66 protein-coding genes and 4 tRNA genes (1 of these 70 cut by a window edge) are annotated in these 56,379 nt (G+C 43.7%); 55 read left to right on the top strand and 15 right to left on the bottom strand.

Features of this window, described 5'->3' with window-relative positions:
- The 9 genes from lpdA to H0W44_00900 all read right to left on the bottom strand — a co-directional run.
- Window positions 1-291, bottom strand: partial view of a dihydrolipoyl dehydrogenase gene (gene lpdA, locus H0W44_00940; protein MBA3580995.1) — the beginning only. It extends 1,113 nt beyond the left edge of the window; 291 of the gene's 1,404 nt are visible here — the first part of the coding sequence; its start codon is at window positions 289-291; its stop codon lies beyond the left edge, outside the window.
- A 113-nt stretch (window positions 292-404) separates the two neighbouring features.
- The gene (locus H0W44_00935; protein ID MBA3580994.1) at window positions 405-1,532 is read right to left on the bottom strand and encodes a thiamine pyrophosphate-dependent dehydrogenase E1 component subunit alpha; all 1,128 of its coding nucleotides are present in this window, start codon (window positions 1,530-1,532) and stop codon (window positions 405-407) included.
- Window positions 1,529-2,791, bottom strand: a complete 1,263-nt coding sequence (locus H0W44_00930) for a 2-oxo acid dehydrogenase subunit E2 (GenBank protein ID MBA3580993.1) — start codon at window positions 2,789-2,791, stop codon at window positions 1,529-1,531. The genes H0W44_00935 and H0W44_00930 overlap by 4 nt, the downstream gene beginning before the upstream one ends.
- Before the next feature lie 27 nt (window positions 2,792-2,818).
- Window positions 2,819-3,793: an alpha-ketoacid dehydrogenase subunit beta gene (locus tag H0W44_00925; GenBank protein ID MBA3580992.1), complete on the bottom strand. Its 975-nt coding sequence runs from the start codon at window positions 3,791-3,793 to the stop codon at window positions 2,819-2,821.
- 270 nt (window positions 3,794-4,063) lie between these two features.
- A complete protein-coding gene (locus tag H0W44_00920) occupies window positions 4,064-6,400 on the bottom strand; it encodes a TonB-dependent receptor (GenBank protein ID MBA3580991.1) in 2,337 nt (778 codons plus the stop codon).
- A 309-nt stretch (window positions 6,401-6,709) separates the two neighbouring features.
- Window positions 6,710-7,735, bottom strand: a complete 1,026-nt coding sequence (locus tag H0W44_00915) for an NADP-dependent oxidoreductase (protein MBA3580990.1) — start codon at window positions 7,733-7,735, stop codon at window positions 6,710-6,712.
- Window positions 7,736-7,819: 84 nt separating this feature from the next.
- Window positions 7,820-9,919 (bottom strand): carboxy terminal-processing peptidase, encoded by a 2,100-nt coding sequence (locus H0W44_00910; protein MBA3580989.1) that lies wholly within the window; start codon window positions 9,917-9,919, stop codon window positions 7,820-7,822.
- Window positions 9,920-10,040: 121 nt separating this feature from the next.
- The gene (locus H0W44_00905) at window positions 10,041-10,688 is read right to left on the bottom strand and encodes a lytic transglycosylase domain-containing protein (GenBank protein ID MBA3580988.1); all 648 of its coding nucleotides are present in this window, start codon (window positions 10,686-10,688) and stop codon (window positions 10,041-10,043) included.
- Window positions 10,689-10,697: 9 nt separating this feature from the next.
- Window positions 10,698-11,276: a nitroreductase gene (locus tag H0W44_00900; GenBank protein ID MBA3580987.1), complete on the bottom strand. Its 579-nt coding sequence runs from the start codon at window positions 11,274-11,276 to the stop codon at window positions 10,698-10,700.
- 111 nt (window positions 11,277-11,387) lie between these two features.
- On the opposite strand from H0W44_00900, the gene H0W44_00895 reads away from it, so the two are divergent.
- The 12 genes from H0W44_00895 (at window position 11,388) to H0W44_00840 (ending at window position 22,505) form a co-directional block, all read left to right on the top strand.
- Window positions 11,388-12,554: a sensor domain-containing diguanylate cyclase gene (locus H0W44_00895; GenBank protein MBA3580986.1), complete on the top strand. Its 1,167-nt coding sequence runs from the start codon at window positions 11,388-11,390 to the stop codon at window positions 12,552-12,554.
- Window positions 12,555-12,601: 47 nt separating this feature from the next.
- Complete coding sequence (locus tag H0W44_00890; GenBank protein ID MBA3580985.1) at window positions 12,602-14,419, top strand: M61 family metallopeptidase; 1,818 nt, start codon at window positions 12,602-12,604, stop codon at window positions 14,417-14,419.
- A 3-nt stretch (window positions 14,420-14,422) separates the two neighbouring features.
- Entirely contained in the window at window positions 14,423-15,412 is a 990-nt protein-coding gene (gene birA / locus H0W44_00885; protein MBA3580984.1) for a bifunctional biotin--[acetyl-CoA-carboxylase] ligase/biotin operon repressor BirA, read from the top strand.
- Entirely contained in the window at window positions 15,409-16,185 is a 777-nt protein-coding gene (locus H0W44_00880; protein ID MBA3580983.1) for a type III pantothenate kinase, read from the top strand. The genes birA and H0W44_00880 overlap by 4 nt, the downstream gene beginning before the upstream one ends.
- Complete coding sequence (locus H0W44_00875) at window positions 16,167-17,042, top strand: SPOR domain-containing protein (GenBank protein ID MBA3580982.1); 876 nt, start codon at window positions 16,167-16,169, stop codon at window positions 17,040-17,042. Before H0W44_00880 ends, H0W44_00875 begins: the two co-directional genes overlap by 19 nt.
- A gap of 436 nt (window positions 17,043-17,478) precedes the next feature.
- A tRNA-Thr gene (locus H0W44_00870) sits at window positions 17,479-17,554 on the top strand.
- A 72-nt stretch (window positions 17,555-17,626) separates the two neighbouring features.
- A complete protein-coding gene (locus tag H0W44_00865; GenBank protein MBA3580981.1) occupies window positions 17,627-18,259 on the top strand; it encodes a DUF4136 domain-containing protein in 633 nt (210 codons plus the stop codon).
- A 67-nt stretch (window positions 18,260-18,326) separates the two neighbouring features.
- Entirely contained in the window at window positions 18,327-18,719 is a 393-nt protein-coding gene (locus H0W44_00860) for a hypothetical protein (GenBank protein ID MBA3580980.1), read from the top strand.
- Between the two features lie 61 nt (window positions 18,720-18,780).
- Complete coding sequence (locus H0W44_00855) at window positions 18,781-19,272, top strand: hypothetical protein (protein MBA3580979.1); 492 nt, start codon at window positions 18,781-18,783, stop codon at window positions 19,270-19,272.
- Between the two features lie 114 nt (window positions 19,273-19,386).
- Entirely contained in the window at window positions 19,387-19,854 is a 468-nt protein-coding gene (locus H0W44_00850) for a DUF1456 family protein (protein ID MBA3580978.1), read from the top strand.
- 424 nt (window positions 19,855-20,278) lie between these two features.
- Entirely contained in the window at window positions 20,279-21,613 is a 1,335-nt protein-coding gene (locus tag H0W44_00845) for a diguanylate cyclase (protein MBA3580977.1), read from the top strand.
- Window positions 21,614-22,082: 469 nt separating this feature from the next.
- Entirely contained in the window at window positions 22,083-22,505 is a 423-nt protein-coding gene (locus H0W44_00840; protein ID MBA3580976.1) for a BLUF domain-containing protein, read from the top strand.
- 17 nt (window positions 22,506-22,522) lie between these two features.
- On the opposite strand, the gene H0W44_00835 is transcribed toward H0W44_00840, so the two are convergent.
- Window positions 22,523-22,759: a hypothetical protein gene (locus H0W44_00835; GenBank protein MBA3580975.1), complete on the bottom strand. Its 237-nt coding sequence runs from the start codon at window positions 22,757-22,759 to the stop codon at window positions 22,523-22,525.
- 281 nt (window positions 22,760-23,040) lie between these two features.
- On the opposite strand from H0W44_00835, the gene H0W44_00830 reads away from it, so the two are divergent.
- The 32 genes from H0W44_00830 to rplQ all read left to right on the top strand — a co-directional run bounded on the left by H0W44_00830 (window position 23,041) and on the right by rplQ (window position 38,818).
- Window positions 23,041-23,126, top strand: a tRNA-Tyr gene (locus tag H0W44_00830).
- A 149-nt stretch (window positions 23,127-23,275) separates the two neighbouring features.
- Window positions 23,276-23,349: transfer RNA gene (locus H0W44_00825), tRNA-Gly, on the top strand.
- Window positions 23,350-23,520: 171 nt separating this feature from the next.
- Window positions 23,521-23,596: transfer RNA gene (locus H0W44_00820), tRNA-Thr, on the top strand.
- A 154-nt stretch (window positions 23,597-23,750) separates the two neighbouring features.
- Window positions 23,751-24,941 (top strand): elongation factor Tu, encoded by a 1,191-nt coding sequence (tuf, locus tag H0W44_00815; protein ID MBA3580974.1) that lies wholly within the window; start codon window positions 23,751-23,753, stop codon window positions 24,939-24,941.
- A gap of 20 nt (window positions 24,942-24,961) precedes the next feature.
- Window positions 24,962-25,279: a 30S ribosomal protein S10 gene (rpsJ, locus tag H0W44_00810; GenBank protein ID MBA3580973.1), complete on the top strand. Its 318-nt coding sequence runs from the start codon at window positions 24,962-24,964 to the stop codon at window positions 25,277-25,279.
- A gap of 321 nt (window positions 25,280-25,600) precedes the next feature.
- On the top strand, window positions 25,601-26,248 hold the full coding sequence (gene rplC / locus H0W44_00805) for a 50S ribosomal protein L3 (protein ID MBA3580972.1): 648 nt from the start codon (window positions 25,601-25,603) through the stop codon (window positions 26,246-26,248).
- A gap of 14 nt (window positions 26,249-26,262) precedes the next feature.
- Window positions 26,263-26,868 carry a 50S ribosomal protein L4 gene (gene rplD, locus H0W44_00800; protein MBA3580971.1) on the top strand — a complete coding sequence of 202 codons (606 nt, stop codon included), beginning with the start codon at window positions 26,263-26,265 and terminating at the stop codon, window positions 26,866-26,868.
- Window positions 26,865-27,161, top strand: coding sequence for a 50S ribosomal protein L23 (gene rplW, locus H0W44_00795; GenBank protein MBA3580970.1), 297 nt, complete (start codon window positions 26,865-26,867; stop codon window positions 27,159-27,161). Before rplD ends, rplW begins: the two co-directional genes overlap by 4 nt.
- Before the next feature lie 18 nt (window positions 27,162-27,179).
- Window positions 27,180-28,007, top strand: a complete 828-nt coding sequence (gene rplB / locus H0W44_00790) for a 50S ribosomal protein L2 (GenBank protein ID MBA3580969.1) — start codon at window positions 27,180-27,182, stop codon at window positions 28,005-28,007.
- Window positions 28,008-28,028: 21 nt separating this feature from the next.
- On the top strand, window positions 28,029-28,301 hold the full coding sequence (rpsS, locus tag H0W44_00785) for a 30S ribosomal protein S19 (protein ID MBA3580968.1): 273 nt from the start codon (window positions 28,029-28,031) through the stop codon (window positions 28,299-28,301).
- Between the two features lie 18 nt (window positions 28,302-28,319).
- Complete coding sequence (gene rplV, locus H0W44_00780) at window positions 28,320-28,649, top strand: 50S ribosomal protein L22 (protein ID MBA3580967.1); 330 nt, start codon at window positions 28,320-28,322, stop codon at window positions 28,647-28,649.
- A 23-nt stretch (window positions 28,650-28,672) separates the two neighbouring features.
- On the top strand, window positions 28,673-29,350 hold the full coding sequence (rpsC, locus tag H0W44_00775) for a 30S ribosomal protein S3 (protein MBA3580966.1): 678 nt from the start codon (window positions 28,673-28,675) through the stop codon (window positions 29,348-29,350).
- A gap of 24 nt (window positions 29,351-29,374) precedes the next feature.
- Window positions 29,375-29,788 carry a 50S ribosomal protein L16 gene (gene rplP, locus H0W44_00770; protein ID MBA3580965.1) on the top strand — a complete coding sequence of 138 codons (414 nt, stop codon included), beginning with the start codon at window positions 29,375-29,377 and terminating at the stop codon, window positions 29,786-29,788.
- A complete protein-coding gene (gene rpmC / locus H0W44_00765) occupies window positions 29,788-29,985 on the top strand; it encodes a 50S ribosomal protein L29 (protein MBA3580964.1) in 198 nt (65 codons plus the stop codon). The genes rplP and rpmC overlap by 1 nt, the downstream gene beginning before the upstream one ends.
- A 17-nt stretch (window positions 29,986-30,002) precedes the next feature.
- Window positions 30,003-30,284 (top strand): 30S ribosomal protein S17, encoded by a 282-nt coding sequence (gene rpsQ, locus H0W44_00760; protein ID MBA3580963.1) that lies wholly within the window; start codon window positions 30,003-30,005, stop codon window positions 30,282-30,284.
- Between the two features lie 2 nt (window positions 30,285-30,286).
- On the top strand, window positions 30,287-30,655 hold the full coding sequence (gene rplN, locus H0W44_00755; GenBank protein MBA3580962.1) for a 50S ribosomal protein L14: 369 nt from the start codon (window positions 30,287-30,289) through the stop codon (window positions 30,653-30,655).
- A gap of 44 nt (window positions 30,656-30,699) precedes the next feature.
- A complete protein-coding gene (gene rplX / locus H0W44_00750; protein MBA3580961.1) occupies window positions 30,700-31,020 on the top strand; it encodes a 50S ribosomal protein L24 in 321 nt (106 codons plus the stop codon).
- Between the two features lie 14 nt (window positions 31,021-31,034).
- Entirely contained in the window at window positions 31,035-31,574 is a 540-nt protein-coding gene (rplE, locus tag H0W44_00745; GenBank protein MBA3580960.1) for a 50S ribosomal protein L5, read from the top strand.
- Window positions 31,575-31,591: 17 nt separating this feature from the next.
- Window positions 31,592-31,897 carry a 30S ribosomal protein S14 gene (gene rpsN / locus H0W44_00740; GenBank protein MBA3580959.1) on the top strand — a complete coding sequence of 102 codons (306 nt, stop codon included), beginning with the start codon at window positions 31,592-31,594 and terminating at the stop codon, window positions 31,895-31,897.
- Between the two features lie 25 nt (window positions 31,898-31,922).
- Window positions 31,923-32,318, top strand: coding sequence for a 30S ribosomal protein S8 (gene rpsH, locus H0W44_00735; GenBank protein MBA3580958.1), 396 nt, complete (start codon window positions 31,923-31,925; stop codon window positions 32,316-32,318).
- Window positions 32,319-32,345: 27 nt separating this feature from the next.
- Window positions 32,346-32,873 carry a 50S ribosomal protein L6 gene (gene rplF / locus H0W44_00730; protein ID MBA3580957.1) on the top strand — a complete coding sequence of 176 codons (528 nt, stop codon included), beginning with the start codon at window positions 32,346-32,348 and terminating at the stop codon, window positions 32,871-32,873.
- A gap of 22 nt (window positions 32,874-32,895) precedes the next feature.
- On the top strand, window positions 32,896-33,246 hold the full coding sequence (gene rplR / locus H0W44_00725; protein MBA3580956.1) for a 50S ribosomal protein L18: 351 nt from the start codon (window positions 32,896-32,898) through the stop codon (window positions 33,244-33,246).
- 11 nt (window positions 33,247-33,257) lie between these two features.
- Complete coding sequence (rpsE, locus tag H0W44_00720) at window positions 33,258-33,767, top strand: 30S ribosomal protein S5 (protein MBA3580955.1); 510 nt, start codon at window positions 33,258-33,260, stop codon at window positions 33,765-33,767.
- A 28-nt stretch (window positions 33,768-33,795) separates the two neighbouring features.
- Complete coding sequence (rpmD, locus tag H0W44_00715; GenBank protein MBA3580954.1) at window positions 33,796-33,981, top strand: 50S ribosomal protein L30; 186 nt, start codon at window positions 33,796-33,798, stop codon at window positions 33,979-33,981.
- Window positions 33,982-33,985: 4 nt separating this feature from the next.
- Window positions 33,986-34,423, top strand: coding sequence for a 50S ribosomal protein L15 (gene rplO, locus H0W44_00710; GenBank protein ID MBA3580953.1), 438 nt, complete (start codon window positions 33,986-33,988; stop codon window positions 34,421-34,423).
- A gap of 6 nt (window positions 34,424-34,429) precedes the next feature.
- A complete protein-coding gene (gene secY / locus H0W44_00705; GenBank protein ID MBA3580952.1) occupies window positions 34,430-35,770 on the top strand; it encodes a preprotein translocase subunit SecY in 1,341 nt (446 codons plus the stop codon).
- Between the two features lie 19 nt (window positions 35,771-35,789).
- On the top strand, window positions 35,790-35,903 hold the full coding sequence (rpmJ, locus tag H0W44_00700; GenBank protein ID MBA3580951.1) for a 50S ribosomal protein L36: 114 nt from the start codon (window positions 35,790-35,792) through the stop codon (window positions 35,901-35,903).
- 22 nt (window positions 35,904-35,925) lie between these two features.
- Window positions 35,926-36,282, top strand: a complete 357-nt coding sequence (rpsM, locus tag H0W44_00695) for a 30S ribosomal protein S13 (GenBank protein ID MBA3580950.1) — start codon at window positions 35,926-35,928, stop codon at window positions 36,280-36,282.
- Between the two features lie 30 nt (window positions 36,283-36,312).
- Window positions 36,313-36,702 (top strand): 30S ribosomal protein S11, encoded by a 390-nt coding sequence (gene rpsK / locus H0W44_00690; protein MBA3580949.1) that lies wholly within the window; start codon window positions 36,313-36,315, stop codon window positions 36,700-36,702.
- A 19-nt stretch (window positions 36,703-36,721) separates the two neighbouring features.
- Entirely contained in the window at window positions 36,722-37,342 is a 621-nt protein-coding gene (gene rpsD, locus H0W44_00685; protein MBA3580948.1) for a 30S ribosomal protein S4, read from the top strand.
- Window positions 37,343-37,398: 56 nt separating this feature from the next.
- Window positions 37,399-38,400 carry a DNA-directed RNA polymerase subunit alpha gene (gene rpoA / locus H0W44_00680; GenBank protein MBA3580947.1) on the top strand — a complete coding sequence of 334 codons (1,002 nt, stop codon included), beginning with the start codon at window positions 37,399-37,401 and terminating at the stop codon, window positions 38,398-38,400.
- A 40-nt stretch (window positions 38,401-38,440) separates the two neighbouring features.
- Window positions 38,441-38,818, top strand: a complete 378-nt coding sequence (gene rplQ / locus H0W44_00675; GenBank protein MBA3580946.1) for a 50S ribosomal protein L17 — start codon at window positions 38,441-38,443, stop codon at window positions 38,816-38,818.
- A gap of 79 nt (window positions 38,819-38,897) precedes the next feature.
- Here the strand turns inward: rplQ and H0W44_00670 are convergent, their stop codons facing one another.
- The 5 genes from H0W44_00670 to uvrA are packed head-to-tail and all read right to left on the bottom strand — an operon-like array spanning window position 38,898 to window position 45,539.
- The gene (locus H0W44_00670) at window positions 38,898-40,058 is read right to left on the bottom strand and encodes a 2-oxo acid dehydrogenase subunit E2 (GenBank protein ID MBA3580945.1); all 1,161 of its coding nucleotides are present in this window, start codon (window positions 40,056-40,058) and stop codon (window positions 38,898-38,900) included.
- On the bottom strand, window positions 40,055-41,035 hold the full coding sequence (locus tag H0W44_00665; protein ID MBA3580944.1) for an alpha-ketoacid dehydrogenase subunit beta: 981 nt from the start codon (window positions 41,033-41,035) through the stop codon (window positions 40,055-40,057). Before H0W44_00665 ends, H0W44_00670 begins: the two co-directional genes overlap by 4 nt.
- A 3-nt stretch (window positions 41,036-41,038) precedes the next feature.
- On the bottom strand, window positions 41,039-42,151 hold the full coding sequence (locus tag H0W44_00660) for a thiamine pyrophosphate-dependent dehydrogenase E1 component subunit alpha (GenBank protein ID MBA3580943.1): 1,113 nt from the start codon (window positions 42,149-42,151) through the stop codon (window positions 41,039-41,041).
- A 47-nt stretch (window positions 42,152-42,198) separates the two neighbouring features.
- On the bottom strand, window positions 42,199-42,675 hold the full coding sequence (locus H0W44_00655; GenBank protein ID MBA3580942.1) for a flavin reductase family protein: 477 nt from the start codon (window positions 42,673-42,675) through the stop codon (window positions 42,199-42,201).
- A gap of 38 nt (window positions 42,676-42,713) precedes the next feature.
- Window positions 42,714-45,539, bottom strand: a complete 2,826-nt coding sequence (uvrA, locus tag H0W44_00650; protein ID MBA3580941.1) for an excinuclease ABC subunit UvrA — start codon at window positions 45,537-45,539, stop codon at window positions 42,714-42,716.
- A gap of 247 nt (window positions 45,540-45,786) precedes the next feature.
- On the opposite strand from uvrA, the gene H0W44_00645 reads away from it, so the two are divergent.
- From H0W44_00645 to H0W44_00595, 11 genes are all read left to right on the top strand, one after another.
- Entirely contained in the window at window positions 45,787-47,004 is a 1,218-nt protein-coding gene (locus H0W44_00645) for an MFS transporter (protein ID MBA3580940.1), read from the top strand.
- 8 nt (window positions 47,005-47,012) lie between these two features.
- The gene (locus H0W44_00640; protein ID MBA3580939.1) at window positions 47,013-47,792 is read left to right on the top strand and encodes an ABC transporter permease; all 780 of its coding nucleotides are present in this window, start codon (window positions 47,013-47,015) and stop codon (window positions 47,790-47,792) included.
- A complete protein-coding gene (locus H0W44_00635; GenBank protein ID MBA3580938.1) occupies window positions 47,789-48,499 on the top strand; it encodes an ABC transporter ATP-binding protein in 711 nt (236 codons plus the stop codon). Before H0W44_00640 ends, H0W44_00635 begins: the two co-directional genes overlap by 4 nt.
- A 29-nt stretch (window positions 48,500-48,528) precedes the next feature.
- Window positions 48,529-48,981 (top strand): single-stranded DNA-binding protein, encoded by a 453-nt coding sequence (gene ssb, locus H0W44_00630; GenBank protein ID MBA3580937.1) that lies wholly within the window; start codon window positions 48,529-48,531, stop codon window positions 48,979-48,981.
- An 82-nt stretch (window positions 48,982-49,063) separates the two neighbouring features.
- Window positions 49,064-50,512, top strand: coding sequence for an MBOAT family protein (locus H0W44_00625; protein ID MBA3580936.1), 1,449 nt, complete (start codon window positions 49,064-49,066; stop codon window positions 50,510-50,512).
- Window position 50,513: 1 nt separating this feature from the next.
- Window positions 50,514-51,620: a hypothetical protein gene (locus tag H0W44_00620; protein ID MBA3580935.1), complete on the top strand. Its 1,107-nt coding sequence runs from the start codon at window positions 50,514-50,516 to the stop codon at window positions 51,618-51,620.
- A gap of 118 nt (window positions 51,621-51,738) precedes the next feature.
- The gene (gene rfbB / locus H0W44_00615) at window positions 51,739-52,809 is read left to right on the top strand and encodes a dTDP-glucose 4,6-dehydratase (protein ID MBA3580934.1); all 1,071 of its coding nucleotides are present in this window, start codon (window positions 51,739-51,741) and stop codon (window positions 52,807-52,809) included.
- Window positions 52,806-53,705, top strand: a complete 900-nt coding sequence (rfbD, locus tag H0W44_00610) for a dTDP-4-dehydrorhamnose reductase (protein MBA3580933.1) — start codon at window positions 52,806-52,808, stop codon at window positions 53,703-53,705. The genes rfbB and rfbD overlap by 4 nt, the downstream gene beginning before the upstream one ends.
- Complete coding sequence (gene rfbA, locus H0W44_00605; protein ID MBA3580932.1) at window positions 53,705-54,589, top strand: glucose-1-phosphate thymidylyltransferase RfbA; 885 nt, start codon at window positions 53,705-53,707, stop codon at window positions 54,587-54,589. Before rfbD ends, rfbA begins: the two co-directional genes overlap by 1 nt.
- Window positions 54,589-55,137, top strand: a complete 549-nt coding sequence (gene rfbC / locus H0W44_00600) for a dTDP-4-dehydrorhamnose 3,5-epimerase (protein ID MBA3580931.1) — start codon at window positions 54,589-54,591, stop codon at window positions 55,135-55,137. The genes rfbA and rfbC overlap by 1 nt, the downstream gene beginning before the upstream one ends.
- A 61-nt stretch (window positions 55,138-55,198) precedes the next feature.
- Complete coding sequence (locus H0W44_00595) at window positions 55,199-56,230, top strand: hypothetical protein (protein MBA3580930.1); 1,032 nt, start codon at window positions 55,199-55,201, stop codon at window positions 56,228-56,230.
- Window positions 56,231-56,379 lie beyond the last annotated feature (149 nt).

Below are 56,379 nucleotides of genomic sequence, written 5' to 3'. Positions count from 1 at the left end.
GCCACTGGTTAATTTTTTAACAATACTGCTTTTCCAGTTCACCAGTGTATTGATGTCTAAGCTTACATCTTTGACTTGAATGCCCATGGCGCTGGCCTTGTGCATTTTTTCTAATAAATTACCGGCAGCAATTAATGCTTTGGAAGGAATACAACCGACGTTTAAACAAGTACCACCCACTTCTTCTTTTTCAATGACGGTAACTTGTTGACCGAGTTGCGCTAAACGAATCGCGCAAACATAACCAGCAGGGCCGGCGCCAATAACCACAGTGTGTGAAGGCTTGCTCATAACGGTTCCTTATTTTATTCAGTCTTAATAAATAACAGAGTCAAACAGATAAAATAATGTTTGCTGTGCTGAATGGTTAATTCAACACAGCACTTATTTTATAATGGAATTTTTTATAAAGGGAAGGCGCCATCGCCTTGTTCTGCTTCGCCATAACGTTCGACGATGCGGATGAAGTCATTATATTGCTTCATTAAATGACGTGGCATTTCAGCGTAAATATCTTCTACCAATGATTTTAATGGCATCGCAGGCGCTGCTTCTTGCACATGAATTTCATCATCAATTTCCTGATAAATCTGCGCTTCAATAGCGGCGAGTTCATCCGTTTTGATAATGCCTTGTTTCACTAGATATAAATTAAACCGATCAATTGGATCGCGCTTCTGCCACATTTCAACTTCTTTAGCATCACGGTATTTACTTGGATCATCAGAGCTTGAATGACCCATCATGCGATAAGTGTTCACCACTAACAAAGAAGGGCCGCCACCTTTGCGGGCTTGTTCAACCAGCACTTTCATTGCAAGGTAACAAGCTAAGACGTCATTACCATCAACATCATAACCCGCCATGCCATAACCAATGGCTTTGTCAGCATAAGACGCGGCAGCCGTTTGATTGCAAGAAGGTACTGAAATTGCCCAACCATTATTAACACAAACAAAAATCGCCGGTGCTTTCCATACAGCTGCCATATTCATGCCGCTGTGAAAGCCGTTCGAACTGGTTGCGCCATCACCAAAATAAATACCATGTACTTCATCTTTCTTCGCGCGTTTCGCCGCGAATGCTGCGCCTACGCCGTGCGGAATTTGTGTGCCAATTACAGAGGACCAACTAGGATAATGACTGCCTTTGTGTTGGAAGTGATTATTCATTTGGCGACCTTTCGCCGAATCATTGGAGTTGCAGTACATTTGCGCAATGTATTCAGATAAAGGTAAGCCGCGCATTAATGCTGCGCCGCCTTCACGTAAGCCTGACCACATCCAATCTTGTTGGCGCAATCCAGCAGCAGTACCAATCATGGCTGCTTCCATGCCGAGCATGGAACCAACAAAACCAATACGACCGGCGCGTTGCAATTTCAACATGCGTTGATCAATACAACGTACACGCACCATGTGCACTAACAAATCGCGCAACGCAGATTTGGTGAGTTCTTTAGGCAGTGCGACTTTAGCGCCGCCTTTGCCGTCAAATACTTCTTTGGCAATGTCTAAAGTTTTGATACTCATAATGCTAACAACCCCGGATCTTCAAGTAATTGCTTGATGTGTACTAATAAACGAACGGCAGAAACACCATCCGCTAAGCGATGATCAACGCTGATGGAAAAATTCATGTATTGACGAACTTCGATTTTATCGCCTTCCGGTGTTTCTACTACACCTGGTTTTTTCATTAAGCGATGTACACCTAAGATAGCCACTTGTGGGAAGTTGATAATAGGCGTGGCGTGAATGCTACCGATTTGACCGGCATTTGAAATCGTAAAGGTGCCGCCTTGAAAATCTTCTGCTTTGAGTTGACCATTACGCGCTTTGTCGGCCATCGCATCCAATTCTTTGCTAAGCGTTAATACACTTTTAGCTTGTGCATCACGAATCACTGGCACGACTAAGCCGTTGGGCGTATCCGTTGCAATGCCGAGATTGCTGTAATGATAAGTAACGATTTCGTTATTTTTTTCATCCAGCATGCTGTTGAGTTCGGGATATTTTATTAAAGCGCTGGCGCATGCTTTCATAATAAAAGCGGTGAAGGTTAATTTAGTGCCTTCTTTTTCGCCGATCGCTTTAGCGCGTTGACGTAAACGCACTAATTCAGTGACATCAATTTCTTCTACAACCGTAAAGTGAGTGGCCGTAAATTTTGAACGTGTCATTTGTTCGGCAATTTTACGACGCAAACCTACAAATGGCGTGCGCGTTTCGCGAGTGCCGGCAGGAATGCTGATTTGACTAGCGTTATTATTGCTGCTGACATTGCGTCCCGATTTTGCAACGGCTTCTACATCACTGCGACGAATTACGCCGTTGCGGCCGGAGCCTTCAACATCAGCGAGTGTTACATTTAAATCGCGTGCACTACGACGTGCACTCGGAACCGCACGCACTTTATCGTCGTGTGCGCTCACAGCGGTTGCTGTTTTAGTTTCTGTTTTAGTTTCTGTTTTAGTTTCTGTTTTAGTTTCTGTTTTAGCAGCAGGTTTCGCGTGACCGTGGCCGCTGTGTCCTGCGCTAGTAACGGCGGTTTGACCATCGTCTAAAATAAAAATCACAGTGCCGACTGGCACAACATCGCCTTCTTTGGCGAGAATTTCTTTAATGATGCCGGCTTTAGGTGAAGGCAATTCTACCGCTGCTTTGTCGGTCATGACTTCTAATACAGTTTGATGCTCAGCGACTTTGTCGCCAATCTTCACGCACCATTTAATGATTTCACCTTCGGTGAGACCTTCGCCAATATCCGGTAATCTAAATTCTAATGCCATAGGTTTTGCTCCTGATCGCGAAGGAGATCAATAGTGGTAAACGTATTCGATGGCATCTAACACGCGATGCTCATTCGGAATGTAATGGTGTTCTAAGGTATTTGGAAACGGTGTATCAAAACCTGTTACGCGTTTGACCGGCGCTTCCATATATTCAATTGCATGCTCAGCAATTAAGGCGCTGATTTCGCCGCCATAACCACAAAAACGTGGCGCTTCATGTAAGACCACCACACGGCCGGTTTTACGCGCCGCTTCTAATACACCTTCTTCATCTAATGGTAACAAGGTGCGTAAATCAATTATTTCTACATCAATACCTTGCGCAGCGGCGAGTTCAGCGGCTTTGCTCGCAATGGGCACCATCGCACCATAACAAAAAACAGTGACGTCTTTGCCATCACGCACAGTCCGTAAAGTGGATAAATCTACCGTGTAATAACCTTCAGGTACTTCGCCTTTAACGGCGCGATATAACGCTTTTGGTTCGAGGAAAATAACGGGATCTGGATCCGCGATGGCGGCGAGTAATAAACCTTTCGCGTCATACGGAGTGGAAGGGATCACTACTTTTAAACCGGGTGTATGACAGAAATAAGCTTCTGCTGATTGGCTGTGATACAAGCCACCGCGAATACCGCCACCGTAAGGCGTGCGAATGACTAAAGGCGCGGAATATTGATTGCCGGAACGATAACGTAACTTCGCAGCTTCACTGACTATCTGATCGAAAGCGGGATAAATAAAATCTTGAAATTGAATTTCAACAATCGGCTTTAAACCATTCGTGGCCATGCCAATGGCGCTGCCGACTAAACCGTCTTCGGTTAATGGTGTGTCAATAACTCGATCTTCACCAAACTCTTCTTGTAAACCTTGGGTCGCGAGAAATACGCCGCCTTTGCGACCTACGTCTTCACCCATAATCAGCACTGATTCATCATGCAACAGCGCCGTGCGCATGCCATCAGTGAGTGCTTGAATTAAAGTCATTGTTGCCATAATGCAATGTCCGAAGCTGTTTTATCGAATCTATAAAAGTGTTTAAAAACACCTTAATAAACGTCTAAAAGCGCGCGCTAGCGCCATTTTCTATTTTCTGAAAGCGGGCGAGTCTAGCATAATTTTTCTGTATGGGTGCAGGCCGAAGCCATAGACCACAATGCTAACGTTAGGCGCGAATTCAAGGAAAATCATAGCGTAATCAGTATAAAAAAACCGCCGGGTTAAGCGTAACCCCGGCGGTTTAGCGTCGATAGAATGACTCAGTGCTTAGAAGTTATAGCGAACACCTGTACCGAAGGTGCGTGGTGCACCAGGTGAACCTAATGCAATACCAATATCGCCACTAAATTGCAGTGCGTCATAGTATTTTTCATCAGCGACGTTATTGACGTAGACCCACAATTGCCAAGCTTCTAAATCTACGGTTCCACGTAAATTCCAAACGCCATAACCATCACTTTTACCCGCTTCGGAGTTTTGGATGTCATTGTATTGTTCGCCGTGATAAAGGTAATCGGCGCGCACACTGGTTGGATTACTCGCTACATTGAACTCGTAACTTCCACCTAAGCTGCTAGTAAGTTCAGGAACATAAGGCAGTTCGCCGCCTACTTTTGCATTGGTGGAGCTATCAGCTTCTTCTATTTCAGTGGTGATATAACCGAGCGACCATTGTAAAGCCCAGCCACTAGCAATATCCCACCAGAGTTCAGATTCTACGCCTTGAATGCTTGATTTACCGACGTTATCAAGAACGGGCGGAGAAGCGGGTACTGGAAAAGCGAAGAGCTGCTGATTCTCGTAAGAGTAATCAAATAAAGCCCAATTCCAGCGAATAACATCGCTAAATTGGAATTTACCACCAAACTCAATGGCGTTAACCTCTTCTGGTTCTACTGTGGGTGAGTTACCGATAGCGGCACTAGCTGCAACGGCTACCCCAGTATTGGCGTTAAATGTGCCGCTCTTGAAACCTTCTGAATAAGATATGTAAAGTAATTTGTCTTCTGTCATTTGCCAGTCAACGCTCACTTTAGGTGTGGTAGATGACCAATCACCGCTAAAGTTTTGTGATGGTGCATAAGCGGCTTTAACAAAATCTGGAGCTGCTGGGCTTGTATATATAAAGTGAGGTGTAGTTCCATCTAGATTACCAATGGTTTTTTTCATCTCTTTTTCTTCCTGACTGCTACGAAAACCCAAAGTAGCTGTCCAGTCACCTAAATGCACGGAGCCTTGCGCAAAGATAGCGGTGCTAGCAATGTCGATATCGTAATAGTCTCTGTGATTACCGACAACACCAGGTAATGGTGGTGGAAGATCCATGCCGAATGATGAGATCGCAATATTATCAGTGGCATTTTCTTTATACCAGTATGCACCAGTTAACCAATCAAATATGCCGTCAAAAGCATTACCTAAAAACTGTACTTCTTGACTGGTTTGATCTTGTTCAACTTTTTGTTCGAAAATAGTGTTGAAGGTAATGGGTAATCCATCGTTGTCACCGGAGTAACTTTGTTCCAGTGTACGATAACCCGTAATAGATTTAACGGTGAAAGCATCTAGATCCCACGTTGCGGTGATGTTAAGGCCCGCAATATCTTGATCATCATGACCTACATAAGAAGATGAATTTTTTTGATAATCATCGTTTAGATAATCATCATAGTTATAGCCCAGCGCAGCATATTGGCCTTTTACAAGCTGACCTGTCATCGCGTCAGTAGGGGTACCTGTCCACGCGAGTTTTTGACCATGCGGTGCTTGACGTTGTTTGGTGAAATCAATAGCCGTATCTAAGGCAAAGTTATCACTGGCTTCCCAACGTAATGCGACTCGGCCGATGGTGACACCTTCGTCGTATTGTTCAGTTTCAGAACCTGCCACGTAATCTGTGCCAGCAGCAAGACTTGCGCCGGGTACCACAGCGTCTGATTCAATATAACCATCATGTTGGCGATGAGTTAACGATACTGAACTGAAGACTGTGTCTGAGAAAGGAATATTGACGCCAGCAGATAGGTTCATAGTGTTGTAATTACCCACTTCAGCAGAAGCAAAACCTGTGAATTCATTATTAGGTTTTTTGGTAATTAAGCTGACTGCGCCAGCGACTGTATTGCGACCGAATAAAGTACCTTGTGGACCGCGTAGTACTTCTACACGTTCTAATGACAAAGTGTTGAATACAGCACCTACCGAGCGGCCAATGTAAACACCATCGACATAAATTGCGACAGCAGGATCATTATAGATAAAGGGTTCAGCTTGACCTACGCCACGAATAAAGATGTTGGCGCGACTATCACCTGTGTTGCCGTTGCTGGTTTGAAAATTCACGTTGGGTAATGCGTCGCCCAAGCTGCTGATATCCGTTATAGAGCGGGCTTCTAATTGTGATGCCGTTAAAGCAGATATTGCGATAGGTGTTGCTTGTAAATTGGTTTCTTTTTTAGTGGCAGTAACAATAACTTCTTCTAGCAATTTATTGGATTGTTCTTGTGCTGCGACTTGTGCAAACGGCGTTGCGACCAGCATGGTCGCTATAGCCGCTGCTACGCCAGAGCTGCGCAGAGCTGTTAAGTTTGGTAAATGTTTCATTAGGTAGAGCCCCCGTCTTAGTTTGTAACTTGTGTTTGATGATCTGCCGTTGTCGCCGATTATCGCGCACGTCCCATAAAGCTACTTAGAGCCACGCTCATTTAACAAGCGTTCAGGGAGGGTACTCTATAAGTGGTTACAAATTCAACACCAGTAAACGCTATAAATAAAGGCAAAATCTTACGGGGAATTATGAGACGTAAAAATAGACGAGTAATAGGCTGTGCGAATGTTCAGTTTCGTTTTTTGGTTGAGACATGAGGTATAAAAACGCGACTTACCGTCGCGTTTTCAGGATGAGCGGATGGTCTATTTATTTAGCGTGGGATCATTTGCAAGTTGCACGAGTTTTTTGCCTGGTTTGAAGCCGCTGAATAAACTCGCAAAAGCATCAGGTACTTTGTCGATTCCTACAACAATGTCTTCAACATAACTAATTTGTCCATTTTTTACCCATTGCGCCAAGGCTTGCATCGCTTCAACGCCGCGATCTAAATAGTCAGTGGCGAGAAAACCTTGCATGCGTGCGCGTTTATGAATGACGGGTAAAATTTTGCCGTAGTTAACCGGTTCGCCGCCTTCTGGATTGTAGGCGGAGATGTAACCGACTAACGCGATACGTGCGTGTACATTTAAATGCGCCATCGCTAAGTCATGAGTTTTGCCGCCGACGCTGTCGAAAAATACGTCGACGCCGCTGTTGAGGGCTTGCGCTAAATCTTCAGCAAAATTGGCTTGTTGCCAATCCACTGCGGCATCTATTTTTAACTCATCTCGTAAATAAGCCGTTTCAATGGCGCCGCCCGCGATACCAACTACGCGACAGCCTTTAAGTTTGGCAATTTGACAAGCCACCGATCCCACTGAACCTGCGGCCGCGGCGATTAAAACGGTTTCGCCTGCTTTGGGTTGACCTAAGTCTAATAAGGCGAAATACGCAGCGATGCCAGAAGGACCTAAGACACCCAAACACGTTGAAATAGGTGCTAGCGTAGGATCAACTTTGCGCATGCTGGTGCCAGCGACGGTGGCGTATTGTTGCCAACCCACTTCGCCTGCGACGTAATCACCGATTTGGAAATTAACATCGCGGCTAGCGGTTACGCGCGCTACGCCACGAGAAATCATTAAGCTATTTAATGGCAAGGGTGGCATTGCACCCTTCGGATTAAGGCGCAGCCTGGGAAATGGATCCATTGATAAATAAATGACTTCGACGCTAATTTCACCTTCTTTAGGTTCGCTTAACGGCGTTTCCACAAAAGCGAAATGTTCTTTAGCCGGCAAACCGTCAGGATAACGATGAACTAGAATTTGCTGATTAAGTTTATTCACAATAAACCTCGATATATTTCAAAATAGAAAAGAGATTTCGCACAGTGGTGGATTTTCCATCACCGTGCGAATCAAAAAAGTTTACTAACGTTTGGATTTTTTAGGCGCAGGCGTTTGAATCATGTCGACAACAATATGCGCACTTTCGGTGATTAAGCTATTACTAACGTCATCGGCGCGTGTATCGGTTTTTTTATTTTCAGTTTGATCAGTTTCGTATTCTGCAAATGTTTTAAACGGCTTTAAATTTTTCGCGATGCGCCGATTGTTTTCCATATCTAACTGACGCTGTTCTAATTTTTGCTGTTCTTTACGGCGAGTGGTTTCGCTCAGTGACATTTGCGTGGTTTTCTGAATTTCGTCTAATAAAACAATCCGGTCATTCAAGAATTTGAAATCAGGATTATTCAGAACACGCTGCGTATGTTTCTTTTGTAAAGCAGGTACTACTGTGTGTAAGCGACTGATGGGTTGATAGTTCGCAGGTTTAATTTGATCCCACGGCAACGCATTGGGTAAAGCAGCTTCGCCGATTTCACTGTTATGCATCATGTCGGGAAAGCTAATGTCTGGCACTACACCGCGTGATTGAGTGCTGTCTCCGGAAATGCGATAAAACTTGGCTTGAGTGAGTTTAATTTGTCCCGGCGCTAAATCTTCTAATGATTGTACTGTGCCTTTACCAAAAGTCTGTCCGCCTACTACTAAACCGCGGCGATAATCTTGAATAGCGCCGGCTAAAATTTCAGAAGCCGATGCGCTTAAGCGGTTCACAACGACAACGAGAGGGCCTGCGTATAACACGCGTTTGTCGTCATCACCCATGGCTTCGACACGTTCATTTTGATAACGAATTTGCACCACGGGGCCGGATGGAATAAACAAACCCATCATCGCACTGACTTCAGGTAAAGAACCGCCGCCGTTATCGCGCAGATCCATCACGATGCCATCTACGTTTTCATCTTGTAATTCACTTAAAATACGCGACACATCGCGCAACGAGCTAGCATAATTGGGGTCGTTAGCACGCAAGGCGTTCCAGTCGAGATAAAATGTTTTTAATTCAATAACGCCAATGCGATAGTTTTTGTTGCCACGTTTAATTTCAATAATTTTCTTTTGAGCATATTGATCTTCCAAGCGAATTTCATCGCGCACGATAGAAACAATCCGCACTTTGCTGGTATCAACCGTATTAGCGGGTTGAATTTGCAAACGCACCGTCGTGCCTTTTTTGCCGCGAATGAGTTCGACGACTTCATCTAAACGCCAACCCACCACGTCGATGATTTCGCCTTTGTCATTTTGACCTACACCAATGACACGATCAGCAGGATTAAGTTGATTAGTTTTTTCCGCCGGACTGCCAGGAATGACGCGCACAATTTTTGTGTAGTCTTCTTCACCTTGTAATTCCGCGCCTATGCCTTCGAGTTTATTGCTCATATGAATTTCAAAATTTGCTACATCTTTAGGCGACATATAGTCAGTATGTGGATCATAAAGATGGGTGTAGACACCAATAAAAGATTGAAACACATCATCGTTCTTAATTTGATTTAAACGATTAAGTTGATTGCGATAACGTTTTTGTAAATCAGTTGTGATTTTAGGCCAGTCATTGTTCGCGAGACGTAAATTTAAAACCTCGGCTTTTAATTGGCGGCGCCATAAATCATAAGCGTCTGCAGTGTTTGCTGGCCAAGGAGCATCTTCACGTTTTAATTCGAGCGCTTCCTCTTTTTTATAATCAAATTGTTGAATGCGTTGCGGCAAGCTTTCTAAAAAGAAATTGAGTTGCTGCGTACGGCGTTCTTTTAAACGATTAAACATGATAAACGCAGAAGTGAGTTGCCCGGATTTTAAGTCGTCATCCAGCGTGTTTCGATATTTTTCAAACTCAGCGATATCTGCTTGCAAAAAATAACTGCGACCCGGATCCAGTTGTTTTAAATATTGATCCAGTAACTTAGATGACATAGCGTCATCAATGCTGAGCTTTTGATAATGAAAGGCTTGTAAATAACGCGCAATTTGGCGGGTGGTAGGCGCATAAGTCTCTTCGGCAACCAGCGTAAAGGGGCTGACATTGGGGGCGGTATAAGCTAAACCACCCAGTAAAGAAACAAGCAGTGTTAGTGCAATAATAATGCGCGTACGTGTTAACGATGCCAAAGCCATTTTTGTGCTCATGCGAGTAGGTCTATATAAGGACGCTCATCATAACGGATCGGCTCCCCAATTCGCTAATGGATTCGCTCATGGATTCGCTAGGGGGTTGTACCCAAAGGCAGGAAAGTTTTTAGCGCGCCGCTTGTTGATTGTTTTGTTGCTGATAACGCTGATAGTAATTAAAAACCCGAGTAACGTAGGTCTGGGTTTCGCGATAGGGTGGAATGCCGCCGTATTTATCAACTGCCATTGCGCCTGCGTTATAGGCGGCAACCGCGAGACGCGCGTTTTGTTTAAAGCGCACTAATAACTCACTAAAGTGTTGTACGCCCGCACGGATATTTTGTTCGGGATCAAAGCGATCTATTACTTGATATTGTCTAGCGGTGGCGGGCATGAGTTGCATCAGTCCACGCGCGTCGGTGCGTGAAATGGCGCGGCTATCAAAGCAGGACTCCGCGCTGATAATGGCTTTAATCATTAAACTGTCGACTTGCTGATCGCTCGCGAATTGTTCTACGAGTGCCATGTGTTTGCTGGCTCGTTGTTCCATGATGTCCGCATTGACACCTTTGCAGGAACTAAGCGCGGTAACCCGGCCATACCTATCTATATAGGTATAGTCAGCATGATTTAAGGGTCGATCTGTTAACCAGCGAGTACCGTCTTTTTCTTGGTATATATAAGTATCACCCGCGTGCGCGGCGGGTATAGCGAATGCCAATGCCAATGCCCATACAAGGGATGCCGCGAAAAATAAAGAAGTTAAAAAATGCATATGAGCGATTCATCCTGTCCAGTGCTCAGTATAGTCGGCAGCATTAGGCCGATGCTTTAGTTTGACCTTGGTTTTGGCCAAGTCTTCGACGGAAGGCGTGCCTAAGTAGATAAAACCAACCACGGTTTCGGTGGGCGTTAAACCTAATGCCTGCAAAGTATGAGCATGGGTGGCCAGTGGCCCGGTTACCCAAATGCCGTGATAATTTAACGCATTGGCGGCGAGCAAAATGTTATAGGCGCTTAAACCCGCTGATAATAATTGTTCATGCTGGGGAATTTTTGGATCATCACGTAGCCGTGCGATCACCGCAATAATGAGCGGCGAGCGGATAGGTTTGCTGCGAATGTCTTCTAGCTTGTGAGCCGCCATGTCGGGTTCTAGCTGTTGCGCAGCACTCACGAAAATGTCGCCTAGTTGTGCGCGTGCATCACCATCAATAATTAAAAATCGCCAAGGCCGTAGTTCGCCGTGATCCGGTACCGAAACAGCCGCTTGCAGAATCTGTTGTAACTCATGGCCGCGGGGCGCGGGCTCATGGAGTAATTTCGCGGGTACCGAGACGCGATTCAATAATTGTTCTAGCATGGGCAACTCGTGTCAGTGATGGTAATTTGCAAGGCTTACCTTAGAATATGAACGTTAGTATAACCTGCTCGCTTGTGTAGCTGTCAGTCAGGTTAATAAGGGGTTAACTTTATGCGTGGAGATGTTGATCCCATGACAGAACATGATTTATCCGTCAGTCGGCTTAAGTACCGATTGGAAACATATATGGATCAAGCGCGCAGCAATGAAACTAAGCTGCGCTCGTTTCAAGATCTAGAATTAAAATTATTAAAGTCCCCTAGCATAGCGGAGCTATGCCGTGTGTTATTGCAAGACTACAAACAGACCTTTGAATTACAAACAGTGTCGTTGTTGTTAATTGACGGCGCTGATTCCACCGCGCAAATTTTTCGTGACACTCTCGAAAGCTTAATTAATGGACGCGGTGAGTTTGAGCGTTTAGTGCGCCAGAATTTTCGTATTATTAATGATTATGCGTTGATTCAATCATTAGAGACGTACGCCAAAATTCCGCGCTTAGCGAAATTTGATGTAGCCGATCATGGTCGCTTTTTTTCTAAAGCAGTCGCACGTAAAGAATTGGCATTAGGTAGCGTGGCAATTTTGCCGTTACAAGCGCATGGTTTATTGTCAGGATTTTTAAGTTTTGGTAGTCAAGACGAACAACGTTTTACGCCCGATATCAGCACTGATTTTTTGTGTCGCGCCGCAGAAGTAGTGGGCATTGCGATTGAAAATGTTGCCAACACGGAATACTTGCAGCAACTAACGTTACGAGATCCACTGACTTCAGCAAATAATCGGCGTTATTTTTTCAAACGTATGGAAGAAGAATTAAATCGTGGCCAGCGTCAAGGTCATGGCGTTGCGTGTTTATATATTGATATCGATTTTTTCAAGAGCATTAACGATCACTATGGCCACGCGGCCGGTGATAGGGTGTTAGTGCATTTAACGAAAGTAGTGCAGAGCGCGGTGCGCAGTTGCGATATTTTTGCGCGTTTAGGCGGTGAAGAATTTGCGGTGATTTTGCCGGAAATAACGCCTGAAGGTATGCGCGATATTGCAGAGCGAGTGCGCAGTTTAGTGCAAAAAAATCCCTGCGAATTAACTATCGACAGCAAAGTGCCTATCACCGTTTCAATTGGTATGGCGCATTTAGCGTTGGCGCAAATTGTCGGCGAGCCGCAAGAGTTAGGTGACAAATTAGTTAATTGCGCCGACGCAGCGTTATACGCATCTAAAGAAAATGGCCGTAACCGTGTTACCGACTACATTGAACTACCATCCGCATAACATTATTGTTACTTCGATTTTGATTGAAAAAAACTAAGCAGCTACTTATGACGCATCCTGTGCATTACGTTATTCAGCCGATTGATCCGGCAGCGCATTTATTTGAAATTCGGTTAACGATTGTGCAAGCGCAATTGCAACAAGTTGTATCGTTGCCCGCGTGGATACCCGGTAGTTACATGCTGCGAGAATTTGCTAAACATATTGTGACGCTGCAAGTGCATAGCGATGGTCATGCGCTGTCTGTACAGAAGCAAGATAAAAATACATGGCGCATTGATAATATTGCTGGCGCAACGTTGACGATTATTTATCAAGTATATGCGTGGGATTTGTCCGTGCGCGCCGCGCACTTAGATGACACGCATGGTTTTTTTAATGGCACCAGCGTGTTTTTACGTGTGCATGGCAAAGAACAGCAAAGTTGTAGCTTGGAAATATTGCCGCCTATTGGTTTGCACTATGCGCAGTGGCAAGTAGCAACGAGTTTGTCGCGCAAATCCTTAAACGTTGCCGATGCTGGGTTTGGTTTATACGACGCAGTTAATTACGATGAATTAGTTGATCATCCTGTTGAAATGGGTTTATTACGACGTTGGTCATTTACAGTGGCCGGCATCCCGCATGAATTGGTCATTAATGGCCGCATTGAATTTGATGCGCAACGCGTCTGCGATGATTTGCAGCGCATCTGCGAACAACAAATACAATTTTGGGGCGCTGCGCCCGCAGATTTATCGCGTTATTTATTTTTAGTGACCGTGTTAACAGAGGGTTATGGTGGTTTAGAACATCGTGCGTCATGCGCTTTGTTATGCGGCCGTAAACATTTGCCCTTAGTAGGCGAGCTCGCGGTTTCGGAAAACTATCGCGAATTCTTGGGTTTGTGTAGTCATGAATATTTTCATACCTGGAATGTTAAGCGCCTCAAACCTGCCGCGTTCATGCCGTATGATTTCCAACAAGAAAACTACACGCGCTTATTGTGGGCGTTCGAAGGTTTTACGTCTTACTACGATGATTTGATGCTATTGCGCGCAGGCTTAATTAACGACGAAAGTTATTTAGAATTATTGGCGCGCAATATTACACGCTTGTGGCGTGCGCCCGGTCGACAAGTGCAAAGCGTTACTGATTCGAGTTTTGATGCATGGACAAAATTTTATAAACAAGATGAAAATTCGCCGAACGCCATTGTTAGTTATTACAACAAAGGCGCCTTAGTCGCGTTGGCGATAGATTTAAGCTTGCGTCAACAAAATAAAAAATCCCTCGATGAAGTAATGCGGTGTTTGTGGCAGCGTTATGGTACGCAAATGATAGGCGTGCCAGAAAACGGCATAGATGAAATTATTTTAGAAATAGGCGGCGCTGCCTTGAGTAATGCGTTAAATGCATGGTTGTACAGCACCGATGAAATAGATTTTTCTACTTTGTTATCCAGCGTGGGCATCGCCATGCAACGTCGCGCAGCACAAACTTTGCAAGACCAAGGCGCGTATGGTGAAGCAAATGCCAGTATGAACATGTTGCCGGATGTCGGCATGCGTATTCAGGCGAGTGAAGGTGCTTGGAAAATTACGCACGTGTTTAATGGTCGTGCCGCACATGTCGCAGGTTTGTCGGCCGGTGATGTGATCATTGCTTGGGATGCGTGGCGCGTAGATGCGCGCGGCGTTGAGCCTATTTTGCAACGTAGTGCGCCGGGTAAAATAGTAGACGTACATTATTTTCGGCGCGATGAACTGCGTCAAACCCAGTTAACGATTGCGGCGCCGATATTGGATACGTGTAATTTATTTATCGCCGATGTTGCTGATACGTCTTTAGCGCAACACCGACATGTTTGGTTGCACGGTCAATAATAGATGCAGTCCGCGCTACGCCAACAGTTATTGCAACACCTTGCGGATGGTGCTTGTTATTCTGGTTCTTGGTTAGGCGAGCAATTGGGTATGAGTCGTGCGGCGGTGTGGAAACATATTCAACATTTGCAAGCCGAGGGTGTGCCGATTCAAGCGATCGTCGGACGCGGTTATCAATTAGCGCAACGTTATGAAGCGTTAGATGCCGAACAAATTCATGCGGCGCGACAATTTAATGTTCCATTAGAATTAATTATTTTAGATAAAGTTGATTCAACCAATGCCGAGTTGTTGCGTCGTCGTAGCCTGTTGCAGATCAGTGATTGGCAAAAACATTACGTCTGTTTAGCAGAACAACAAAGCGCAGGTCGTGGTCGGCGCGGGCGTGTGTGGCACACATCGTGGGGCGCAAGTTTAGCTTTATCGTATATGGCACGCTTAGCATTAGCGCCGATGAATTTAGCGGGTTTAAGTTTAGTTATCGGCATGGCGGTGGTTGATGTATTGCGTGTGCAAGGCGTGTCTGGCGCAGGACTAAAATGGCCAAATGATATATTGGTCGATGGCGCTAAATTGGGCGGCATTTTGATTGATCTTAGTGCGGAAGCAAATGGTCCTAGTGATGTGGTTATTGGTGTGGGTTTAAATATTACCGCTAGCGCGAATGCTGAAATGCAAAATATTGAACAAGCGTGGACAGATTTATATAGCATCACGCAAAAAAACTACTCGCGAAATCAATTAAGCGCTGCATTGCTGGATAGTTTTGCGCAAAACTTACATCGCTTTGAGCAATATGGTTTTGTCGATTTTATATCGGCGTGGCCTGACTATGATGTGTTGCAACATAAAACGATTCAGATTTCACAAGGCGAACGTAGCTTCAGTGGTCTTGCGCAAGGCGTGGATGAACAAGGCGCTTTATGTGTTGCTACGTTTGATGGCATAAAAAAAGTCACGGCCGGTGAAGTCAGCGTGCGAGTTAATTCATGAGCAAAAATATAACTAACACAGCACGTTTGATTATTGATATTGGTAACAGCCGCTTGAAGTGGGCATGTTGGCAAGCAGGTGACGCATTAAACACGCCGATGATTACGGCCATGCACGCGGAATTAAATACCACTTTATTTTCGCATTGGTGGAATACATTAAACCCACAAAGCGTAACGATTGTCAGCGTTGCGAATATTTCCTTAGTACAACAACTTGCGCAATGGTGGCAGCAACGCGGCGTTAGCGTTTGTTGTGTTAAAAGTAGCGCGCAGGCTTGCGGTGTGCGTAATGCTTACGCAGAACCCACGCGCTTAGGCGTGGATCGATGGGCAGCATTAATTGCCGCGCATCACATTATTAAATCACATGTTTTGATTGTGGATGCCGGTACTGCTTTGACCTTAGACGTGTTGCGCAATGATGGCGAACATCTCGGCGGTTATATCGTGCCGGGTATTCACATGATGCGCGCTGCGTTAGCGCAAGGCACTGCTGCATTACCCGATGCGCAAGGAACGGGTTTAACATTAGGGAAAAATACGAACGCTGCGATTGCACATGGCACTCTCAATAGCGCCATTGCCTTGATTGAACGGACGTGGCAACAAACCGAACAACAGTTAGCAAGTACCTTAAGCTGTGTATTAACCGGCGGTGACGCACAATTGTTGCGCACAGGTTTAACGCGAGACTGTGTCATAATGCCGGCATTAACCTTGTTGGGCGCTGCGCAACTTACAGAAGCGAATTTATGCGAAGCTTATTCTTAGTTTTATTATTAGCGAATTTAGTAGTGCTGTTGTGGTGGGTACAAAAACCAGAACCGCATTCGGCGGAAACAATATTGCCTAGCGTTGCACCCGAGCGAGAATTGCAGTTGTTATCCGAACGTATTAACGATACTGCAACAGTCACACCAACGCCTGAGATCGCGCCGATTACCGAAGTAACGCAGGGCGCTGATTTATTAGAAGCACCCATGAGCAGCATGAATAATGATGCAGCGATTAACGCAGCAGAAACAGCAACGGATAAAGCAGCGCTGAAGCCAGGCGAGAAACTGGCGGAAAATTCCGTTAATTCTGTTGCCGACAAACTCAATGCAAAACCTATTGAAAAACCCAGCGAAAAACCAACAACCAAAACCACAGTAGCACGCGCGTGTTACACCATTGGTCCATTTCGTGATGCGCAATTTGCGAAAGACGCCATCCGTCAACTACGTGAAAAAGGTTTAAAAGTGGATGAGCGCGTGAAAGTCGAACGCGAACAATCGGGTTATCGTGTGTATTTACCCTCATTTGGTTCACGTGATAAAGCCACCGAAGCCGCTGCCCAATTAGCCACGCATGACATTCGTGACTATTTTGTGATTACCGACGAAGCCGATAAAGAAAACGGAATTTCCCTCGGTTTATTCAGACAAAAAGACGGCGCTATTAAACGCATGGCATCAGTACGACGTTATGGCTTTAAACCGATTATGGAAACGCGTTATCGCGAACAAGAAATTCATTGGCTGGACTACAGCGAAACCACCGCGCCCTTGAGTGAAAATGGCTGGCGCGAAATCGCCGAAGGCATTCCCGATTTGCAACGCCTCTCACGTGATTGCCCGATCAATTAAAAAACCATTAATTCATCGTTACGCGCTGGCGGCCAATTAAAGCATCCATTACAATTCGCGCCGTAGTGGGCTGGGGCTTCGGTAAAACAGCTGATTTGTGTAGCATGTCTACACAAGGCGTTTTGAAAGTGTAAGTTGTTGTTAGGCTGGTGTAGTTCTTTGGTAGAGCAGCTGATTTGTGTAGCATATCTACACAGGATTTTTGAAAGTGTAAGTTTGTTAGGCTGGTGTAGCTTAGTGGGTAGAGCAGCTGATTTGTGTAGCATATCTACAGCAGGCGTTCTGAAAGTGTAAGTGTTGTTAAGCTGGTGTAGCTCAGTTGGTAGAGCAGCTGATTTGTGTAGCATATCTACACAAGGCGTTTTGAAAGTGTAAGTGAAACGGGAAAGTGCTTTTAAAGGCTCTCACATTTAAAAGAAGAAAGAAGTGTCGTTAAGCTGGTGTAGCTCAGTTGGTAGAGCAGCTGATTTGTAATCAGCAGGTCGTAGGTTCGAATCCTATCACCAGCTCCATATTCATAATATTAAAGTAAGGGCGCTATTTTTTATCAATTAGCATTTTTTGTTTTAGAAAAGAGACCAAAAATGAATAATAAAAAACCAATCTTTTGGTTGTGGCTGTTCTTATTAAGTGGTTGTGCAACTACTTACAATGTGGAAAGTGAATATGTCAGTGGTTTTGATTTTCTTCATAAGAAAAAATTTGCAATAGCGCTAGCCGCTAATCCACACCCCGTTAAAAAAACGCCTGTCAGTGTTGAGCTTGAAAAGGAAATAATAAGCCAGCTTGAGGCCAAGAGCTTTGTTAGTGCGTCGTTCGAAGATGCTGATATTTTGGTAAGTTATTTCATAGCGGACAAGCAAGCTCAGAGCGTAGAAGTTTTTCAAGCACCTAACGTTTCTTATAATAATGAAAATTGTTCTTATTGCGCATCTGTACCTGCACCCACCCGCTCCAATGCCCAGCAAAAAGATTTCCGTTTGGTTGATTATGCTGGGTCAAATTTAGTGGTTTATATCGTTGATGCTCAAACAAGAGTATTAATTTGGCGTGGCCGAGCCGACGCAAAATTTTCAGGTGACACATTGAAGCAGTTGAATGAGCAGCAGCGTGTCAAACTAATTAATAAATCAGTAACAGGAATATTGAATCATTATCCGCCCAGCAGAAAATCGCAGAGGATTGAGAAATTTAAAGGTGGGAATGAGTGGTGGTGATGTTCTCGCTTTTACGGTTTGTGACCCCTTTAACTTTTTTCGTTTATCAAAACGTTAGGTAATCAATATGATCGACCGAGCAATAAATCTAATTACGTTACTCTTTTTGCTGTTGGCGCTAATTGTGTTGATGTCAAATACATATATTGCATGGCTTAAAGTTGAGTCGTGGGAACAGTCGTGGGTTGTAATTGAAGATGCGGAAAAAGAATATACCTCTGAACAGCTCCTAACCGCTATAAAAAATGCCCAATCAAAAAACGAATACTCGGATGCATATAGAATAGAAGAGATATTAAAAAGTGTATATAAACCTTCGGGTAATGTATCGGTTAGAGTTAACACTTCAGAGCTAGTAGATATTGCAATTTATACTATCAGTATTCTATTGCTTTTAGTTATTCCCATATCTATAAATTATATTCGTCGGGGTGTTTTTAGCTTGTGGAACAAAAACTAATCATTCCAACTGACCGTAAAAAGCACGGCCGGCTGGATTCACATGTTATACGGTTTGAATAATGAACATCGACGATACGGGTGGATTGGTAATTCGCGGTGATAACCAACAATTCCTTGAAACGGCGATTAGGAATGGTGTTGATTTTATAGTAATTGGCAGTGTCGCAGCAGCATATTATAAGTGTCGAGAGTTAGATGAAATTAATGATCTAGATTTACTTATTAATCCAACAAAGGAAAATGGAGAAAAAGTCATACGCACATTATCGAATATGCATATAAGTGTGAAATGGCAATCCTCTGAACTTGAAAAACCAGCAAAACAAATACCTATAAAATGTAATTTTTGTAACGTGGATATTTTAACTCCTAAGAATAATCAAGATTATAAATCCATGAAAAATGAATCCAATATTTCGTATATTGGCAATAGTAAAGTAGATATACTTTCATTGGTAGATTTAATAAAAATCAAGGAAGAAACTTTAAATGAGATTACTAGTGAAGCTGAAAAACACGAGAAAGATTTATTATGTTTAAAAGCTGTATAACCAATCATTGCGCCTGACCGTAAAAATCGAGGCGGGCTGAATTCAAGTGTCATGCCCCAGCGGCATCAAATTGAAATTTCTATCATTGAACCCTATCACACAGGAGAACTAATTATTAACAATAACGATATCTTGCGCCGAGTGCGCTATATTTTTGATTTTAGCGATCAGCTTATGCTTTCACTATTTAAACTGGGTGGGCATGAAGGAAATAAGGCAGAGCTGGCTACTTGGTTGGCGCGCGAAGATGAGGCTGGGTTTGTTTTGTGTGAAGACGAAAAACTTGCTCGCTTTTTAAATGGACTGATCATAAAGAATAGAGGTGCTTTAGGTGACGACACACCAGAGCCTGAACGTATTTTGACCAACAACATAGTGTTGCGGAAGTTGAAAATCGCTCTAAACCTACAGGCAGATGATTTGCTTGAGATACTTAAGCTGAGTGAGTTCACTTTAAGTAAGCATGAGTTGAGCTCCTTATTTCGACGCCCTGACCATAAACACTATCGAGAATGTTTGGATCAATTGCTACGTAATGTTCTTGATGGAATGGAAAAGCATTATAGAAAAAATAACACGTAGGCTTTTCAGTATGCGGGTATTTATGAGCGCTGATCCCTTTAACAAATTTGAGAATTAATATTTTAATTTAAAATCTTGAATCAATTAAAAGTCGAGCAGCGTTTGATTTAAATGGTCGTGTTATTAAAGCGACCATTTCAAATGGTGAGTAAAACTAATTTTCAGGTGGGTGAGTTTTTAAGCACGCTCGAAGTGAATTTAGATAAGCAAACCTAGTTATAGATGATGTATAGGAAGTTTACTTTCATGTATTGTCGCTAACCGATCATTTGGTAGATGCCAAAAAATAGCAGCTGTTTTGCCCCGATTTAATTTAAAAAAAAGTAAAGAGTTTGTTAGTCTGAATAAAGGGATGGGAAGCATTGCTTTTAAGCTGACCCTTTTAAGGCTATTCTCATTGAGGGACAAAGGAATGCAGATGAATATGCGGTTAGCTGATTTTATTCGAGCAGAGATAGAGCCGATTCTTCAGGATTGGGAAGCCTTTGCTAAAACCATCCATTCTGCCAAGTATATGAGTAAGAGCGGGCTGCGCGACCACGCCAGAGATATGCTGCTAGAAATTGCTGACGATCTCGATTCACGTCAGAGTGAATCACAACAGGCCGCCAAATCGAAAGGCCGTCAGCATAAAGAAGGGGAGGAATCTTGGGCAGAAGTGCACGGTGGCGATCGTCAAACGAGTGGCTTCAGCGTTGTTGAGACCGTTTCCGAGTTTCGCGCTTTGCGCGCGAGCGTGGTTTCCCACTGGACGAAAGCTTATCCAACGATTGCCGGCCAACAGCTTGAAGATCTCACTCGGTTTCATGAAGCGATAGACCAGGCCGTTGCCGAATCGCTGGAGCAGTATGCGATCGTAAAGGAGATGGAAACCCGGTTGTTCGGAGCGATTCTGGTCGCATCGCCTGATCCGATTTATGTGCTGGATCTCAAAGGCCGATTTATCTATGCCAACAAGGCCACTGCCGATCTTTTCGCTCTGGAGCCCGGAGCGATAATCGGAAAATCCACCTTTGACCTCGGGTTTTCGTTCGCCTCAGACTTTCAACGCAATCTTGAAAAGGTGATTGCTGATCAGTCCACTTACCGAGGCAAGTTCGTTCACACTTTTGCTTCTGGAAAGGGTGAAAGATTCGAGTATCTGCTTGCGCCCGTGCTGGATGAGCATCAAAACACCGAAGCGACCGTCTGCATTTCCCGGGATATTACCGAGCAGGCGCTTGCCGAAGAAAAAATTTGGTACAACGCCTACCATGACTTTTTAACCGGGTTGCCGAATAGACGTCTTTTTCTGGATCGTCTGGAGCAGGAGGTCAAACAGGCAAAGCGCAGTAGCCTACCTGTTTCCGTACTTTTCATGGATCTTGATGGTTTCAAAGAAGTTAATGATTCGCTGGGCCATGAAGTGGGGGACTCATTATTGTCTGAGATGGCAAAGCGCCTCACTGATTGTGTTCGGGAGAATGATACGGTTGCTCGCTTGGGCGGCGATGAATTTACCGTGATTCTCACCGGCGCTACGCTGCGCGCGGATGTTGAGCTGGTAGCCAAGACTATTATTGATGCACTTGCGGTGCCCTTTCATCTCGCGCAACAGCGGGTCCAGATTTCCGTCAGCATTGGGATCGCGCTTTACCCTCAGGACGCATCCTCTCCTGTCGCTTTGCTGCAAGCCGCGGATCAGGCGATGTATAAAGCTAAAAAATCCGGTTCTAATCGGATGTATTTTTACGATACATCCGAGAAAACAGAAAAATAGTTGATCTTACCCCGATAAAACGAGCACCTAGTTAGGGGCTTGTTTCTCAAATTCCAACAGTGATCGATAGTGGCTTGGCCGGCTTTAACGATCACTTCGAAAAGAACTTGTATTAACTAATATCTTTTTTTGCGATTTAAAATTACTCCCGCAAATTTTTGTTCAATTTTTGAATCACCCTCAGCGCATCATTGATTTGCGCTTTCATGTCGTAAGATTGTTGTAATAAATTAATCGCTGTAGTTGCGTAGCGACGAGCGAAACGCTTTTGTTCTGTTATTAAAAAAAGCATGTTGGATATCATTTTGTTTCATCTAATCTGAAAAAATTATACGTCCGCAATGCGCTGCGCTTATTGATGCCCTGCATCAAACAAGAGAGTTGTGTTGCTGTATAGCTTTTGTTCACGTTGTGCTCTTCACTAAACCCGATTAGATTGGCTGTGTCGTTTATCTTTTCGGAGATCGCTATGTTGGTAAGACTGATTTATACCTCGCGTGTGACTAATAATATTGAAGCCACGGTGATCAAGGATATTTTGCGAGTATCTGAGCAAAACAACATGATCGATAATGTTTCGGGTGTGTTGTTATTCAGCAGTTCGTATTTTTTGCAATTGTTGGAAGGGCCGCGTCGTGCGGTGAATCGTGCTTATGCGCGTATTTTGGTGGATAAGCGTCATGAAGATGCTTGTATGATTCGTTACGAGCCGATTGTGTCACGGCAGTTTGGTCAGTGGCGCATGGGTTATATTGGTGAAGGTATTTTTAATAAAGAAGTGTTGTTTAAATATACGACGGATGGAAAATTTGATCCCTACAGTATGTCGCCAGATTCTGCGTTAGATTTGTTGTTGGAATTATTGCAGCGTTCGGTGCAAATTAAATCGTAGTTTAGCGTGGTGCATTGCTACGTTTTAAATTGATCGCTCAATTGTTGAATCACCATCAGCGCATCATGCACGCGCGCTTTCATGTCATAACATTGTTCAAGTAAATTGCTGGCGGCGTGCGGATGTCCGTCGAGTGTGGCTAGTGCCATTTTTTCGAGTGCATCTAAATCACTTGCAAGTCCCATGAGTGCAGTATGTAAGGCGTTAATGGAATGTTGCGCGCCTTCTTGTGGTGTTTTATTGATTGCTGACATGCCATGACCTCAAAACATTAGTGTTGTCAGGCTAGCGGCCGATCATGCGCTTCGTTTAGCTCATCATTCGGTGGATTTTTAGCGGATGTTGAGTAAACTGCGCGTCGCTATGTGAACGGGTCGATGCGACTACGCGATTCGGCAGGCCTTGATCGCAAATAGATTTTTAAATACAGAAAATTAAACAAACGCTTGAAAACATTAGGTTTTGTCTAGCGACTGCTTTATTTTGTCTGTTGACGTGTGGTGCTAGCTAGGGCAAAATCCGCGCCTTGCTTTTCGGAGGGGTACCCAAGCGGCCAACGGGAACAGACTGTAAATTTGTCGGCTTATGCCTTCGTAGGTTCGAATCCTACCCCCTCCACCAGTCTGATCAGCCTTAGTTTTGAGGGTTGCGGTGGAGAACCGAGAGCAAAGTTGTAAATGTGTTGTACATATCTGGTGAAGTACGTGTATTGCCAGAGACGAGTTGCAGAGTTTGTTTGTTGCTGTAGGTTGTCCTGAGTTTTGCCCCAAGCGGGTGTAGTTCAATGGTAGAACCTCAGCCTTCCAAGCTGATGGTGTGGGTTCGATCCCCATCACCCGCTCCAATGTGCTGCGTTTTTTCTCTGATAGCCGCGTGTTATTAGGGATTCGATGAGCTGGGGTGTTGTGAGGTAAGTTTTTGATTAGCAAGGCAAATGGCTCGAAGCAAGCTGAGCCAGCCTACGCTGAGTTCCGCTGAGCGAGGGTGAGCTGACGTGTCGGCTCAAGCCGTCAGGGCCCATATAGCTCAGTCGGTAGAGCACTTCCTTGGTAAGGAAGAGGTCACCGGTTCAAATCCGGTTATGGGCTCCATTTAGATGTTAGTGCAGTGCTCGCGTTATGAAAGTGTTGTGAAAAGTGCGCGTGGCTTTGTGAAAAATTCTCTGAAGATAAGCTTCGGAGAGCAAGCAACTTGAAATTTGTTTTTTGAGTTAATTTTAAATAATGAGAGCAGCAGGTAGCCGTCATGTCTAAAAGTAAATTTGAAAGAAAAAAGCCGCATATCAATGTGGGCACCATTGGTCACGTGGATCATGGCAAAACCACCTTAACTGCCGCATTGACGAAAGTCATGGCGCAGAAATACGGTGGTGAATTCAAAGCCTACGACCAAATTGACGCTGCCCCTGAAGAACGCGCCCGTGGTATCACCATTGCTACCGCGCACGTTGAATACGAATCTGAAAACCGCCACTACGCCCACGTAGACTGCCCCGGCCATGCTGACTATGTTAAAAACATGATCACCGGTGCTGCGCAAATGGACGGCGCTATTTTAGTGTGTTCTGCGGCTGACGGCCCTATGCCGCAAACCCGTGAACACATCCTGTTATCTCGCCAAGTCGGCGTACCTTATATTGTCGTGTTCTTAAACAAAGCCGACATGGTCGATGACGCCGAACTACTCGAACTCGTTGAAATGGAAGTGCGTGACCTGCTCACCAGCTACAACTTCCCTGGCGACGATACCCCGATTGTGACCGGCTCTGCGTTAAAAGCCCTCGAAGGCGACACCTCTGAAATTGGTGTTCCTGCGATTGAACGTTTAGTTGCGGCCATGGATTCGTACATCCCGATCCCAGAACGCGCTGTTGATTTACCGTTCTTAATGCCTATCGAAGACGTTTTCTCTATCTCGGGTCGTGGCACCGTTGTGACCGGTCGTATTGATCGCGGTATTGTTAAAGTCGGCGAAGAAATTGAAATCGTCGGTATCCGCGACGTCCAAAAAACCATCGTGACCGGCGTAGAAATGTTCCGCAAACTGCTCGACGAAGGTCGCGCAGGTGACAACGTTGGCGTGTTATTGCGCGGCACCAAGCGCGATGACGTTGAACGTGGTCAAGTATTATGCAAACCCGGCACCATCAAACCGCACACCAAGTTTGAAGCCGAAGTGTACGTATTATCGAAAGAAGAAGGCGGTCGTCATACCCCGTTCTTTAACGGCTATCGTCCGCAGTTCTACTTCCGTACCACCGACGTTACCGGCGCTGTTGACCTGCCTTCTGGCACTGAAATGGTTATGCCCGGCGACAACATTGGATTGACCATTACCTTGATCAACCCAATTGCAATGGAAGACGGTCTGCGCTTTGCTATTCGTGAAGGCGGTCGTACCGTCGGCGCGGGTGTCGTTGCGAAAATTATTTTGTAAGGGAACCGGAGTCTTAATTAATGGCAAAGAAAGCTCAAACTATCCGGATTCGCTTGAAAGCGTTCGATCATCGTTTAATTGATCGTTCGGCTCAAGAAATCGTGGAAACCGCAAAACGTACTGGCGCTCGAGTGCATGGTCCAATTCCATTGCCGACTAAGAAAGAGCGTTTCACTATTTTGGTGTCACCTCATGCTGATAAAGATGCGCGTGATCAGTACGAAATACGTACACACAAGCGTTTGATGGACATCATTGAGCCTACTGATAAAACGGTTGATGCTTTGATGAAGTTGGATTTAGCAGCTGGTGTAGACGTACAAATTAAGTTGAATTAAGTTTACGCGGGCAGCGTTCACCGCTGCCCTTGTGAATGTTTAAGTTTTTTGCAAAAAGTTGTAATTTTCCTTTGCAAATAAGATCGGAACTGGCTAAGATTCGCGCCGTTCCAGGGGTTGAAATGCCTCCCAATCAGCGGTTACGCGATTGGCTACAGGTCGCAGATATTGCGACATCATTTTCCGGCTTCCCGGTCAGGTGCTCCTATAGGATGCTCCGGCTGGTTTTTACGCTTTAAATGATGACCCTGTTTGATAGTCGCTGATATCTTATGAGTCAGCCCGCTTTTTGTGCTTGGATTGAATACCGGGTAACAGGTTATGGCAATTGGTTTAGTAGGTCGTAAAGCAGGTATGACGCGCGTCTTCATTGAAGACGGTGCCTCGTTACCTGTGACAGTGATTGAGGTTGGTAGCAATCACGTAACGCAAGTTAAAACGCCGGATGTTGATGGTTATCGCGCTGTGCAAGTAACGCGCGGATCACGTCGTGCTAGTCGTGTAACTAAAGCTTTAGCGGGTCATTATGCTAAAGCAGGTGTAGAAGCTGGTTTGGGCATGTGGGAATTTCGTTTGAATGGCGACGAAGGTGCTGACTTGCAAGCAGGCTCAGAGATCAAAGTTGACCTGTTCCAAGCGGGTCAAGTAGTAGATGTCACTGGCATCTCAAAAGGTAAAGGTTTCCAAGGTGTAATTAAACGTTACAACTTCAGTATGCAAGATGCGACACATGGTAACTCACGTTCTCATCGTGCAGCAGGTTCTACTGGCCAAAATCAAAGCCCGGGTCGTGTATTTAAGGGTAAGAAAATGGCTGGTCAAATGGGTAATGAGCAGGTCACAACGCAAAATCTTGAAGTTGTGCGCGTAGATCTTGAGCGCGGCTTGTTGTTAATTAAAGGTTCGGTTCCAGGCGCGCCTGGTGGTCATGTGATTGTTCATCCAGCTGTTAAAGCTGTAGTGCGATAATCGGGTAGGCATTCATGGAATTAACCCTGCATAAAGATAGTAAAAAAATTCAACTTTCTGAAGTTGCTTTCGGTCGTGAATATAACGAAGCGTTGGTGCATCAGGTAGTTGTGGCATATATGGCTGGCGCACGCGCTGGTACCCGTGCACAAAAAAATCGCTCTGACGTGAGTGGTGGTGGCGCCAAACCTTGGAAGCAAAAAGGTAGTGGTCGTGCACGTGCGGGTTCTATTCGTAGCCCTTTATGGCGTAGTGGTGGTACTACTTTCGCTGCGCGTCCTCAAGACCATTCGCAAAAAGTAAATCGTAAAATGTATCGCGGTGCGATGCAGGCAATTTTGTCCGAGTTACTACGTCAAGGTCGTTTGTTGATTGTTTCTGACATTAGAATTGACGCACCTAAAACCAAGCAACTGATTGAAAAATTAGGTTCGCTGGAATTGCAAAGCGCTTTAATTGTGACTGAGAGCGAAGATATTAATTTGTATCTCGCTGCGCGCAATCTGCGCGATGTTGATGTGGTTGATGCGAGCGGTGTAAATCCTGTCGACTTATTGCGTTTTGAAAAAGTCTTAATGACAGTTGATTCAGCTAAGCGTATCGAGGAGCTGTTGTCATGAATCATGAGCGTTTATTACGAGTTTTAGTGGCGCCGCATATCTCTGAAAAGGGCACGCGAGCTGCAGATACTGCGAACCAACACGTGTTTAAAGTATTACGTGACGCAAGCAAATTAGAAATTAAGAAAGCGGTCGAAACATTGTTCTCTGTACAAGTTGAGCAGGTCCGCGTTCTGAATATGAAAGGCAAAAGTAAACGTTTTCAACAAGCTTTAGGCCGTCGTCAAGATTGGAAAAAAGCTTATGTAACGTTGGCTAAAGGCCAAGACATCCGTTTTAACGGCGGCGAATAAGGTTAAGGTGCGGGAACAATGGCAATCGTAAAATGTAAACCCACGTCACCAGGCCGTCGCTTTGTAGAAAAGGTGGTAACGCCTGGTCTGCATAAAGGCGACCCACATTGGCCGTTGGTTGAGCGTCAAGCTAAAAATGGTGGCCGTAATAATAGCGGTCGCATTTCAGTACGTCATCAAGGTGGCGGACATAAGCGCTTGTATCGTTTGATTGATTTTAAGCGTAATAAAGATGGTATTCCGGCGGTAGTAGAGCGTCTTGAATATGATCCTAATCGTAGCGCGCATATTGCATTGTTGTTGTATGTTGATGGCGAACGCCGTTACATCATTGCTGCAAAAGGTTTAGAAGTGGGTGCGCAAGTTATTTCCGGTCCTGATGCGCCCATTAAAGTCGGTAACACGTTACCGCTGCGTAATCTACCAATTGGTAGCAGCATGCATTGTGTTGAAATGCGTCCTGGTAAAGGTGCGCAAATTGCGCGCAGTGCTGGCGCCGCAGTGCAATTAATTGCTCGCGAAGGTGCTTATGCAACAGTGCGTTTGCGTTCTGGTGAAGTCCGCAAAATTCACGTGGATTGTCGCGCAACGATTGGCGAAGTCGGTAACGGCGAACACAATCTGCGGTCTTATGGTAAGGCTGGCGCAAAACGCTGGCGCGGTATTCGTCCTACGGTTCGTGGTGTGGTGATGAATCCGGTTGACCATCCGCATGGTGGTGGTGAGGGTCGTACTTCTGGTGGTCGTCATCCGGTAACACCGTGGGGCGTCTCAACGAAGGGTTATAAGACTCGTTCAAACAAACGTACGGCTGGCATGATCGTTCGCCGCCGTAAACAGAAATAACTAGGTGTGAAGAGGTAATTTGTGCCGCGTTCACTAAAGAAAGGTCCGTTTATTGATCATCATTTGCAAGCCAAGGTTGCGAAAGCAGCGGCTGTAAATGATAGAAAGCCGATCAAAACTTGGTCACGTCGTTCGATCATTATTCCTGACATGGTGGGTTACACCATTGCAGTGCATAACGGCCGTCAACACATACCAGTATTGGTTTCAGAAAATATGGTTGGCCATAAGCTCGGCGAATTTGCGGTAACCCGCACTTTCAAAGGCCATGTCGCAGACAAAAAGGCCAAGTAAAAAACTTGGGTATTTGAGATGAATGCAACTGCTGTACATCGTTATGCGCGGATTTCACCGCAAAAATGCCGCTTGGTAGCTGACCAAGTGCGTGGCTTATCAATTGCTCGTGCGTTAGAGCTTTTAACGTTTAGCGATAAGAAAGCTGCTGAGTTAGTGAAAAAAGTTTTGGAGTCAGCGATTGCAAATGCTGAACACAATGACGGCGCAGATATTGATGAATTAAAAGTATCGCGTGTCATGATTGATGAAGGTCCGACCTTAAAGCGTTGGCATGCACGTGCAAAAGGCCGTGGTGCACAAATTTTGAAACGTACCAGCCATATCACGGTATCCGTTGGTAACTAATCGAGAGTTTAAAGAGCATCGTTATGGGACATAAGGTACATCCAACTGGATTTCGACTCGGCATTGCTACAGATTGGCAATCCAAGTGGTTTGCAGAACGCGGCGAATTTGCGCGTTGCTTACTGGAAGATCTAAAAATCCGTGATTTTGTTCGCGCCAAATTAGCGCAAGCGTCAGTAAGCCGTATTCAGATCGAACGGCCCGCGAAACAAGCAGTGATTACCGTGCATTCTGCGCGTCCTGCCGTCGTGATTGGTCGCAAAGGTGAAGATGTTGAAAAATTGCGCGGTGAAGTTGCCCGCATGATGAAGTTGCCAATGGCTTCCGTCAAAATCAACATTCAAGAAATTCGCAAACCAGAAATGGATGCGTACTTAGTTGCAGAAAGTATTGCGCAACAATTAGAGCGTCGCATCATGTTCCGTCGTGCGATGCGTCGTGCAGTTACTAATACGATGCGTATGGGTGCTTTGGGTATCAAAGTAAATCTAGCGGGTCGTTTAAATGGTGCTGAAATCGCGCGTACTGAATGGTATCGCGAAGGTCGCGTACCGTTGCATACCTTACGTGCTGATATTGATTACGGTTTTGCTGAAGCGAAAACAACTTACGGCATCATCGGTATTAAAGTATGGATTTTCAAAGGCGAAGTATTTGATTTGGCAAGCAAGAACGCCCCTTCCGATACTACGACTGCTTAAGACGAAATTTTAGGGTCATAGCAAATGTTGCAACCAAAACGTACAAAGTTTCGCAAACAGCACAAAGGCCGTAATCGTGGTCTTGCGCAAGCGGGCAATAAAGTCAGCTTCGGTGAGTTCGGTTTAAAAGCCGTTGAGCGTGGTCGTATTACGGCGCGTCAAATCGAAGCAGCACGTCGTGCCATGACGCGTCATGTTAAACGTGGTGGCAAAATCTGGATTCGTATTTTCCCAGACGTGCCGGTAACCAAAAAACCATTAGAAGTTCGAATGGGTAGTGGTAAAGGCAACGTTGAATATTGGGTAGCTAAAATTCAGCCTGGTTTTGTTTTGTATGAAATGGAAGGCGTGTCTGAAGAAACGGCGCGTGAAGCATTTAAACTGGCAGCTGCTAAGTTGCCGATTGGTACAACCTTTGTAACTCGTACGGTGCTGTGATGAACGCCCAAGAATTACGCGGCAAGTCAGTAGATGATTTGCAAAATGAATTAGTTAAGTTACATAAAGAGCAATTTCAACTGCGTATGCAAAAAGGCAGTGGTCAAGAATTGCGTGGTAATGAATTTAAACGAGTGCGTCGTACGATTGCACGCGTGAAAACAGTGCTAAATGAAAAAGCACAAGCAGCGGAATAATTGAGTTGGTGATGCAAATGAGTGATGTGCAAGCAACCGAAGATAAAAAACTGAATCGCACCTTAGTTGGGCGCGTGGTCAGTGACAAGATGGATAAAACGGTAACGGTATTAATTGAGCGTTTGGTTAAACATCCGCGTTATGGCAAATTTATCCGTCGTTCAACCAAGTTGCATGCGCATGATGAAAATAATGTTTGTGGCGCTGGTGATAAAGTAATGATTGAAGAATGTCGGCCTTTGTCTAAAACAAAGTCTTGGCGTTTAGTGAAAGTCCTCGAACAAGCGAATCAGGTGTAGTCATGATCCAAATGGAATCCATGCTCGCTGCGGCCGATAACAGCGGCGCAAAAAGAGTGATGTGCATTAAAGTATTGGGTGGCTCAAAGCGTCGTTATGCTGGCGTAGGCGATGTCATCAAAGTCAGTATCAAAGATGCTATTCCGCGCGGCAAAGTAAAGAAAGGCGAAGTTTACAATGCTGTTGTAGTGCGTACGCGTAAAGGTGTACGTCGTCCTGATGGTTCAGTGATTCGTTTTGATAGCAATGCTGCGGTATTGCTTAATAATAAACTTGAGCCAATTGGTACTCGTATTTTTGGACCCGTTACGCGTGAATTACGTAACGCTCAGTTTATGAAAATTATTTCGCTGGCACCGGAAGTACTTTAGTTGCATAGGCAACTAAATCGCAGCGATTTGGAGAAGTCATAGTTATGCGCAGAATTAAATCAGGTGACCAGGTAATCGTTATTACTGGTAAAAATAAAGGCAGCACTGGCAAGGTTATTTCCGTGTCAGGTGATGGCGAACGTGTAGTGGTTGAAAACGTGGCAGTGATTAAAAAACACACGCGTCCTAATCCTATGCGCGGTGAAGCAGGCGGTATTGTTGAGCGCGAAGCTTCTATTCATGCATCAAACGTTATGCACTATAACCCGTTGACCAAAAAAGCTGATCGTGTTGGCTTTAGAGTTTTGGAAGACGGTCGCAAAGTGCGTTATTTCAAGTCCAACGACGAAGTCGTTGATATTTAAGAGTGGCGATAGTCATGGCACGATTACAGCAGCATTATAAAGACGTCGTTGTTAAACGCTTGATGGAGCAGTTTAACTACAAAAGTGCGATGGAAGTTCCGCGTATTACCAAGATCACATTAAACATGGGTCTGGGTGAAGCGGTAGGCGACAAAAAAGTAGTTGATCATGCCGTCAGCGACATGAGCAAAATTTCGGGTCAAAAACCTGTTGTGACTTTAGCGCGTAATTCCATCGCAGGTTTTAAAGTCCGCGAAGGCTGGCCAGTAGGTTGCAAAGTAACCTTACGCCGTGCGCAGATGTACGAATTTTTCGATCGTTTAATTAGTATTGCGATCCCACGTATTCGTGACTTTCGCGGCTTAAATGGTAAATCGTTTGATGGCCGTGGTAATTACAGCATGGGCGTACGCGAACAAATTATTTTTCCAGAAATTGATTACGATAAAATTGATGCACTGCGTGGTATGGACATTACTATCACAACGACTGCTAAAACGGATGCTGAAGCAAAAGCATTGTTAGCGGGCTTTAGTTTTCCTTTCAAGAATTAACGGACAGGTTTCGGGATATGGCAAAGTTATCGATGGTACAACGCGAAATTAAGCGCAAAAAAGCGGTTGATAAATATGCTGCTAAGCGTGCTGAATTAAAAGCGACCATTGTGAGTCCGAAAAGTAGTTTTGATGAAGTTGAAGCTGCTGTATTGAAATTGCAAAAATTACCACGCAACAGCAGTCCAAGTCGGATGCGTAATCGTTGTGCATTAACAGGTCGTCCGCACGGTTTTTACCGTAAGTTCGGTTTGGGTCGTAACAAGTTACGTGAAACGGCAATGCGTGGGGATATTCCTGGTCTGAAGAAAGCAAGCTGGTAATTTAAATTTAAAGGATATCGATATAATGAGTATGTCTGATCCCGTTGCCGATTTTTTAACGCGTATTCGTAATGCGCAGGCAGCCAATAAACTCGAAGTTAATTCACCCTCTTCAAAGCTGAAAATCGCTCTGGCGAAAGTGTTGAAAGACGAAGGTTACATCAGTGATTACAGCGTTTCTGCGCAAGATGGCAAAGTAACGTTGACCGTGTTGTTAAAATATTTTGAAGGCCGCCCTGTTATTGAAATGCTTAAGCGCGTCAGTAAACCAGGTTTGCGTATCTATAAAAATAAAGATGAGCTTCCCACCGTAATGGATGGTCTAGGCGTCGCCATTGTGTCTACTTCCAAAGGTGTGATGTCGGATCGCCAAGCCCGTACTTTGGGTCAAGGTGGCGAAATTTTATGTGTCGTCGCCTAAGCCAGTCGATAAAGCGAGAACTGAACAATGTCTAGAGTAGCAAAAAAACCCGTTAATCTGCCTAAGGGTGTTGAAGCAAGCGTTACCGATGGTGCGTTTGTGGTCAAAGGTCCTAAAGGTAGCTTGACTATGCAATTGCATCCTTCTGTATCAATACAGCAAGTGGATGGTGTTTTAACCATGGTTGCGAGTAACGACGAAGCGATTGCTTTGGCCGGTACTACGCGCGCCATTGTTAACAACATGGTGATTGGTGTAAGCCAAGGTTTTGATCGTCGTTTATTGTTGGTTGGTGTTGGTTATCGTGCGCAAGCGCAAGGTAACAAGCTGAACTTAACATTAGGTTTTTCGCATCCTTTGGAATACGAAATACCAGAAGGCATCACGATCGTAACGCCAACGCAAACTGAAATTGTAATTTCCGGTACTGACAAACAAAAAGTAGGTCAAGTCGCCGCTGATATTCGCGCTTTCCGTCCGCCTGAACCTTATAAAGGCAAAGGCGTTAAATATTCTGATGAAAAGATTCTTCGTAAAGAAGCCAAGAAGAAGTAATTGACAGGTTTGTAGGTAGATTATGGATAAGAAAACATCACGTATTCGTCGCAGTCTTAGAACGCGTTCGAAAATTCGCCAACTGGGTGTTGCGCGTTTGTCTGTGCATCGGACACCGCGTCATATTTATGCGCAAATCATTTCTGCAGATAGCCGTGTATTGGCAGCTGCATCAACTTTGCAAGCAGATGTACGTAGTGGTTTGAAATCTACGGGTAATGTTGAAGCAGCGAAAGCTGTGGGTAAATTCATCGCTGAACGTGCAAAAGCCGCTGGTATTAATACAGTTGCATTTGATCGTTCGGGTTTCTTGTATCACGGCCGTATTAAGGCGTTAGCCGATTCGGCGCGTGAAAACGGTTTAGTGTTTTAAGGTAGGACATTATGGCGGGTCGTGACGAAAGCAATGTTGCTGCAGATGGCATGGTTGAAAAACTGGTTGCTGTAAATCGTGTTGCGAAAGTTGTTAAAGGTGGTCGTCAATTTAGCTTTACTGCGTTAACTGTAGTGGGCGATGGCAATGGCCGTGTGGGTTTTGGATATGGCAAAGCGAAAGAAGTCCCTATTGCGATCCAAAAATCATTAGAAAAAGCGCGTAAATCTATGAAGAGCGTAGGTTTAACCAAAGGCACTTTGCAACATGTTGTGTTTTCAAATCATGGTGGCGCAAAAGTATTTATGCGTCCTGCATCAGAAGGTACTGGCGTAATTGCTGGTGGCGCGATGCGCGCTGTATTTGAAGCGGTAGGCGTTAAGAACGTATTAGCAAAAGCGATTGGCTCAAGCAATCCCATCAATGTGGTGCGCGCAACTTTTCGTGGTTTAACAGAAATGGTTTCACCTGAAATGGTCGCCGCAAAACGCGGTAAGACTGTTGAAGATATTTTATCCTGAACGTGAATAACACCAGGAATTTGCAGCAATGGCAGTAAAAACTTTGAAAGTAACGCAATTAAAAAGCTCATCAGGCCGTTTGAAAAATCATCAAGCGTGTTTACGAGGTTTGGGTTTGCGCGGCATACGTAAAACGGTTGAAGTAATTGATACGCCAGAAAACCGAGGGATGATCAATAAGATCTCCTATCTTGTAAAGGTTGAGGACGCTTAAGATGATGAAATTAAACACTATCCAACCAGCGGTTGGTAGCAAAACCAACAAACTGCGTGTTGGTCGCGGTATTGGTTCGGGTACAGGTAAAACTGCAGGTCGTGGTCATAAAGGTCAACGTGCACGCTCAGGTGGTTATCATAAAGTAGGTTTTGAAGGCGGTCAGATGCCTTTGCAACGTCGTTTGCCTAAAATTGGTTTTCGTTCACGCGTTTCGTTAACGATGGCAGAAGTGCGGTTAGAAGAATTAAATAAAATAGTTGGCAATGAAGTGACTTTAGAAACATTGGAAGCTGCGAATGTTATTGGCCGTAAAATCAAACAAGCCAAAATTTTCTTGTCTGGCAAAGTAACAAAAGCCTTAACGATTAAAGGCATTGCTGTGACTAAAGGCGCGCGCGCTGCTATTGAAGCAGCTGGCGGCAAGGTCGTAGAGGCATAATTTGTAATGGCTAAAACTCCAGCACAATTAGGCGGTGGCAGCATGGGGCGATTCTCTGAATTGCGTCAGCGGCTCGTCTTTTTGCTGTTAGCTTTAGTGATTTATCGCTTAGGTGTGCATATCACTATTCCGGGTGTTGATGCGTCGGTGATGGCGCAAATTTTTGAACAACAGCGCGGCACATTTTTAGGTGTGTTCAATATTTTCTCGGGCGGCGCATTGGAAAAAATGTCGTTGTTTTCGTTAGGCGTAATGCCTTACATCTCGGCATCGATCATTATCCAAATGCTCAGCCATGTGCATGGCCCATGGATTGAATTGCGTAAAGAAGGCGAAAGCGGCCGTCGCAAATTAACTCAATATACGCGCTGGTTCACCGTGATTTTAGCGACGGTTCAGGCGGTGGGTATCGCGATGAATTTACCCAAACTGAGCCCTGGTTTGGTGCCGGTTTATAATGGATCGTTTGTATTTACAGCCGCGATTACTTTAATCACGGGCACGATGTTTTTGATGTGGTTAGGCGAGCAAATTACTGAACGTGGAATTGGTAATGGTATTTCGATGTTGATTTTCGCTGGTATTGTTGCAGGCTTGCCAACATCTATTGCGAACCTTATTCAACAAGCTAGCAATGGTGAAATAAGTAGTTTTGTGGTGATTTTAATTTTTGTAATGGTTGCGGCAGTTACTTATGGTGTTGTATTTGTTGAGCGTAGCCAGCGACGAATACAAGTGCACTACGCCAGACAACAGCACGGTAATCGTACGGCGACCGCGCAAAGTAGTTACTTTCCGTTGAAATTAAATATGGCGGGCGTGATTCCACCGATCTTTGCTTCGTCGATTATTTTATTTCCGGCGACTATTGGTCAATGGTTTGCGCAAGGTGAAGGCATGGGCTGGTTGCGTGATGCCGTGGCTGTGTTGTCACCCGGTCAACCAATTTATATTGCTTTATATGCATTTTTGATTATTTTCTTTTGCTTCTTTTATACGGCACTAGTATTTGATTCACGCGAAACTGCAGATAATTTGAAAAAACAAGGCGCGTTAATTCAAGGTATTCGTCCTGGTGACCAAACGGCACGTTACATTGATAGTGTGATGACGCGTTTGACCTTGATTGGTGCAATTTATATTACGACCGTATGTTTATTGCCTGAAATTTTGATTTTGTTTACCAGCGTGCAATTTTATTTTGGTGGTACATCCTTGCTGATCGTAGTAGTAGTATTAATGGATTTTATGGCGCAAGTACAAGCGCATCTGTTAAGTCACCAATACGAAAGTTTATTGAAGAAAGCTAATTTTAAAGGTTTGGGTGGCGCTGGCTTGCCACGCTAACCAGTACGGGAGTTGAGTTATGAAAGTACGTGCATCAATTAAAAAACTCTGCCGCAACTGCAAAATCGTTCGCAGAAAAGGCGCCGTTCGGGTCATTTGTACCGATCCGCGTCATAAACAGCGTCAAGGTTAAAGAGACTTTAGGAGAATAAGCAATGGCTCGTATTGCGGGTATTAATATTCCAGTTAACAAACATGCATGGGTTGCCTTGACTGCAATCTATGGTATTGGTCGTACGCGTGCATATGTGATTTGCGAGCAAGCCGGTATCAAGCCTGAAACTAAAGTGCGTGATTTAGGTGATGATCAAGTTGAAGTATTACGTGTTGAAGTTGCCAAGTTTACTGTTGAAGGTGATTTACGTCGTGAAGTGTCTATGAGCATCAAGCGTTTGATGGACTTAGGCTGTTATCGCGGTATGCGTCATCGTCGTGGCTTACCTGTCCGCGGTCAACGCACCAAAACAAATGCGCGTACCCGTAAGGGCCCGCGGAAAGCAATTAAGAAATAAACCGAATTTTAGTTGAGGATCTGAAAACACATGGCGAATCCATCGACCACTAAGCGCAAAAAAGTAAAGCGCGTTGTTACCGATGCGGTAGCGCATATCTTTGCTTCGTTTAATAACACGATTGTGACGATTACTGACCGTCAAGGTAATACGCTCAGCTGGGCGACCTCGGGTGGATCTGGTTTTCGTGGCTCACGCAAAAGCACCCCGTTTGCTGCGCAAGTAGCAGCGGAACGTGCAGCGGAAGCAGCGAAGGAATATGGCGTTAAAACAATAGAAGTAATGGTTAAAGGCCCAGGCCCTGGTCGTGAATCGGCAGTGCGTGGATTAAATACAGTGGGTTTTAAAGTTACGAATATCGAAGACGTAACACCACTGCCTCATAACGGTTGTCGTCCGCCTAAGCGTCGACGTGTTTAATACGGGAAGAGTATAAGTTATGGCACGTTATATCGGACCCAAGTGTAAGTTAAGTCGCCGCGAAGGCACGGACCTGTTTTTAAAGTCAGGTGCACGCGCAATTGAATCTAAATGTAATATGGAACGTCCGCCTGGCCAACATGCTGCTAAGCGTGGGCGTTTATCAGATTACGGTTTGCAGTTACGTGAAAAACAAAAATTGCGTCGTATCTATGGTGTATTGGAACGTCAATTCCGTAGCTATTACAAAGAAGCAGCACGCCGTCCGGGTTCAACAGGTGAAAACTTGTTGAAATTATTGGAATGTCGTTTAGATAACGTTGCGTATCGCATGGGTTTTGGTTCAACTCGCGCAGAATCACGTCAATTAGTTAGTCATAAAGCTTTGTTAGTTAACGGCAAGCAAGTCAACATTCCTTCTTATCAAGTTCAAGCGAATGATGAAGTTGCCGTACGTGAAAAATCACGTGCCCAAGCCCGTATTCAAGATGCAATCGAGTTGGCACAACAACGTGGCATATCTGATTGGATTGATGTTGATAGCAAAAAAATGAGTGGTGTGTTTAAGCGTGTTCCAGAGCGCAGCGACTTGCCAGCAGAAATCAATGAATCGCTGGTAGTGGAATTGTACTCTAAGTAAGACTAAGCGCCGGGATAGCGAGTCGAATAACGCAGTATTAACGGAGACGCCGAATAATGTCAGGCAAAGTGACCGAATTTTTAAAACCTCGTTTAGTTGAGGTAGCGAATGTAAGTGAAACGCGTGCACGCGTAGTGCTCGAACCTTTGGAGCGTGGCTTTGGCCATACTTTGGGTAATGCGTTACGTCGCATTCTATTGTCATCTATGCCGGGTGCGGCAGTGACAGAAGTAGAAATCGAAGGTGTGTTACATGAATACACTACGATTGAAGGCGTACAAGAAGACGTTTTAGAAATTTTGTTAAACCTGAAAGGTTTGGCAATTGTTATGCATACGCGTAACGAAACGGTTTTGAGCTTACGTAAAAAAGGTCAAGGCGTAGTGACGGCAGCTGATATCAGCACCGATCATGATGTGGAAATTAAAAACCCACAACACGTGATTGCGAATTTGACGCAAGACGGCGAATTGAACATGACCTTGAAGATTTCAAAAGGTCGTGGTTATCAACCTGCTACTCAACAAAAATCGGAAGAAGACACCAAAGCTATTGGTACTTTGCAATTAGATGCAAGCTTTAGCCCAGTACGTCGTGTTTCTTATTCAGTTGAAAGCGCGCGCGTTGAACAACGTACCGACTTAGATAAATTGGTTATTGATATTGAAACCAATGGAACCTTAGATCCAGAAGAAGCAATTCGTCGTGCAGCGACTATTTTACAACAACAGCTCTCTGTATTTGTTGATTTAGAAGCGACCACACAAATTGAACCTGCGCATCAAATCCCAGAAGTTGATCCGATTTTGTTGCGTCCGGTTGATGATTTGGAATTGACAGTGCGTTCTGCGAATTGTTTGAAAGCAGAAAACATTTATTACATTGGTGATTTGATTCAACGCACAGAAGTTGAGTTGTTGAAAACACCTAATTTAGGCAAAAAATCTCTGAACGAAATCAAAGATGTGCTCGCAAGTTATGGCTTATCTTTAGGTATGCGTTTGGAAAATTGGCCGCCGGCTGGTTTAGAAGCAGGTCGCGATCGGGCAATTGCCTAATCCTTTTATAAAGCAAGACTTCGTGCACGTTAGGTGAAATATGAGACACGGTAAATCAGGTAGAAAACTTAATCGTAACAGTACGCATCGTAAAGCTATGTTTCGCAATATGGCAGCGTCATTGTTCGAACATGAACTAATTAAAACGACTTTGCCTAAAGCAAAAGAACTACGTCGCGTAGCAGAACCTTTGATCACTATGGCCAAAGAAGACAATGTTGCACGCCGTCGTTTAGCGTTTGCACGTTTGCGTGATAATAAAATTGTCAGTAAATTGTTTGTTGAATTAGGCCCACGTTACAAAACTCGTACGGGCGGTTATTTACGTATTTTGAAATGCGGCCCACGTCCTGGTGACAATGCGCCGATGGCGTATGTCGAATTGGTAGATCGTCCAGATGGCGTTAAAGCTGCTTAGTTTTTATAAAGCAATGAACGCAATATAAAAAAGCACCGAAAGGTGCTTTTTTGTTTTAGAGCTACTGGCATAAAATATTTTAAACGTTAGATAAAGCCGTAACTAAAGCGGCGAGAAAACGTGCAGCATCACCACCCGTAATGCCGCGATGATCAAAACTTAATGATAAAGGCAAAAAGCGTCCTCGTTGCCAGCTGTCATTTTGCCAGCGCGGTTCTTGTAAAATGCGACCGGTACCCACAATCGCTACTTGCGGCGGCATTACAATCGGTGTTGCATGAATTCCCGCTAACATCCCGAAATTCGATAAGCTGATGGTTGCGCCACGAATTTGATTAGTTTTTAAAGTACGATTTTTAACTGCTAGTCGTAATTGATTAATGGTTTCACGCAGTTCGAGATCCGACAAAGTATCTGCGCTACGAATCACGGGTGTGCTCAAACCACGCTGACTATCAACCGCTAAACCTAAATGCACATGTTTGTGTTGGAGTAAGGCGGGTGTTTCTGATTCAAACCAACTATTCATTTCCGGTACTGCTTGGCATGCGGTGATGATGGAACGAATTAATTTAACGGTGATGTCGGTGCCGGCTGGCCAATCGCTAATATCCGCTTTTTCCGTCATCGTCGTATTCATAACGTTGTCACGTGCTTGCGCAATTGCGAATACCATCGCGCGGCGTTCAGCTTGTAAAACAACTTCAGTGACATCCTCGTCCGCGAGCTGCGCATTATTAACGCTGTGTTTAGGATATTGCGTTACATGTTGGAGATTGGGAATATTGCCGGCTAAATAAGCGGTGATATCATTTAATTCAATAATATTAGTGTGTGGAATCCGCGTTAATGCTGCATCGTCTAATTTTTGTTTGCGTGCAATTGCATACGCCACACTAGAAATTTGAATACCCGCAATGCTCAATATATTTTCGCGTTGCTGTGCAGGATCAATTTTTGTATTGTTAAAGACAGGTGCTGCAATCACGCTGCCTGTATCTTCTGTCGTGGTAAGAAATGTTACGAGCGGCGCTCCTGTAGAAACCATGTCGCCTGCTTTTCCATGCAGCGTAACGACCTTGCCCGTAAACGGAGAATAAACTTCAACCGCGGCTTTCGCGGTCTCCATTTCGGCTAAGGCTTGTTCCGCATGTATTTCGTCACCTTCGGCAACTAACCAGCGAATAATTTCAGCTTCTGGTAAACCTTCACCTAAATCAGGTAAGCGAAAAATACTCATTGATACTCCATGACACGTAAAACAGCTTCGCGGATACGTTCGACGCTAGGCATATAATAATGTTCCATTTTTGGATAAGGCATAATCGTATCGTAGCCGGTGATGCGTGTTACTGGAGCTTTTAATAATCTCAAGCCGTGTTCCACTAATTCGGCAGCAATTTCGGACGCCACACTGCAATTGCGTGCGGCTTCTTGCACGATAACGCAGCGGCCTGTTTTAGCAACTGATTCAAAAATACTGCGCATATCTAATGGGCTAATTGTTGCAACATCAATGACTTCACAATCGATACTCATTTTGGCTAGCTCATCAGCAACTTGATGGGTCTCACGCAGCATGGCACCCCAGCTAACTAAGGTTATATCACTGCCGACGCGATCAATAAAACAGCTGCCAATGGGATAGGCTTCGTTATTCTTTCCTAAAGCATGTTTTTGTGAACGATAAATACGTTTAGGTTCTAAAAAAATCACTGGATCAGGATCGCGAATTGCTGCGAGTAATAAACCATACGCGCGTGAAGGAGAAGAAGGAATGACTATTTTTAAACCAGGCAAATGCGCGAGTAACGCTTCGGTGCTTTCTGAATGATGTTCGGGTGCATGAATGCCGCCGCCATAAGGCATGCGAATCACCATCGGTAACGTAATGCGACCGCGGGTGCGATTACGCATGCGTGCGACGGCCGTAGCAATTTGATTAAAGCCGGGGAAAATAAAACCCATAAATTGAATTTCAGCGATGGGTCGTAAACCTTGTGATGCCATGCCAACGGATAAACCGACAATCATTGACTCCGCTAAAGGTGTATCCAGTACGCGTTGTTCGCCATATTTTTCGTATAAGCCTTGTGTTACGCGAAACACGCCGCCGGTTTTAGCGATGTCTTGGCCTAATAAAACTACGTCAGGATTATTCGCCATTTCATGATCTAAGGCCAAATTAATACTTTCTGCGATGCTTAAGAGTTGCATGATTTATGAGCCTCGATGTTTGATGACATCATCGCGTTGACTCAATAAGCGTTCCGGTAATTCCGCATATAGAAAATCAAAAATAGCAGTGGGCGCTTGGATCGGCATGTTTAAGAATATCTCAACTTCGCGTTCTACTTCAGCACGACATTCAATTTCTAAGTTAGCATCTTGAGCCGCATCTAACATTTCATTTGTTATTAACCACGTTTTTAAGCGCTTTAAAGGTTCGCGCTGCCATGCTTGATCTAATTCTTCGCTAGCAACATAACGTGTCGCATCATCGATAGTGGTATGCGCACATAAACGATAGGTTAGTGCTTCGATTAATGTTGCACCACCACCGGCACGCGCTTTGGCGAGCGCCGCTTCAGTAACTGCGCGCATAGCAATCACATCGTTACCGTCAACTTGTACGCCTTCAATACCACCGGCAATCGCTTTTTGCGCTAAGGTTTGGCAAGCAGTTTGTCGAGTATTTGGTTCAGATAAAGCCCAGCGATTATTGTTAATGATAATAACCAATGGTAATTGCCACGCGCCTGCGACATTAAGCGCTTCGTAAAAATCACCTTCTGAGGTACCACCATCACCGACTAAAGTTAAGACAGCGCGATTTTTTTGTTGGCGCAATTTAATTGCGCTAGCAACGCCGGCCGCGTGCAATAGTTGGCTCGCAATAACTATGGGAATAGGAAAATCATTTATTAAACGGGGATCCGCAAAATCTGAACCGCGTTCATCACCGCCCCAGTACATTAAAATTTCATGTAGTTTGACGCCACGCCAATAAAGATCAGGTGCGCTGCGATAATAAGGTACAAACACATCGTTGTCCGTTAAACAGCTTGCGGCGCCTATACCCACAGCTTCTTGACCGAGGGTTCCAGTGTAAGTACCCATTTGTCCCGCGCGATGCAGGTTGAGTACTTTAAGATCAAATAAGTGCAGTAATTTGATAGCGCGATATAAAGATAGCATCAAGATTTTGTCATGACAAAATGCCGGTGCTTCGGCACAGAGTTGGCCGTCTTCATTTAGATATTGAATGAAGTTTATATTAAAGTGTGCAACTGATTTGCACTCAGAAAACGTATTAAGTTTGCTTATGCTCATAGGATTATGCAGTTGCACTATAACAATTTAAAATAGGATGCTGGAAATTATCTAACAAAATAAGTCCCATCCAAATACATCAAAGGATCAAGTTGGGGTGCGATAACAATTTCGATAATACGCCCGATAAAAATACTATGGCTAGCATAACATAGCGAGCTTTCGGCCTTGCAGAAAATATTAGTTTGCGCATGTTGTAAAAAGGGTAAATCGTGACGCATAAGCCATTCGCCTTGTTGAAAACGGGCTTCGCCTTCTGCGCCCCATGCGCAATCATCAGCCAGTGACTGTTGTGTTGGGTTGAGTGTGTTAACGCAAAATTGACCGCTTTCTTCAATAGCTTGATGTAAGCCGCCTTGACGATTGACACAGATTAATAATGATGGCGGCGTCATCGATAATGAAGTAATTGATGTTGCGGTCATGGCATGTCGTGCGCCATTGTTTTTAACCGCAGTAACAATGTGCACTGAGTGTGCAAAATGTCGAAAGGCTAATTTAGCTTGTTGATCTAATGGCGTCATAAGCAATATATTATCAGTGAGTCAGTAAAGGTCATTGCTTATTGCTGCAATTTTGCACGTAAATAATGTCCCGTATAAGAGCGGGGATTTTTTGCGATCGTTTCAGGTGGACCAAAAGCAATAATTTCGCCGCCACCTGCGCCACCTTCTGGGCCGAGATCAATCAACCAATCAGCTGTTTTGATGACGTCGAGATTGTGTTCGATGACGACGATAGTGTTGCCATCATTGCGCAAGCGATGCAACACCGCTAATAATTGTTCAATGTCATGAAAATGCAATCCGGTCGTAGGTTCGTCGAGAATATATAAAGTGTTACCTGTATCTCGTTTGGATAATTCGCGTGATAACTTCACGCGCTGTGCTTCGCCGCCTGACAATGTTGTCGCATTTTGTCCTAGCGTAATATAAGACAAACCGACATCTAATAATGTTTGTAACTTTCGATGAATCACTGGAATGTTTTCAAAAAAAGCGGCAGCTGTTTCTACTGTCATTTCCAACACTTCAAAAATGTTTTTGCCTTTATAGCGAATATCTAAAGTTTCACGATTATAACGTTTGCCTTTGCAAACATCGCAAGACACATAAATATCGGGCAAGAAATGCATTTCTACTTTAATAACGCCATCACCTTGGCAGGCTTCACAACGGCCACCTTGCACATTAAAACTAAACCGACCAGGTAAATAACCGCGCGCACGTGATTCTTGCGCGCCGGCAAATAATTCACGAATGGGCGTAAACAAACCTGTGTAGGTTGCTGGATTAGAGCGCGGTGTACGACCAATAGGACTTTGATCAATATCCACTACTTTATCAATATGTTCCATACCTTGAATTTTTTCGCAAGGTGCGGTATCCAAACTAGAGCGATTTAAATAATTAGCAAAATGTCGATAAAGAGTATCGTTAATTAAAGTGGATTTTCCTGAACCAGAAACGCCGGTAATGCAGGTTAATAAGCCACAAGGAATTTCAGCAGACACATTTTTTAAATTATTGCCGCTGGCGCCGATTAATTTTAAAACCTTTTTTGCATCATAGGGCGTGCGTTTGGTAGGCACCGCAATACGACGTTTGCCCGACAGATATTGACCGGTAATAGAAGCGGGATTATCTAATACTTGTTGAGGTGTACCTTGTGCAATGATTTGTCCACCATGTGCACCTGCGCCAGGGCCAATATCGACGACGTAGTCTGCATGTAAAATAGCGTCTTCATCATGTTCAACCACGATGACGGTATTACCTAAGTCGCGCAAATAAGTAAGCGTCGTAATTAAACGATCATTATCGCGTTGGTGCAAACCAATGGAGGGTTCATCTAATACATACATAACACCCACTAAGCCAGCGCCAATTTGACTCGCTAAACGAATGCGTTGTGCTTCACCACCGGATAATGTTTCTGCGCTGCGATCTAACGTTAAATAATCTAAACCGACGTTGACTAAAAATGATAAGCGCAAATTAATTTCGGCAACAATTTTTTTGGCAATTTCGCCGCGATGCCCGGGCAACGTAAGTTTTTGAAAAAACCGACTGGTATCTCCAATTCCCATAGCAGTAATACTGGGCAAAGGTTTTTCGCTAATAAACACATTTCGTGCTGCTTCATTTAAACGAGTGCCATTGCAACTAGAGCAAGAATGTACGGCTAAATATTTTGCGAGTTCTTCTCGTACCGCTTGCGATTCGGTTTCCTTATAGCGCCGTTCCATGTTGGGAATGATGCCTTCGAAAGGATGGGTCTTTTTAACTTTTTGACCGCGATCCCCCACGTAATTAAATACAATTGGATCTTCACCGCTGCCCAATAAAATAACGTGTTGAATTTTTTTCGGTAAATCTTCAAAAGGAGTTTCAATATCGAATTTATAATGTTTACTTAAAGAGGTGAGCATTTGAAAATAATATGCGTTCCGCCGATCCCAGCCGCGCACTGCGCCGCCGGCTAAGCTGAGTTGTGGATTGCTGGCTACTTTGGCGGGATCAAAAAATTGTTCAACGCCTAAACCATCGCAACGTGGACATGCGCCGGATGGATTGTTAAAAGAAAATAAACGCGGCTCTAATTCAGACAAGCTATAACCACAATGTGGACACGCAAGTTTTGCGGAAAACATTATTTCTGCGCCATCGCTTTTATCCATGGGTGCAATAATGGCGATGCCATCCGCCATATTGAGCGCCGTTTCAAAAGACTCTGCTAAGCGTTGCGCAATATCCGCGCGGACTTTAAAACGATCAATGACAACTTCAATAGTATGTTTGCGCCGTAAGTCTAATTTTGGCGGATCGTCTAATTCAAATACATCACCATCAATACGCGCGCGTAAAAAACCCTGCGCGTGTAATTGTTCTAGTAATTGTACGTATTCACCTTTGCGATCTTGAATGACCGGCGCTAACAACATCAGGCGTCGGTCTTCAGGTAATGCTAAAACATGATCCACCATTTGACTGACGGTTTGGGCGTCTAATGACACGCCATGTTCTGGGCAGCGTGGTGTACCCGCACGCGCATAAAGGAGTCGTAGGTAATCATAAATTTCAGTGACAGTACCTACGGTCGAACGTGGATTATGTGATGTAGATTTTTGTTCGATTGAAATGGCGGGTGATAAGCCTTCAATATGATCGACATCGGGTTTTTCCATGACCGATAAAAATTGTCGTGCATACGATGATAATGATTCAACGTAACGGCGTTGACCTTCGGCGAAAATGGTGTCGAACGCCAATGAGGATTTTCCAGAGCCTGATAAGCCGGTGATAACGATAAGTTTGTCGCGTGGCAGGTCAAGATCGATATTCTTGAGATTGTGGGTACGTGCGCCGCGAATTTTGATGGTATTCATAAGCTTCCAGACTACATAAACGCGACATTATATAGGAGCCAGTAATCTGATGTGTCGGCTATCCCGCTTTGTATTTGACGGGAACGAAAGAAACAGCAGAACCTGAGAATTTGCGGCACCTGTAGGAAGCATTTTTGGTAAACTGCGCGGCTTGGTCCTAATGCCCGATGTGGTTGCAGGGAATTTATAAGAAAGTTGGTGGCCTATCTGTTTGTGGATGGGATGCTATCTAGGATAAATGTAGCTAGTGATTGCTGAACAGCCGGAAAACACCAGTTTTAAGTTGAATGCATTGGAGCGCCGCAGCGCCCTGATGTTGTCGTTTGTGTACGCCACCCGTATGTTGGGTTTGTTCATGATCTTGCCAGTTTTGGCTTTATATTCCCAAGACTTGGTCGGTGCGACCGCTCTTGGCATGGGCTTGGCGATGGGTATTTATGGCCTGACGCAGGCTTGTTTGCAGATTCCAGCAGGTTGGTTGTCAGATCGAGTAGGACGTAAGCCTGTGATTGTAATAGGTTTATTGTTTTTTGCGGTGGGTAGTTATGTGTCGGCTGAAGCCCATACGATGACCCAATTATTGGTAGGGCGGGCGTTGCAAGGTTGTGGAGCGGTGGCGGGTGTCGTTTTAGCTTTGGCGGCGGACCTGACCCGTGATGAACAGCGTTCTAAAGTCATGGCTTTTATTGGCGCGAGCATTGGTTTGTCGTTTGTGGTGGCGTTGATCATGGGCCCACTATTATATGGATGGATTGGCGGTGCTGGGATTTTCTGGGTGACGGGTGCATTGTCATTGGTAGCCTTGGTATTGGTGGTGTGGGCGGTGCCTTCGCCCGTGCGGATTACGCAAGCTATACAAGTCCCGTTGAGTACCGTCTGGCGGGATGCTTATTTGTGGTATTTAAATTTTTCGATTTTTGTTTTACATCTCGTGCTTACCGCCTGCTTTTTTTCGATTCCACTGAAATTAACCAGTATGGGCCTCTCTTTGGCAGAGCATTGGAAAGTGTATTTAGGCGTGATGTTATTCGCTTTGTTGATAATGGTGCCTGCGTTGATGTATTTCGAACGACGTAAACGCAGTGCGACACTGATGTGTTTAGCTATCGGCGCATTGTTAATTGGTACACTGATTGCCGAGTTAGCAGGACAGCATTTATGGGCGGTGTGTTTTGGGTTGCTCGTTTTTTTTGCGGGCTTCAACACTTTAGAAGCGATTTTACCTTCGACCATTTCGCGGCATGTTGCACCGGAAATCAAAGGTGCGGCGCTAGGCATGTATTCTACTAGCCAGTTTTTAGGCAGCTTTGCCGGCGGCGTGCTCGCAGGCGCTATTTATCAACAGTTTAAGGGTGGCGTATTGTGGTTAATGATCGCCATGATTGCTGTTTGGGCGGTATTAGCGATTTGGATGACGTGGAAACGTGCAGCATTAATCTCCGCGCCTATCTCGGTTTCTCATTGAGTAATGTTATGAATCAAACACCACAAAATATTTGGCGTTACCGAGATTTGTTTTTTAATTTAGTACGTAAAGAAGTCAAAGTACGTTACATGGGTGCGTTGTTGGGTTTTTTATGGTCGTTTGGTAACCCATTAATTTTCACACTTGTTTATTATTTTGTTTTTACGTATGTGTTTCCAAGTGGGCAACCTAATTTTGCATTGTTTGTATTAACCGGAATTTTGCATTGGTCGTTGTTTGCGCAATCAATCAGTCAAGCGAGTGAGTCGTTGACGAGTAATGGTGATCTCATAAAAAAAGTAAACTTTCCCCGTATTTTAGTTCCATTATCTAATTTTGGTGTCAATGTTGTGTTTTGGGTCGTAGCAATGATGATTTATTGCGTGAGTTACGTGCCCTTAGGTGGGAAAATTCCTTTCCACACACTGTGGTTATATCCGGTAATAGTAACGCTGTATTTCGCGTTGATTATTGGTTTGAGTTTACTGTTGAGTGTGATGTACGTCTCTTTGCGAGACATTAAACATTTGGTTGAGATCGGGTTACAAGTATTATTTTGGGCTAGTGCAATTTTGTATGAGCCACGTATGTTGTCTGAAAAAGTACAGCATGTCGTCATGTTAAATCCATTAAGTTGGTATATGTCGAGTATGCGAGATGTATTGTTTTATGGCTTATATCCTTCAATAACCATAATGCTGGCAATTACCGCATTATCATTTTCTGTGTTAGGCGCGGGTTTGTGGGTATATAAAACTCGAGTTCCTTATTTGGTTGATAAGTTATGAATGCTCCCTTAGCAATTATCGTAGATAATGTTAGCGTTCAGTTTGTGCTAACACATAATGGTTCATATCGTTTAAAAGCCAAAATAATTGGTTGGTTTAAACAACGATGGCGCGAACGTCGTGAGAATTTTACCGCGCTGGATAAAGTGTCTTTGTCTATCAAACAAGGCGAAGCGGTAGCTTTATTAGGACACAATGGCTCAGGCAAAAGTACGTTACTGAAGATCATCGCAGGCATTTTGCAGCCCACTAGTGGCGCAATAAAAACGCAGGGGCGTATCGTACCCATGATCGAATTAGGCGTGGGTTTTCATCCTGATTTAACGGGATTAGAAAATATATTTCTTAATGCGAGTTTGTTCGGGGTTTCGAATGAAGAAACTCGTCGCAAGTTGGATGATATTGTTGAGTTTTCTGGGTTAGGTAATTTTATTGATGTGCCGGTAAAAAATTATTCTTCTGGCATGTACGCAAGGCTGGGATTTTCTGTTGCTGTGCATTTGGAGCCGGATATTTTATTGGCTGATGAAATTTTAGCGGTAGGAGACCAGGCATTTAAAGACAAATGCCTCGAGAGAATTCAACAATTGCGTAACAAAGGGATGACATTAATTTTAGTAACGCATGACGCTGGTCAAGCCAAGCAGTTTTGCCAGCGTTATGTGCATTTAGATCACGGAAAAATAATAGACCAAGGCATATTTTAAATTCATTTGAATAAAGTTAGGAGGCGACGATGGCAAGAGGAATTAATAAAGTTATTTTAGTGGGGCATTTAGGTGCAGATCCTGAAATTCGTTATATGCCCAGCGGTGCAGCGGTTGCTAACTTAAGCTTGGCGACAACTGAGAGCTGGAAAGATAAAAATTCCGGCGAAAAACAAGAACGAACTGAATGGCATCGTATTGTATTATTTGCGCGGCTTGCTGAAATTGCGGGTGAGTATCTAAAGAAAGGCGCGCAAGTTTATATAGAAGGTCGTTTGCAAACACGCAAGTGGCAAGATAAGTCAGGCCAAGATCGCTATACCACTGAAATTGTGGGCGGTGATATGCAAATGTTAGGCGGTGGTTCTGGTGGCGGGCGTAGCGCGTCTTATGACAATACTGCAAATAATAGCGGTGATAATTATAGTGAAAAACCACCTATGCGCAGCGCTGATGATTTTGATGACGACATTCCTTTTTGATTTTATTTCATTAAATAGAAAAATCATGTTTTTTATTATCATAAGTTTTAGTGTGCCGCGATAATAACCTGAAGGTCTGTGTATGGTTTTTAGTTCAGCAATTTTTTTGTTTTTTTTCTTGCCTGTTGTTTTGGCGATTTACTTTGTATTACCGTGGCGGCTAAAAAATATGTTTTTAACCGCAGCAAGCATATTTTTTTATGCTTGGGGTGAGCTAGCTTACGTTTTTGTAATGTTGGTTTCGATACTTTTTAATTATATTTTTGGATTGTGGATTGGACGTGAAATAAATTCCCAGCAGAACCGCGCTAAAACCGTGCTGTTTCTGGCTGTGAGCGGCAATTTAATTTTACTGGCTTATTATAAATACGCTAACTTTTTTGTTGATAGCTTCAATCAGTTATTCTTAGGTTTGTCTTTGCCCGCAGTTGAATTGATGCCAGTCCACTTACCTTTAGGCATATCGTTTTTTACATTCCATTCGATTTCTTATTTGGTCGACATCTATCGTAAGAAAGCTGAAGCGCAGCGTAGTTTGGCGGATATGGCGCTTTATATTTCTATGTTCCCGCAGTTAGTGGCAGGCCCGATCATCCGTTATCATGATGTATCGAAACAAATTATTAGCCGTTATGTTAACGCTGAACTTTTTGCCAGCGGCATACAAAGATTTATTATTGGGCTAGCAAAAAAAGTATTAATTGCTAACACACTAGGAGAAATTGCAGATCAGATTTTTGCTTTACCTGCGGGCGAGATGTCTCTTAGTACGGCATGGTTAGGTATAGTTTGTTATACCTTGCAAATCTATTTTGATTTTTCCGGTTATTCAGACATGGCAATAGGTCTGGCACGAATGTTTGGATTTCATTTCTTAGAAAACTTTAATTATCCATATATCTCTCGTTCCATCCAGGAGTTTTGGCGTCGCTGGCATATTTCTTTATCTAATTGGTTTAGAGATTATCTGTATATTCCTTTGGGCGGCAATAAAGTAAGTGCTTGGCGTGTGTATGTGAATTTATGGATTGTATTTTTGCTGTGTGGGTTTTGGCATGGCGCCAGTTGGAACTTTGTAATTTGGGGTGCATTGCACGGATGCTATTTAATTATTGAAAGATTGGGGCTAATAAAGTTGCTTGATAAGTTGTGGACGCCCCTTCCGCAAATATATGTAATGTTGCTGGTAATGATAGGTTGGGTATTTTTTAAAGCTGATGATTTACCCCATGCGATTGATTATTTGTCGGCAATGTTTATAGGTGGCAATGGAATGCCAAGTTATGTGGCTTCCAGATACTTAGATACAAAAGCGATCTTGATGTTAGGGTGCGGAGTTATTGCGGCGACACCTCTGGCAAGCAACTTTTTTTATAAATTTTCGGAATATGCTCAAAGAGGCAGCCTGACGTATCTTGCATACCCGATGTTTTGTTTTGCTAGAGTCTTTTTATTAATTGCTTTGTTTTATTTGTGTGTCTTGTTGATTGCTGCAGGCACTTATAATCCTTTTATTTATTTCAGGTTTTAGTATGCCAAAAAAAATAAGCGATTTAGTTTTATTGATTATTTTTTCTTCATTTCTATGGCTTCCATTATATGGTTTTTTTATTGCTGATAAAAAAATATATTCTCCAAATGAAAAGAGAACGTTGGCGCAAAAGCCTGAATTTAGCTCGATTAAAACCCTGGATTTTTTCGTTAAAGATTACACGTCTTATTTTAATGATCATTTTGGTTATAGAGAAAGACTGGTGGGTTCATATAATAAGGTTCTTAATTTGTTGGGGGTGAGTTCGACTAGTAAAAAGGTTATAGAGGGAAAAAACGGTTGGTATTTTTATGCCGGTGACGCAGTTATTGATCAGTATTCCACCTCCTTTACTGAGGATGAATTGCAAAAATGGGCGCAACATTTAGAGCAAAAGCGACAATGGCTAGAGCAACGAGGCATCGTTTATTTGTTTGTAATCCCACCGAACTCGCATACTATTTATTCTGAATTTATGCCGGACTGGTTTCTGCAAACAAAAAAAGAGTCTAGAAAGGATCAGTTGCTTAGTTATTTGCAAAAACATACGAAAGTAGATGTTCTAGATTTGGCACCGGCTTTGTTGGAAGTAAAAAAATCAACCCTTGTATACTATAAGACAGATACACATTGGAATCGCTTGGGCGCAAGTGTTGCGCGTTATGAAATAGAGAAAAAGCTACACCAAAGAATTCCGTCGATATCTCCTGCTTCATATCTGAATGACGACTTTATATGGTCTCCTCGACCAGAATCCGGTGATTTGGCCGTAATGTTAGGGCTTGATAAAAACATAAGAGAAGATGCGCCCTTTTTTGACAATCCAAAAATGCAATCTTGTGATCAGAATATTCCTGTTCAATCTTATGGCTTCAAATTCAGAGGTCTTCCTCCACAGGCGACTGAGTGCGATGGGCAGTTGAAGCTTTTAATATTTCATGATTCATATGCGTATGGGTTGGAAGCATTGGCTTTGAATTTCAAAAAAGTGGTATATCTGTGGCGTTTTGCAGATGACATGAAAGTATTAGAGCATTATGTAAATGTAGAGAAGCCCGATGTTGTTATTGAAGAGAGAGTTGAAAGGTTTCTAAGCGATGTACCTTAGGTTTAATTAAATGACGTTTTTAGTGTGTTGACATAGAAGTTATTGGTTTTTTTTCAGCAACCACTTTTGTTGGTTTTAGGTAAAAAATCAATTTTCTATAACAGGATGAGAATGCGGTATGACTATATTTGTGACGGGTGGCGCAGGTTTTATTGGGGCGAATTTCGTCTTGGATTGGCTGCGTGAGAATGAAGAAATTGTAATTAACCTGGATAAAATGACATATGCCGGCAATCTGGAAACGCTGGCGAGTTTGCAAGGCGATAAGCGCCATCAGTTTGTGCAAGGTGATATCGCAGATGCTGTGCTTGTTGAAAAGTTACTGAATACTTATCAGCCGCGCGCCATTATTCATTTTGCTGCGGAAAGCCATGTCGATCGTTCGATACACGGGCCTGAGGATTTTATACAAACCAATATTGTCGGTACGTTTCGTTTATTAGAATCGACCAGATTGTATTGGAATCAATTAACCGATGATAAAAAACGCAGTTTTCGTTTTTTACATGTTTCTACTGATGAAGTGTACGGTTCTTTATCTGATTCGGATCACGCTTTTGTTGAAACAAAACAATATGAGCCCAATAGTCCTTATTCAGCAAGTAAAGCGGCAAGTGATCATTTGGTGCGCGCCTATCATCATACTTATGGTCTGCCGGTCTTAACGACAAACTGTTCTAACAACTATGGCCCTTACCAATTTCCAGAAAAACTGATTCCTCTTGTTGTTCATAATGCATTAGCCGGTAAACCTCTACCCATTTATGGCGATGGCCTGAATGTGCGTGATTGGTTATATGTGGGTGATCATTGTGCGGCGATTCGTGAAGTATTGCTCAGAGGTGTGCTGGGTGAAACGTATAATATTGGTGGTTGGAATGAGAAACCCAATATAGATATCGTCCATATATTATGCGCCTTGTTAGATGAGTTACACCCGCGTACAGACGGTGCATCATACAAAACACAAATTACTTTTGTTAAAGATCGGCCAGGACATGATCGTCGATATGCAATTGATGCTACTAAAATTTATAAAGAACTAGGCTGGAAACCGGCGGAAACATTTGAAACTGGCATTCGTAAAACAGTGCAGTGGTATCTTGATAATCAATATTGGGTGGAGAACATTCAATCAGGTGCTTATCGTGAATGGATCGAGAAAAATTATTCTGAGCGCGTATCGTGAAGATTTTGCTCTTAGGTAAAAATGGACAGGTTGGTTGGGAGTTGCAACGTTCACTGGCACCGTTGGGTGAATTGATTGCGTTAGATCGGCACAGTAAAGATTATTGCGGGGATTTAACTAATTTGCTCGGCATTGCAGAGACAGTCTATAAAATAAAACCAGATATTATTGTTAATGCTGCAGCGTATACAGCAGTAGATAACGCTGAAACGGAAGTGGTTCTAGCGCACACCATTAATGCATTAGCACCCGGTGTGCTAGCTAAGGCCGCTCATGAGTTGGGCGCTTGGTTGATTCATTATTCTACGGACTATGTGTTTAATGGCGCCGGTCACAAGCCTTGGTTAGAAGGCGATGCAGTAGCCCCGCTTAATGTTTATGGCAAAACAAAGTATGACGGTGAGCAGGCTATTATAAATAACTGCAATCGCTATTTGATATTTCGCACTAGTTGGGTATATGCGGCACGTGGTGCTAATTTTGCTAAAACGATGTTGCGTTTAGCGCGTGAACGGGATCGTTTGACCGTTATCAATGATCAGGTTGGTGCGCCTACAAGTGCCGAGTTAATCGCTGATGTCACCGCTCATGCTATTCGTTTTTCGCACATGCGAAAGGATGTTGCCGGAATTTATCATCTGGCTGCACAGGGTGAAACTTCTTGGTATGACTATGCGCATTTTGTAATTGATGGTGCGCGTGCACTCCATGTGGAGTTAAAAGTAGCAAATGAAGCCATTACCCCAATTCCAACAACTGCTTTTCCAACACCCGCAGCAAGGCCGCATAATTCGCGGTTAAATACTAATAAATTATGCAGCACATTTGAACTGGTGTTGCCTGCCTGGCAGATAGGCGTTAATCGTATGCTTAGAGAAACTTTAGAGAAATCATGATGAAAAAAAGAAAAGGTATTATTCTTGCCGGTGGTTCAGGCACACGACTGTATCCTGTGACAACCTCGATATCTAAACAGTTATTACCTATTTATGATAAGCCGATGATTTATTATCCGCTGAGCTCATTAATGTTGGCGGGGATTAATGAAATCTTAATTATTAGTACGCCTCAAGACATACCACGTTTCGAACAGTTATTAGGTGATGGCAGCGCATGGGGAATTAATTTGCAATATGCAGTACAGCCCAGCCCCGATGGTTTAGCGCAAGCTTTTATAATAGGCGAGAAATTTTTAGACGGAGCACCCGCAGCTTTAGTTTTAGGCGACAATATTTTTCACGGACATGAGTTCCAGCATTTGTTGAATAGTGCAATGCAGCGCACAACTGGCGCTACGGTATTCGCTTATCATGTGCATGATCCAGAGCGCTATGGGGTCGCTGAATTTGATAGTGAAAATCGCGTTATCTCGTTAGAAGAAAAGCCGTTAAAACCAAAATCTAACTATGCAGTTACCGGACTTTATTTTTATGATGAACAAGTTGTCGACATTGCAAAAACCTTAAAACCTTCTCCGCGTGGAGAACTTGAGATCACTGATCTTAATCGTATGTATTTAGAAAAAAATCAATTAGCTATTGAAATTATGGGCCGCGGTTATGCATGGCTAGATACAGGAACGCATGATAGTTTATTAGAAGCAAGCCAATTCATTGCTACGTTAGAACGCCGTCAAGGTTTAAAAGTCGCATGCCCAGAAGAAATTGCTTGGCGCCGCGGCTGGATCGATGACAATAAGCTGCATGAATTAGCTAAGCCGCTAGCAAAAAATGGTTATGGCCAATATTTATTGGGTTTAACGAAAGAGAAGATTTTCTAATGATAGCTAAAAAACTAGCGATTCCAGATGTTGTATTGTTTGAGCCCAAAGTATTTGGCGATGAAAGAGGTTTTTTCTTTGAAAGCTTTAATCAACGAGCTTTTGAAGAAGCAACCGGTCTTAAAAGAAGTTTCGTGCAAGATAACCACTCCAAATCACAACAAGGCGTTTTGCGTGGACTGCATTACCAGTTGTCACCCAAAGCCCAAGGTAAATTAGTGCGTGTGATAGAAGGCGAAGTTTTTGATGTTGCTGTCGATATTCGTAAAAGCTCGCCGACCTTTGGGCAATGGGTTGGAGAAATTTTGTCCGCTGAAAATAAAAAACAATTATGGGTACCAGAAGGTTTTGCGCATGGCTTTTTAACGTTATCTGCTACAGCTGAATTTCTTTATAAAACCACGGAATATTATGCGCCGGAATTAGAGTGTTGCATTTTATGGAATGATCCGATAATTGCGATTCAATGGCCTAGCATGATTGAGCCGCAATTATCTAGTAAAGATCAATTGGGCATGACTATAACCGCAGCTGCGCTTTTCCCGTGATTTATTTTGTGGATGTAAATATAGTTATAATAAATTCAATATCCAATACAGATAATGAGTATTGCTGGGAGGAGGGCTAATTGCCCTAGATATGAAATCCGAATCTAACGACCTTCCAAAGCTGGCAATGATGACTAAAAAATATTCGCGATATGCCGTTCGATTGGTTTCGTTGATTATGAATGGTCAAATTATAGCGACTATTCGTGGAATCATTGCTTATATAGGCGTACCTCCTGTCATTGATAATTGTATTGCAGTACCGTTGGATTACGCTATTGATAAATGGGAAACACCGCCGCATATAGCGGTTATATGTCATATGTATTATCCTGATATGGCCGATGAGTTCCGAGGTTATCTGCTTAATATCCCTTACTCTTTTGATTTGTTCATAACAACTGATACAAAAGAAAAACAGCTCGATATTCAAAATGGCTTTGCGCAATGGCGCAAAGGTCATGTGGATGTGCACGTAGTGCCTAATCGTGGTAGGGATATAGCGCCTAAGTTGGTAGCCTGCAAAGATGTTTATGGCCAATACGAATATTTTCTTCATATCCACACTAAAAAATCGCCACATGCCGAATCGTTAGGTGAGTGGCGTACCTATTTATTGCAGAATCTTTTAGGTTCTGAAGCCTTAGTGTATAGCGTGTTTGAAGCTTTTCGAGTCGACCCTGATTTAGGCATGATCGCCCCTCCGCATTATAAAACACTTCATAAAAGAGTGGGTTGGGGTTTGAATTTCAAGCAAGGTAAAGATATAGCCATGAGAATGGGCATATCAATTTCGAAACAGCGTAGCATTGACTTCCCTTCTGGCTCCATGTTTTGGGGTAGATCTGCTGCGCTTAAACCCTTGTTAGATTGCAATTTTATGTTAGAAGAGTTCCCTGCTGAAAAAAAACAAAAAGATGAAACATTGGCGCATGTTATAGAGCGCATATATTTCTACTCTTGCGAAAAGGCGGGCTTCCGGTGGGTGAAAATAGTTAATATTATTGAACAAAATGGTCACATAAAAAGCGCAAAAATAGATAACTCGGAAGATTTGAAAAAGTTTATTGCGAAAGGCTCTGGTTTGTTATGAGCGATAAAAAATATAAAGATATAGCGTTGTTGTTTTTAAATAAAAAAATATTTTTTATTTATGATTTTCCATGCCCCGCTATTATTACAGTTTTAAAATGATGCGTTGTGAGTAATGCCAATGCTACATTATGAGATTGATAACTTTGT

It is taken from the genome of Gammaproteobacteria bacterium (genome assembly GCA_013817245.1).
In the GTDB taxonomy this organism is placed as follows: Bacteria; Pseudomonadota; Gammaproteobacteria; order HTCC5015; family HTCC5015; genus JACDDA01.
This window is presented reverse-complemented; position numbering and strand designations above follow the sequence as displayed.

Bases quoted from the DNA above. Each gene is read 5' to 3' on its own strand.
- H0W44_00640 (MBA3580939.1), top strand. From the start codon at position 47,013: ATGAATCAAACACCACAAAATATTTGGCGTTACCGAGATTTGTTTTTT.
- rpsJ (MBA3580973.1), top strand. From the start codon at position 24,962: ATGGCAAAGAAAGCTCAAACTATCCGGATTCGCTTGAAAGCGTTCGAT.
- rplF (MBA3580957.1), top strand. From the start codon at position 32,346: ATGTCTAGAGTAGCAAAAAAACCCGTTAATCTGCCTAAGGGTGTTGAA.
- uvrA (MBA3580941.1), bottom strand. From the start codon at position 45,539: ATGAATACCATCAAAATTCGCGGCGCACGTACCCACAATCTCAAGAAT.
- rplB (MBA3580969.1), top strand. From the start codon at position 27,180: ATGGCAATCGTAAAATGTAAACCCACGTCACCAGGCCGTCGCTTTGTA.
- H0W44_00665 (MBA3580944.1), bottom strand. From the start codon at position 41,035: ATGCAACTCTTAAGCATCGCAGAAAGTATTAATTTGGCCTTAGATCAT.
- rpmC (MBA3580964.1), top strand. From the start codon at position 29,788: ATGAACGCCCAAGAATTACGCGGCAAGTCAGTAGATGATTTGCAAAAT.
- rplN (MBA3580962.1), top strand. From the start codon at position 30,287: ATGATCCAAATGGAATCCATGCTCGCTGCGGCCGATAACAGCGGCGCA.
- H0W44_00855 (MBA3580979.1), top strand. From the start codon at position 18,781: ATGAACATCGACGATACGGGTGGATTGGTAATTCGCGGTGATAACCAA.
- birA (MBA3580984.1), top strand. From the start codon at position 14,423: ATGCAGTCCGCGCTACGCCAACAGTTATTGCAACACCTTGCGGATGGT.
- H0W44_00860 (MBA3580980.1), top strand. From the start codon at position 18,327: ATGATCGACCGAGCAATAAATCTAATTACGTTACTCTTTTTGCTGTTG.
- H0W44_00880 (MBA3580983.1), top strand. From the start codon at position 15,409: ATGAGCAAAAATATAACTAACACAGCACGTTTGATTATTGATATTGGT.
- rplV (MBA3580967.1), top strand. From the start codon at position 28,320: ATGAATGCAACTGCTGTACATCGTTATGCGCGGATTTCACCGCAAAAA.
- rpsQ (MBA3580963.1), top strand. From the start codon at position 30,003: ATGAGTGATGTGCAAGCAACCGAAGATAAAAAACTGAATCGCACCTTA.
- rpsM (MBA3580950.1), top strand. From the start codon at position 35,926: ATGGCTCGTATTGCGGGTATTAATATTCCAGTTAACAAACATGCATGG.
- secY (MBA3580952.1), top strand. From the start codon at position 34,430: ATGGCTAAAACTCCAGCACAATTAGGCGGTGGCAGCATGGGGCGATTC.
- H0W44_00900 (MBA3580987.1), bottom strand. From the start codon at position 11,276: ATGCTAGAACAATTATTGAATCGCGTCTCGGTACCCGCGAAATTACTC.
- H0W44_00935 (MBA3580994.1), bottom strand. From the start codon at position 1,532: ATGAGTATCAAAACTTTAGACATTGCCAAAGAAGTATTTGACGGCAAA.
- rplE (MBA3580960.1), top strand. From the start codon at position 31,035: ATGGCACGATTACAGCAGCATTATAAAGACGTCGTTGTTAAACGCTTG.
- rpsC (MBA3580966.1), top strand. From the start codon at position 28,673: ATGGGACATAAGGTACATCCAACTGGATTTCGACTCGGCATTGCTACA.
- rpsD (MBA3580948.1), top strand. From the start codon at position 36,722: ATGGCACGTTATATCGGACCCAAGTGTAAGTTAAGTCGCCGCGAAGGC.
- rpoA (MBA3580947.1), top strand. From the start codon at position 37,399: ATGTCAGGCAAAGTGACCGAATTTTTAAAACCTCGTTTAGTTGAGGTA.
- H0W44_00890 (MBA3580985.1), top strand. From the start codon at position 12,602: ATGACGCATCCTGTGCATTACGTTATTCAGCCGATTGATCCGGCAGCG.
- H0W44_00920 (MBA3580991.1), bottom strand. From the start codon at position 6,400: ATGAAACATTTACCAAACTTAACAGCTCTGCGCAGCTCTGGCGTAGCA.
- tuf (MBA3580974.1), top strand. From the start codon at position 23,751: ATGTCTAAAAGTAAATTTGAAAGAAAAAAGCCGCATATCAATGTGGGC.
- ssb (MBA3580937.1), top strand. From the start codon at position 48,529: ATGGCAAGAGGAATTAATAAAGTTATTTTAGTGGGGCATTTAGGTGCA.
- rplW (MBA3580970.1), top strand. From the start codon at position 26,865: ATGAATCATGAGCGTTTATTACGAGTTTTAGTGGCGCCGCATATCTCT.
- rpsE (MBA3580955.1), top strand. From the start codon at position 33,258: ATGGCGGGTCGTGACGAAAGCAATGTTGCTGCAGATGGCATGGTTGAA.
- H0W44_00865 (MBA3580981.1), top strand. From the start codon at position 17,627: ATGAATAATAAAAAACCAATCTTTTGGTTGTGGCTGTTCTTATTAAGT.
- rplC (MBA3580972.1), top strand. From the start codon at position 25,601: ATGGCAATTGGTTTAGTAGGTCGTAAAGCAGGTATGACGCGCGTCTTC.
- rpsH (MBA3580958.1), top strand. From the start codon at position 31,923: ATGAGTATGTCTGATCCCGTTGCCGATTTTTTAACGCGTATTCGTAAT.
- rfbA (MBA3580932.1), top strand. From the start codon at position 53,705: ATGAAAAAAAGAAAAGGTATTATTCTTGCCGGTGGTTCAGGCACACGA.
- H0W44_00895 (MBA3580986.1), top strand. From the start codon at position 11,388: ATGCGTGGAGATGTTGATCCCATGACAGAACATGATTTATCCGTCAGT.
- rplP (MBA3580965.1), top strand. From the start codon at position 29,375: ATGTTGCAACCAAAACGTACAAAGTTTCGCAAACAGCACAAAGGCCGT.
- H0W44_00670 (MBA3580945.1), bottom strand. From the start codon at position 40,058: ATGAGTATTTTTCGCTTACCTGATTTAGGTGAAGGTTTACCAGAAGCT.
- rpsK (MBA3580949.1), top strand. From the start codon at position 36,313: ATGGCGAATCCATCGACCACTAAGCGCAAAAAAGTAAAGCGCGTTGTT.
- H0W44_00925 (MBA3580992.1), bottom strand. From the start codon at position 3,793: ATGGCAACAATGACTTTAATTCAAGCACTCACTGATGGCATGCGCACG.
- rfbC (MBA3580931.1), top strand. From the start codon at position 54,589: ATGATAGCTAAAAAACTAGCGATTCCAGATGTTGTATTGTTTGAGCCC.
- H0W44_00910 (MBA3580989.1), bottom strand. From the start codon at position 9,919: ATGGCTTTGGCATCGTTAACACGTACGCGCATTATTATTGCACTAACA.
- H0W44_00635 (MBA3580938.1), top strand. From the start codon at position 47,789: ATGAATGCTCCCTTAGCAATTATCGTAGATAATGTTAGCGTTCAGTTT.
- rpmJ (MBA3580951.1), top strand. From the start codon at position 35,790: ATGAAAGTACGTGCATCAATTAAAAAACTCTGCCGCAACTGCAAAATC.
- H0W44_00930 (MBA3580993.1), bottom strand. From the start codon at position 2,791: ATGGCATTAGAATTTAGATTACCGGATATTGGCGAAGGTCTCACCGAA.
- H0W44_00655 (MBA3580942.1), bottom strand. From the start codon at position 42,675: ATGACGCCATTAGATCAACAAGCTAAATTAGCCTTTCGACATTTTGCA.
- rplQ (MBA3580946.1), top strand. From the start codon at position 38,441: ATGAGACACGGTAAATCAGGTAGAAAACTTAATCGTAACAGTACGCAT.
- H0W44_00905 (MBA3580988.1), bottom strand. From the start codon at position 10,688: ATGCATTTTTTAACTTCTTTATTTTTCGCGGCATCCCTTGTATGGGCA.
- rpmD (MBA3580954.1), top strand. From the start codon at position 33,796: ATGGCAGTAAAAACTTTGAAAGTAACGCAATTAAAAAGCTCATCAGGC.
- rplX (MBA3580961.1), top strand. From the start codon at position 30,700: ATGCGCAGAATTAAATCAGGTGACCAGGTAATCGTTATTACTGGTAAA.
- H0W44_00620 (MBA3580935.1), top strand. From the start codon at position 50,514: ATGCCAAAAAAAATAAGCGATTTAGTTTTATTGATTATTTTTTCTTCA.
- H0W44_00840 (MBA3580976.1), top strand. From the start codon at position 22,083: ATGTTGGTAAGACTGATTTATACCTCGCGTGTGACTAATAATATTGAA.
- rpsN (MBA3580959.1), top strand. From the start codon at position 31,592: ATGGCAAAGTTATCGATGGTACAACGCGAAATTAAGCGCAAAAAAGCG.
- H0W44_00660 (MBA3580943.1), bottom strand. From the start codon at position 42,151: ATGAGCATAAGCAAACTTAATACGTTTTCTGAGTGCAAATCAGTTGCA.
- H0W44_00845 (MBA3580977.1), top strand. From the start codon at position 20,279: ATGCGGTTAGCTGATTTTATTCGAGCAGAGATAGAGCCGATTCTTCAG.
- rfbB (MBA3580934.1), top strand. From the start codon at position 51,739: ATGACTATATTTGTGACGGGTGGCGCAGGTTTTATTGGGGCGAATTTC.
- rplR (MBA3580956.1), top strand. From the start codon at position 32,896: ATGGATAAGAAAACATCACGTATTCGTCGCAGTCTTAGAACGCGTTCG.
- H0W44_00835 (MBA3580975.1), bottom strand. From the start codon at position 22,759: ATGTCAGCAATCAATAAAACACCACAAGAAGGCGCGCAACATTCCATT.
- rplD (MBA3580971.1), top strand. From the start codon at position 26,263: ATGGAATTAACCCTGCATAAAGATAGTAAAAAAATTCAACTTTCTGAA.
- H0W44_00625 (MBA3580936.1), top strand. From the start codon at position 49,064: ATGGTTTTTAGTTCAGCAATTTTTTTGTTTTTTTTCTTGCCTGTTGTT.
- rplO (MBA3580953.1), top strand. From the start codon at position 33,986: ATGAAATTAAACACTATCCAACCAGCGGTTGGTAGCAAAACCAACAAA.
- H0W44_00875 (MBA3580982.1), top strand. From the start codon at position 16,167: ATGCGAAGCTTATTCTTAGTTTTATTATTAGCGAATTTAGTAGTGCTG.